Genomic DNA, 55196 nt, shown 5'->3' on the forward strand with positions numbered 1-55196 from the left:
ACACATCCTGGGTCGGCTCCAGCAATGTCAGTTGCGAAATGCGCGCACGGTTCTCGGGCTTAAGCTGGTTGATAAGTGATGGCAGGACATTGGCCCCGAAAGAAAAGCCAATCAACCAGACCCTGGGCGAACTCCATTGCTTGCGGTACACCGTGATAAGCGCGTCCAACTGTGCGGCCGAGTCTGCCACGGGTTGTTCATGCCAGAAATACGCCAGGGTACTGATGCCCAACACGCCGTAGCCACGCTGGTTAAGGTTGTGGCTGATGGCCTGCTCCAAGGGTGCCCAGCCGCCGTCACCGGAGTAGAAGATGACAAGCTCGTTCATGGCGGGTGCTGTCGAGGGCGGCGGCAGAACAACCGGAAACGCCCGCAGCGCGGAGCTGTCGGCCGGGTACCAGGCTGCCAGCCCCCAAAGCCCTGTCAGCATGAAGAGGATAATCAGGCTGCTTCGCTTCATGCGATGATCGTCCGTCCAGAGGTTTATTGGGCATTGAACCTCTGGAGGACGGGCTTACGTAACTGTGACAACTGACAGTAGACGCGGGTGGTTTCGACGACGCGTCAGTGCCCGGCTTCGAGCATGTTTTCCGGGCGAACCCACTGATCAAACTCCGCGTCGGTCAGGTAGCCCAGGTCCAGCGCGGCTTCCCTTAGCGTCAGCCCTTCGGCATAAGCCTTCTTGGCGATCTGCGCCGACTTGTCGTAGCCGATATGCGGGTTGAGCGCCGTCACCAGCATCAGCCCGCGCTCCAGGTGCTCGGCCATTTTCCCGGCGTCGGGCTCCAGGCCTGCCACGCAATGCTCCTGGAAATTATTGCAGCCATCGGCCAACAGGCGGATCGACTCCAGCACGTTGTGGATGATCACGGGTTTGTACACGTTCAGCTGCAAGTGGCCCTGGCTGGCCGCAATGCCGATGGTCACGTCGTTGCCCAATACCTGGCAGGCCAGCATCGACAACGCTTCACATTGGGTAGGGTTGACCTTGCCGGGCATGATCGAGCTGCCTGGCTCGTTGGCCGGCAATTTGACTTCCGCGAGCCCGGCACGTGGGCCGGAGCCCAGCAGGCGCAGGTCATTGGCGATTTTCATTAAGGCCACTGCCAGGGTTTTCAGTGCGCCATGCAGGGTCACCAGCGGCTCATGGCCCGAGAGGGCGGCAAATTTATTCGGCGCGGTGACGAACGGCAAGCCCGACAGGGCGGCCAATTCAGCAGCAATTGCCTCGCCAAAGCCATGCGGCGAATTGAGCCCGGTGCCGACGGCCGTGCCGCCCTGGGCCAGTTCGCACACCGGGGGCAGGGCGCTGCGGATCGCGCGCTCGGCGTAATCCAGCTGGGCGATAAACGCCGAGACCTCCTGGCCGAACGTGATGGGTGTGGCGTCCATCATGTGGGTGCGGCCGGTCTTCACCAGTTTCATATGGCGTGCCGACAGTTCCGCCAGCCCGCCGGACAGATGAGTGATCGCCGGCAGCAGTTGCTGGGTCACGGCTTGCACGGTCGCGATGCTCATGGCGGTGGGGAAGCAGTCGTTGGAACTCTGGGAGCGGTTGACGTGATCGTTGGGGTGCACCGGGCTCTTGCCGCCACGGGGTTTGCCCGACAGTTCGTTGGCGCGGCCGGCGATGACTTCATTGGCGTTCATATTGCTCTGGGTGCCACTGCCGGTCTGCCAGACCACCAGCGGAAACTGGTCGTCATGTTGACCGTCGAGCACTTCATCGGCGGCTTGTTCGATCAGGCGGGCGATGTCGGCGGGCAGGTCGCCATTGCGGTCGTTGACCCGGGCGGCGGCTTTCTTGATCAGCGCCAGGGCGTGCAGCACCGCCAGGGGCATGCGTTGCTCGCCGATGGCGAAATTCACCAGTGAACGTTGGGTCTGCGCGCCCCAGTAAGCGTCATCCGGGACTTGTACGTCTCCCAGGCTGTCGGTTTCGATACGGCTCATCGGGCACACTCCTTCAGGTTCGTTTGCGCAGTTTAGGCCGTGATGGGCCTGTGGGGTTCCATAAAAGACTTTTCATCGGGTGCAAGCCCCGCAAATCCCGGCCGAACAAGGCCTGGGGTTGAGCCGCAAGGTTTTTTAGGCGCAGAATGGTCGCCCTTGGGGTCTTACCTCGCCTGCTAGAAAGGAAACTCGATGACTCGTCTTCGTGCCATCTGTACCGCGGTTGCTCTGGTTTGCGCCAGCGGCCAAGTCTTTGCCGATACCGCCAGCCATAACGCCAGTGCCGAAGCCTTCCTTACCCTGGCCCACGCTGACAAGCTGGGTACCCCGGTGTACATGCAAGTGCAGCAAATGTTCGCCCAGCGTTTCGAACAAACCAAGGCGCCTGCCGCCAAGCAGTCCGTACTGGACAGCTACCAGGCCAAGGCCAATGCCGCCCTCGACCAGGCCATCGGCTGGCCGAAGCTGAAGCCGGACATGGTCAAGCTCTACACCACCAACTTCAGCGAATCCGAGCTCAAGGACCTGGTTGCTTTCTACCAGTCGCCACTGGGCAAGAAAGTCCTGGAAAAAATGCCGCAACTGACCCAGCAATCGGCCCAGATGACCCAGGCCAAACTGGAAAGCGCCGTGCCGGTGGTCAACAAGCTGTTGGAAGACATGACCAACGAGCTGACGCCGAAAGCCGCCGCACCGGCCAAGAAGAAGTAAGCAGGAATGACCATGCAACAGCGTATCGAAACGGCGCTCGCCGCCCTGAGCCCACAACACTTGAGCGTGCTGGATGAAAGCCACATGCACAGCCGTGGGTTGCAGACCCACTTCAAGGCCGTGCTGGTCAGCCAGCAGTTCGAGGGGCTTAACCGCGTCAAGCGCCACCAGACGGTCTATGCCACCCTCGGTGACCTGATGAGCGAATTTCATGCGCTGGCGCTGCATACCTATACGCCTGAAGAATGGGCGAAAATCGACGCAGCCCCGGCCTCGCCGACCTGCGCCGGCGGGCATAGCTGACGCACGGGTGTCTCTGACACCTGGCATTTGCTAGAATCCGCAACGCGCCGCTTAGCCGGCGCGTTTTTTTTGCATCCGGTTCACCCCTTACGAGGGTAGCCACCTGGAGAGAATACCCATGACCCAACCCATCGTCGTGGCGGCACTGTATAAGTTCGTCACCCTCGAAGACTACGTTGCGCTGCGCGAGCCACTGCTGCAGGCAATGGTCGACAATGGCATCAAAGGCACCTTGCTGATCGCCGAAGAAGGCATCAACGGCACCGTTTCCGGCAGCCGCGAAGGCATTGATGGCCTGATGGCCTGGCTGAAGAACGACCCGCGCATGGTCGACATCGACCATAAAGAATCGTACTGCGACGACCAGCCGTTCTACCGCACCAAGGTCAAGCTCAAGAAAGAGATCGTGACCCTGGGCGTCGAAGGCGTCGACCCCAACAAAAAAGTCGGCACCTACGTCGAGCCGCAAGATTGGAACGCGCTGATCAGCGACCCGGAAGTGCTGTTGATCGACACGCGCAACGACTACGAAGTGTCCATCGGCACCTTCGAAGGCGCGATCGACCCGAAAACCACCAGTTTTCGCGAGTTTCCCGACTACATCAAAGCCAACTTCGACCCGGCCAAGCACAAGAAAGTCGCGATGTTCTGCACCGGCGGCATTCGTTGCGAGAAGGCCTCCAGCTTTATGCTCAGCGAAGGCTTCGATGAGGTCTACCACCTCAAGGGTGGCATCCTGAAGTACCTCGAAGAGGTGCCTCAGGCAGAGACCAAATGGCAGGGCGACTGCTTTGTGTTCGACAATCGCGTCACCGTGCGCCACGACTTGAGCGAAGGCGACTACGATCAATGTCATGCCTGCCGTACACCGGTGAGCGTCGAAGACCGCGCGTCCGAGCATTATGTGGCCGGCATCAGTTGCCCGCATTGCTGGGATAAGCTGCCGGAGAAGACCCGTCGCAGCGCAATTGACCGGCAAAAGCAGATCGAGCTGGCCAAGGCCCGCAATTTGCCGCACCCGATTGGCTTCAACTACAAGCAAACCCCCTCCGAGGCCTGACCCATGCCCGCGCGCCTGCTCTATGTGATGGACCCGATGTGTTCCTGGTGCTGGGGCTTTGCCCCGGTGGCGCAGGCGCTGGTTGAGCAGGCCCAGGCGGCCGGCGTCGAGCTGCACCTGGTGGTGGGCGGTTTGCGCACCGGCAGCGGCGCGGCGTTGGAGCCGACGACCCGGCGCTACATTCTGGAGCACTGGCAGGCGGTCACCGAGGCCACTGGCCAGCCGTTCAAGCGTGAGGGGGCGTTGCCCGACGGTTTCGTCTATGACACAGAGCCTGCGTGCCGCGCCATCGTCACGGCACGCAGCCTGGCGCCAGACTGCGCGTGGAAGTTGCTGGGGCTGATCCAGCGCGCGTTTTATGTCGAGGGTCGTGATGTGACCCTCGCCAGCGTGTTGGTCGAGCTGGCCGAAGAGGCCGGCATACCGCGTATCGAGTTTGCCGGCGCCTTCGACCGTGCCGAGCAGCACGCCGCGACGGCCGCCGATTTCACTTGGGTGCAGGATTTGGGGATTGCCGGTTTCCCGACCTTGCTGGCCGAGCGCCATGGCCAGTTGGCGTTGTTGACCAACGGCTATCAGCCGCTGTCCGAGCTGTCGCCGTTGCTTGCCCGCTGGTTGGAGCGAGCCACCTGTGTATGACCAGCCCGACATCACCGAGCCCTCCAAACGCACAGATCGCCTGACCTGGGCGGAAATTCGCCGCCTGGCCCTGCGCCACAAGAAATCCCTGTGGATCGCCAACGGCGTTGCCGTGCTGGCGACCTTGTGCAGCGTGCCCATCCCTCTGTTGTTGCCCTTGCTGGTCGACGAAGTGCTGCTGGGCCATGGCGATGCCGCACTCAACGTGATGAACCACGCATTGCCGCTGGGTTGGCAGCAGGCTGCCGGGTATATCGGCCTGATGCTGCTGGTGACCCTGTGTTTGCGTTGCGGCGCGTTGGTGTTCAACGTTGTGCAGGCGCGGCTGTTTGCACGGCTGGCCAAGGACATTGTCTATCGCATCCGTGTGCGCCTGATCGAACGGCTCAAGCGTATATCCCTTGGCGAATACGAAAGCTTGGGCAGCGGCACAGTGACCACGCACCTGGTCACCGACCTGGATACCCTGGATAAGTTTGTCGGCGAAACCCTTAGCCGCTTCCTGGTGGCCATGCTGACGCTGCTGGGCACTTCGGCCATTCTGGTGTGGATGCACTGGCAGTTGGCGTTGCTGATCCTGCTGTTCAATCCGTTGGTGATCTATGCCACGGTGCAGTTGGGCAAGCGCGTCAAACACTTGAAGAAACTTGAGAACGACAGCACGTCGCGCTTCACCCAGGCCCTGACCGAAACCCTTGATGCCATCCAGGAAGTGCGGGCCGGCAACCGCCAGGGCTTTTTCCTCGGGCGCCTGGGCCAGCGTGCCCAGGAAGTGCGCGACTACGCCATTCATTCCCAATGGAAAACCGACGCTTCCAGCCGTGCCAGTGGCCTGTTGTTCCAGTTCGGCATCGACATCTTCCGTGCGGCGGCGATGCTCACCGTGTTGTTTTCCGACCTGTCCATCGGCCAGATGCTCGCCGTGTTCAGCTACCTGTGGTTCATGATCGGCCCGGTGGAACAACTGCTTAACCTGCAATACGCCTTTTACGCCGCGGGCGGCGCGCTGACGCGGATCAACGAGCTGCTGGCGCGTGCCGACGAGCCGCAATATGCCGGGGGCGAAGACCCGTTCACCGGGCGTGAGACCGTTGGCATCGAAGTACGTGGGCTCAACTTCGGCTACGGCGAAGACTTGGTGCTTGACCAGTTGAACCTGGCCATTGCACCGGGCGAGAAGGTCGCGATCGTCGGCGCCAGTGGCGGCGGCAAAAGTACCTTGGTGCAACTGCTGTTGGGGCTCTATACACCGCAGGCCGGCAGCATTCGTTTTGGTGGTGCGACCCAGCAGGAAATCGGTCTTGCAACCATCCGCGAGAACGTCGCCGTGGTGTTGCAACACCCGGCGCTGTTCAACGACACCGTGCGCGCCAACTTGACCATGGGCCGCACACGCACGGACCAGGCCTGCTGGCAGGCATTGGAAATTGCGCAGTTGGATGCTACCGTCAAGGCACTGCCTTTGGGCCTGGACAGCGTAGTGGGGCGCTCCGGTGTGCGCTTTTCCGGTGGCCAGCGCCAGCGCCTGGCAATCGCGCGGATGGTGTTGGCCGAACCCAAAGTGGTGATTCTGGATGAGGCCACCTCCGCCCTCGACGCCGCCACCGAGTACAACTTGCACCAGGCGCTGGCGCGGTTTCTCAGTGGGCGTACTACACTGATCATCGCCCACAGGCTTTCGGCGGTTAAGCAGGCTGACCGGGTGCTGGTATTCGATGGCGGGCGTATCGCCGAAGATGGCGACCACCAGCAGCTGATTGCTGAGGGTGGGTTGTACGCCAAGTTGTACGGCCACCTGCAACAAGTGCGTTGATTTAGCTTCGTCGGTGCTATCGGGATTGGTTTTTCGCGTGCGTATTCAGCTGTGCATGTGTAAGGGACTTCATGAAGCAAAAGCGGACTCTCGGAACGCCAAGGCTGTTGGGCATCGTCTGGCCCTTTATCGCCGTCGTATTGTTCCAGGCATTGTTAGGCTGCGTCAGTCTCTATGTGCTGTCGGCAGTGCGGGGCTATGTGGCTGGCGAGAGTCTTTGGTCCAAAGGCCAGAAAGACGCCATCTACTACCTGACGCTCTACGCTGATAACCGCGACGAAAGCACTTTTCTCAAATACCAGCAAGCGATTGCCGTCCCACAGGGCGGGCATGAATTGCGCATCGCGCTGGACCGTTCCACCCCGGACCTCGCTGCCGCACGCCAAGGCATCCTCAAGGGCGGCAACCACCCCGATGATGTGTCCAGCGTGATTTGGCTGTACCTCAACTTCCGCCACTTCAGTTACCTGGAAAAAGCCATTGAACTGTGGACCGTAGGCGACGGTTACCTGGTGCAACTGGATGACCTGGCCCGGACGATGCACCGGGCGATCCGCAGCGATCACGTCAGCCCCGGCGATATAAGCGAGTGGAAAGCGCGCATCATTGCCATCAACGACGGCGTTACGCCGGCTGCCAAGGCATTCAGCGATGCGTTGGGCGAAGGTTCGCGGATGATTTTGCGCCTGTTGCTGGTCACCAACCTGGCCACCGCCCTGGGCCTGATTGCCCTGGCGCTGCTGCGTACCCACAAGCTACTGAGCCAGCGCCACGCGTTCGCCATGGCCTTGCAGGCCGAGAAGGAGCGCGCACAGATCACCCTGGAGTCGATTGGCGACGGTGTGATTACCACGGATGTCGACGGTGCCATCGCCTACATGAACCCGGCCGCCGAGGCGCTTACCCATTGGAAGAGTGCCCAGGCCCAAGGCTTGCCCTTGGCGGCGTTATTCAATCTGCTCGATGAGGCTGCTGAACCCGACGGCTTTACCCTGATCGAGCACATCATCAAAGGCCGGCTCAGTGGTGGCAGCGAGCATTCCAAGCTGATCCAGCGCCTGGATGGCAGTACGGTTTCGGTCACTCTGGTGGGCGCGCCGATCCGCAGCGCCGGCAAGGTCAGCGGCGCGGTGCTGGTGCTGCACGACATGACGCAGGAGCGTCAGTACATTGCCAATCTGTCGTGGCAAGCCACCCACGATGCCTTGACCGGTTTGGCCAACCGTCGCGAGTTCGAATTCCGCCTGGAGCAGGTGCTGCATAACGTGGGGCGCCAGAAAGGCGGACGCCATGCGTTGATGTTTCTCGACCTGGACCAGTTCAAGCTGGTTAACGACACCTGCGGGCATGCGGCGGGTGATGAGCTGTTAAGGCATATCTGCGCGTTGCTGCAGTCGGACCTGCGTGAGGGCGACACCCTGGCGCGGCTGGGGGGCGACGAGTTCGGCATCCTGTTGGAAAACTGCCCGGCAGCGGTGGCGGAAAAGATCGCCGAGAGCCTGCGCCATACGGTGCAAAGCCTGCATTTCGTGTGGAAGGGCCGGCCGTTCATGACCACCGTCAGTATTGGCCTGGTGCATATCTCGCAATCCCCGACCACCCTGGAAACGTCACTACGCGCGGCCGATATGGCGTGCTACATGGCCAAGGAAAAGGGCCGTAACCGTGTGCAGGTCTACCATACCGATGATTCGGAATTGTCCCTGCGTTTTGGCGAAATGGCCTGGGTACAGCGCCTGCACGTGGCCTTGGAGGAAAATCGTTTTTGCCTCTACTCCCAGGAAATCTCGCCGCTGGGCCACACGGATGGCGGCAACGGCCATATTGAAATCCTGTTGCGCCTGCACGATGAGGCGGGCCGCATCATTCTACCCGACAGTTTTATTCCGGCGGCCGAACGTTATGGATTGATGACGTCGCTGGATCGCTGGGTGGTGGAAAACGTATTCAAAATCATCGCCGGTTGTATGCACGAACGGGCCGGGCGACCTATGGCCATGTGTGCGATTAATCTGTCAGGCATAACTATCGGAGATGATGATTTTCTCGGTTTTTTACGTGAGAAATTCGAGGCTTACAGCATTCCGCCGGAAATGATTTGTTTTGAAATAACTGAGACAAGCGCTATAGCCAATTTGGGTAGTGCAATTCGCTTTATTAATGAACTCAAAGCGTTAGGTTGCCATTTTTCCCTCGATGACTTTTGCGCCGGGATGTCCTCATTCGCTTATCTGAAACATTTACCTGTAGACTTCCTGAAGATCGATGGAAGTTTCGTAAAGGATATGCTGGACGACCCGATTAACCGCGCCATGGTCGAAGTGATCAACCACATCGGCCACGTCATGGGTAAACGCACGATTGCCGAGTTTGTTGAAACACCGCAGATCGAACAGGCTTTACTTGAGATCGGTGTTGATTACGCTCAGGGCTACCTGATTGAACGCCCGCAACTGTTTACCTTTGATAGCTTGCAGTGTCGACCTGTGCGGCCGCAGCCTCTGTTATTCAAGGCGCCCGGCACATTCCGCTGAAACATTTGCTGGTCTGTACAATCACACTTAAAAAAGGAGCCCTACAGTGATCGACACATTCAACAGAACCGGCCCGCTTATGGAAGCCTCAAGTTACCCCGCCTGGGCGCAACAATTGATCCAGGACTGTAGCGAGAGCAAGCGCCGAGTTGTCGAGCACGAACTGTACCAGCGCATGCGCGATAACACGCTCAGCGCCAAAACCATGCGCCACTACCTGATCGGTGGCTGGCCAGTGGTGGAGCAGTTTGCCTTGTACATGGCACAGAACCTCACCAAGACCAAGTTTGCCCGCCATCCCGGGGAGGATATGGCGCGTCGGTGGCTAATGCGCAATATTCGTGTGGAACTCAACCACGCCGATTACTGGGTACATTGGGCGCGCGCTCATGGCGTAAGCCTGGAAGAGCTGCAAGCGCAAAACGTACCGCCTGAGTTGCACGCGCTGAGTCACTGGTGCTGGCACACCAGCTCGGCCGATGCGTTGATCGTGGCGATTGCCGCAACCAACTACGCGATCGAGGGGGCGACTGGGGAGTGGTCCGCCGTGGTGTGTTCGACCGGTGTGTACGCGGCTGCCTTCCCTGAGGAAGACCGCAAGCGCGCAATGAAGTGGTTGAAGATGCACGCCCAGTACGACGACGCACACCCTTGGGAAGCCCTGGAAATCATCTGCACCCTGGCCGGGATGAACCCGAGCAAAGCGCTGCAGGTCGAGCTGCGCCAGGCCGTGTGCAAGAGCTATGACTACATGTACCTGTTTTTGGAAAGCTGCATGCAGTTGGAAAATGAAAAAGCCAAGGCGTCAGCTGTGGTTCGCGAACGCCCGGTTCGCATCGCCAGCGAGGCGTGATGTAAGCGTGATGGCGGGGTGTTTACCCCGCCATTGCCAAGCGGTTGCGACCTTCGCGCTTTGCCACATACAAGGCGTTGTCGGCCCGGCGCAACAGGCTTTCGGCAGACTCGGCAGCCAGCAAGGTCGAGCAGCCCAGACTCACCGTCAATTCGATCCGCTTGCCGTCGGCCCAATAATCCTGAACCTGCGCAGCCCGGCGCAGGCGTTCGCCGACCATGCCAGCCGCGTCCCGGCCGGTATTCGACAGTAAAATCAGAAACTCTTCGCCACCAAACCGAAACACCATGTCGACGTTGCGCAACTGGCTTTTGATCGACCCGGCCACGGCGCGCAGTACGATATCGCCCGCTGCATGGCCGTGGGTGTCGTTGATTTTCTTGAAGTGATCGATGTCCAGCATCAACAAGGACAGCGGGCTCAGGTGCCGCCGGGCCATGTCGATTTCGCGTTGCAGGGTCTGGTCCATCGCAATGCGGTTGCCGGTATCGGTCAAGGGGTCACGCAGGGCGCTGCGGGTGGCGGCGCGGTAGAGCAAGGCGTTGCGCATCGGGTAAAGCAAGGTTGAAAGCAGCGACTCAAGTTGGCCCAACTCGTCTTCCATCAAGCGTTGGTTGCGACGGAATATCAGCTCGCCCAAGTGTTCGCCTTCATGGCTCAAGGTGTAGCTCACTGAGTGGTGGCCGCGGTGGCCGAACTCGAGGCGCAAGTCGCTGGCTTCATGGCGATATTGCAGAGCATCCAGAGGAACCAGGCGCTGAACTTCACGAAAGAACAAAGCCAAGATACGCTCCGGCTCCAGGCTGGTTTGCAATTGCTGGCTCAGTTGCTGATGAAGCTGGGCAAGGGTGGCTGGACGACGTGGAAGAAGAGCTGGCTGACCAAACCCCAGGCGTTGCAATTTGGCACTGTCGAAGTCAATTGCGTTGGTCTGGGTCGGTGATTTCATAAGCTGACGGCCTCTAAGCACATAACTGTCCTACAGGCTGCACGAGAGTGGCAAATGCCAAGCGTCTTACTGTTCCTTCAGTTCCGTAAAACATTGGAACAGTTTAAACCGCTTTGCCATGGGTTATAACCCCTGGGCAGTGCCACACGTCTTGTCATCGCTTTACCTGCTTCAACGCTAATAGAGCGAGATTCATGCCACTTTGCTCAACTTAATAAAAAGCCTTATAAATCAACGACCGTTTTTAAAGGCAAAATCGGTCGCTGAATAACTGCGTCAGTTATTTGGCTGCTTGAACCAAGGTGGTGTGGTCAATCTGGTCAATCGACGTAACGCCGGTCAAGGTCATGGCCACGCGCATTTCCTTGGCGAAAATATCCAGCAGGTTTTCCACGCCGTGCTGGCCGGCGGCGGCCAAGGCATACACGGTCGAGCGCCCCAGCAGGCAACCCTTGGCACCGAGGGCGAGCATGCGCACCACGTCGAGCCCGGAGCGAATGCCTGAGTCCACCAGCACGGTCAGGTCATCACCCACGGCCTCGGCAATCGGCGGCAGTGCTTTGGCGGTCGACAACACGCCGTCGAGCTGGCGGCCGCCATGGTTGGAGACCACGATGCCATCGGCACCGAAACTGACCGCGTCCTTGGCGTCCTGTGGGTCGAGGATGCCCTTGATGATCATCGGGCCCTTCCAGAACTCGCGGATCCACTCCAGGTCTTTCCAACTGATCGACGGGTCGAAATTGTTCGCCAGCCAGCCGATGTAATCTTCCAGGTGGGTGGGTTTGCCGAGGTAGTTGGAAATATTGCCCAAGTCGTGGGGGCGGCCCATCAAGCCCACGTCGAATGCCCATTGTGGCTTGGTGATGGCCTGCAGCATCCGACGTGAGGCCGCGTACGGCCCGGACATGCCCGAGTGCGCATCACGATAGCGTGCGCCCGGCGTCGGCATGTCCACGGTGAACACCAGTGTCGTCACTCCGGCCGCCTGGGCCCGCTCCAGCGCGTTACGCATGAAACCGCGATCCTTGAGCACATAGAGCTGGAACCAGATCGACTGCGGGCTTTGCGACGCCACTTCTTCAATCGGGCACACCGACACGGTCGACAGGCAGAACGGTATGCCCTTGTTGGCTGCGGCCTTGGCCGCCTGCACCTCACCACGCCGCGCATACATGCCGGTCAAGCCGACCGGGCTGAGGATAATCGGCATGTCCTGTTCCTTGCCGAACAACGTGGTCTTGAGGCTCAGGTTGTCGACATTGCGCAGGATGCGCTGGCGCAGGCTGATCTCGGCCAGGTCCGAACCGTTGGCGCGCATTGTGTGCTCGGCGTAAGCGCCGCCGTCGATGTAGTCGAACAGGAAGCGCGGCAGCTTGCGTTTGGCGGCTGCGCGGTAGTCGGAGGCGGACGAGATGATCATGAAGGGATTCTCTACAGAGCTTGGTCACCCCACGATAAGCAAAAAACTGGCATGATAAAAACAACTTTTATCACTAGCATCCAGTCGCTAAAGGAATACTGATGAACCTGCGCACATTGCGTGCCTTTGTTGAAGTGGTGCGCCAGGGCGGTTTCTCCCAGGCGGCTGACGTGGTGGCATTGACTCAATCCACCGTGAGCAAGGCGGTCAAGACACTGGAGGATGAATTGGGCACGCCGCTGCTTAACCGCCTGGGTCACAAGAATGAACTGACAGCCGCCGGCGAAATTGCTTACCGCCGCGCCCTGGTGTTGCTCGCTGAGCAAAACGATTTGGTGGCTGAGATCAATGATCTGCGGGGTCTCAAGCGCGGCGTACTGCGCATAGGCTTGCCGCCGGTAGGCTGCGGTGTACTGTTCGCGGCGATGTTCGCCGCCTACCGCACGCGCTACCCCGACATCGAAATCGAACTCACCGAGTACGGCAGCAAAAGGCTGCGTGAATGCCTGGAAGCCGGGGAGGTCGACCTCGCGGCCCTGCTGCTGCCAGCGGATCAAGGGTTTGACTACCAACCCGTGCGCAATGAACCGCTGATGGCTGTGTTACCCATGAGCCACCCACTGGCGCGGCGCAAACGCATCGACTTCACCGACCTCGCCGACTCCCCGTTCATCTTGTTCGAAGCCGGCTTCGCCCTGAACGCCAAAATCCTCGCCGCCTGCGAGCTCAAAGGTGTGACGCCACGGGTAACGGCGCGTAGCGGGCAAATCGACTTTATCGTCGACCTGGTCTCTGCAGGATTGGGTGTCGCCTTTTTGCCGCGCATGCTCGCACTCAAGCATCAGCACGCCGGGATTGCCTTGATCCCCCTGGACGAGCCGCACACCGATTGGCACATCGCCCTGGCTTGGCGTGCCAGTGCCCACCTGCCACCCGCCGCCCGCGCATGGCTGGACCTGGCCAAAGAAATGGCCAGCCCTGTGCGGTGAAGGAACCCGCTGTGCAGGTTTTTGCCTGAAATGCATCGCAGTGCTTGACTTCTTCTTTTTAATCAGTAACATACGGCGCATTCCGCGATAGCTCAGTTGGTAGAGCAAATGACTGTTAATCATTGGGTCCCTGGTTCGAGTCCAGGTCGTGGAGCCAGATAGAGAAAAGCCTGCAGAGATGCAGGCTTTTTTTTGGCTTGGATTTGGCTCGCTCGTTGGGGGCGCAGCCGGGTCCGGCCGTTCAACTCAGTCGCCAGCGCTTTTCCTCCACCGGTTAAATTCCCAGGTTCAAGACGTCACCCGCGAGCGGGCGCTCTGTATTTAAGCGCGGGAGGCTGGTAAGTATGGCGGCGAACAGTGGTTTGGTAGCCCGTCATGAAGCGTCATTTTGAAGATTTGCAGCTAGGCAGCATTGAGCTGTTTTGTCTCGCAGCCGAAGCCAATAGTTTCACCGCTGCCGCGCAAACAGCGGGGGTGACGCCGGCGGCGGTGAGCCGCAGCATCTCGCGCCTGGAGGAGCGCCTGGGTTCGCGCCTGTTTGTGCGCACCACCCGCAGCATTCGGCTTACCGAGAGCGGCAGGATTTTTTTCGAGCAATGCCGCCAGGCGTTGACGCAACTGGTCGAGGCGCAACAGGCAGTCATGGGCGCGCAGTCTGTCCCGTCCGGGCTGCTGCGCATCAGTATCCCTACCACCTACGCCCACCACCGTTTGCTGCCGTTGTTGCCCAAATTTCGTGCGCTGTACCCTCAAGTCAGCGTGGACATCCACATCAGCAATCGCAATATCGACTTCGTCGCCGAAGGTTATGACCTGGCCATTCGCGTGCGTGCCCAGCCGGACTCGTCGCTGATCGCGCGCCCGCTGGAAGAGGCTGAACTGGTGGTGGTGGCAACCCCGGCTTACCTCAAGCGAGTCGGTACGCCGCAGACCTTGGAGGATTTGCCCGGGCATGAGTGCATCCAGTACGAACTGCCGAGTAATGGCCGGCGTATTTCCTGGTTATTCCAGGTGGACGGCAAAGCCCAGGAGTACGTAGGGGCGGCGGGGTACAGCTGTGCCGATGATGTGCTGGGTGGCGTGACCCTGGCAAAACACGGGGCCGGGCTGTTTCAGACGTACAGGTTTATTGTTGAGCAAGCGCTGGCTGAGGGCAGTCTCGTGGAAGTGTTGAAACCGTTTGGGGGACGCTCGCGGCCGTTTACGTTGCTGTATCCCCACGGGCGCTACGTGCCACATCGGGTGCGTGCGTTTGTGGATTTTTTGCTCGGGTATCGGGAGCTGTGGGCGAAGGACTCAACACTGCCATAAGAATTTCGCCGAGACGCCCGAGCAGTCGCACTCGAAAAGGTAAGCGCAACCGCCGGCGAAGTTCATCTCCGTTGTGTGGTCGGGGCCCGGTTCGAGCTGTGCGACAAAGCGCATCGGTGCGTTGCAATGGTTGCAACTCGGTGTTTGCTCGGCCTGTAACCAGGAAGGTGCGCCGCCAAGCTGGCCGAGGACGTCGCGACGGCGACCGCTAAACGCGTTGTGCGCCTGCGTGTAATCAACGGCCTGGGTCGGCTCGACCCGCGCGCCGTAGCCTGTGCCGCGGGTCACTTGGCCCGCGCTCGGCAGGGCCGCGACGTGCAGGTCCTTGACTGGCACGCACACCACCGCGTTGGCGCCGCCGTCTGCTTCCCACTGCCCGCATTCACCGGGGTTTTCATCGCACATAAAAATCAGGTGCAGGTGCTGGGCGCCGGTAGGGCGGATCTGCCCAAGAAATTGCAGAGGGCTCGCGCAACCCTTGCAAGTGGGCCAGGCAAAGCCTTCGTTAACCGATGGCGTGCCACCAAACCGTGTGTCGGCACAGGCGCCCGGTGTGACGGTGGGCTCGGCAATCAGCAAATGGATGGACGGCGAGGTACCCATCGTGGACGCCGGTGTTTTCAGGCCGCCGAACAGTTTTTTGAAGAGCTTCATGCGCATGCCATCCGTTTAAACGGTTTCGTTGTCTGTGACTCTGCGGCCCACCCTCGCAGAAGCAATCTCCCACGTCTGCATGAGCTGTGTGATTGCGGCATCAAGGGTGGCGTGTGCCACATCATCGCGCGCCAGGATCGAAACGCCCTGCAGGAAACTGTCGAATACCGTCGCCATCACCGGTGCATCAAGCGTGTCCGGGAGTTGCCCGGCACGGATTGCACGCTCAACACAGGCCACAATGCCCGCGCGCGTTCGCGCACGCGATTGCGTCAAGGCCTCTGCCACCCGTGCGTTTTCAGGGCTGGGTGCGCTCATCACACCCAGTGCCACCATGCAGCCCTTGGGGTGCCCGTCCTCACACTGCATGCGTGTCGACTGGCGCAGCGCGGTTTCGATGGCCTCGCGCGGTGGCAAGGTGTCGTCCCACAAGCATTCGGTAACCTGGGCGTAGGTCGCGAGGTAGCGCTGCACGCATTCATCGAACAGCGCCTCTTTGGAGCCGAACGCCGCGTAAAAACTCGGCGCAGAGATGCCGCCGCCCAAGCCGGCTTTGAGCTGGGCGAGTGAGGTGGCGTCGTAGCCGTGCTCCCAGAACAGGTGCAGGGCCTGTTCCACGGCGTGGTCACGGTCAAAATTACGCGGGCGGCCCATTTGCGCCATGTCGAGACTCCTCTGAAGAACGAGATAAATACTAGTCGATACATAAGTCATTGACAATGCAACACGCCCACCTGCAACATTTGTATCGATCAGTATTTAAGTGGCTCAAAAGGAGTTTCCCGTGACCCCCTCACTCAGCGTATCCGCGTCGTCCGAGCGCTTGCCCATTGGCGCCTTGCTCGCCCTGGCCATGACCGGCTTTATCTGCATCGTCACTGAAACCCTGCCCGCCGGCCTGTTGCCGTTGATCAGCACAGGCCTGTCGATTTCGCCGTCGGCAGCCGGGCAGATGGTCACCGCCTACGCCTTGGGCTCCGTGCTGGCGGTGATCCCGATGACGATCGCCACCCGTGGCTGGCGGCGGCGAAATGTGCTGTTGCTGACCATTGTCGGCTTCCTGCTGTTCAACTCCATCACGGCGCTGTCGTCCCACTATGGCGTCACCCTGGTGGCGCGTTTCTTCGCCGGTGTGGCGGCGGGTTTGGCCTGGAGCCTGCTGGCGGGTTACGCGCGGCGTATGGTCGCGCCGGAGCAACAGGGCAGGGCGCTTGCCTTGGCGATGGTCGGCACACCGATTGCGCTGTCGTTGGGCGTACCGCTCGGCACGTGGCTGGGTGGCCTGGTGGGTTGGCGCACCACGTTCGGCCTGATGTCGGCGCTGACCCTGGTGCTGATCGTGTGGGTGCTGGTGAAGGTCCCGGACTATCCGCCGCAGGCGGCGCATCAGCGTGTGTCGTTGGGTAACGTGCTGACCACCCCCGGCGTGCGGCCGGTGCTGGCGGTCGTGATCAGTTGGATGCTGGCGCACAACATTCTGTACACCTACATCGCACCCTTCGTGGCGCCTGCGGGCTTGAGCGATCGCGTCGATCTGGTGCTGCTGGTGTTCGGCATCGCCGCGTTGGCGGGGATTTGGCTGACGGCAAAACTAGTCGAGCCGCTGTTGCGCAAGACCGTACTGGCGAGCCTCGCGACGTTCGCGGCGGTCTGCGTGGTGTTCGGCTTCTCGGGCCGTGTACCCAGCGTCATCTACCTCGGCATGGCCGTGTGGGGGCTGAGTTTCGGTGGCGCGGCAACATTGCTGCAAACCGCGCTGGCGGATGCCGCCGGGGATGGCGCGGATGTGGCGCTGTCGCTGAATGTAGTGGCGTGGAACAGTGCGATTGCCGGCAGCGGTGTGGTCGGTGGCGTGCTGCTTGATACCTGGGGCGTCGTCTCGTTTCCCTGGGCGATGGTGCTGTTGATCGCGGTATCCTTTGTGATTGCCTGGGGCGCTCACGCCCATGGATTCAAACCGGGTGCACGTGACACAGAAAAACCGGCGATGGCCGGGCACTAATCTGACTTGGTTGGGTCAATAATCCTCGCAATATCATTCACTTGGCTCCGTTTTTCGGAGCCTGCCGCCTCACTCCCTTTCGAAGAAGTCATGCATGCACCTGCGCACAATTGCAGCTGGGCTGTCGGCCCTTGTTTTGCTATCCACTGGCGTACAAGCCCGTGGCCTGCTGGACCTGATCAAGTTACCCACCCCGGAACACACTGCTCGCTCCGGCTCGATCAGCCAGCACGCGGCCCTCGACCTTTATTCCAGTAAAGAAAAACAGCTTTCATTCGACGCCTGCGTCGACCTGTTCCCAGGCGCCACGCCGATCAACACGGCCAGCGTGCCCGCCACGATGAAACCCCTGGCGTTGTGTTCGGATAACTTCGCGGTGCTCTACTCACAAACCAGCAAGACGCCGCTGGTGGTGGTCGAACGCTTGAATGCCGCCCAGTTGAAGGACGCCAAGGGCGAGGAGCGCACCAACCAGTTCTACGCGGACCCGCGCATTCCCAAGGGCGCGCGCGCAGAGTTGAGCGACTACCGTGGCCAGCATCCGGCGGTCGACCGTGGTCACCAGTCGCCGGCCGCTGATGCGCCGAATGCGAATGCCATGGCCCAATCTTTCGCGCTGTCGAACATGGTGCCGCAAGACCCCACCAACAACCGCAAGATCTGGAGCAAGGTCGAGGCGGACGTGCGCAAGTTTGCCGTGCGTGCCGGCGGCGATGTGTTTGTGTTTACCGGCCCGCTGTTTGACGCGGGCTACAGCACCATCGGCGACAACAAGGTCTGGGTGCCGACGCGTCTGTTCAAGCTGGTCTACGACACCTCGTCGAAACGCGCCTGGGCCTATGTGCTGCCCAATGCGGAAACCCGTGTCCAAAAGCCGATGGACTACGACACCTTTGTGAAAAGCACCGGGCTCAAGTTGCTGGGCAATCTTCCGGTCACCGGGTCGGTGGGGCGCACCTGATGTGACACCCCCAAGGCTGGCAGAACCGCCAGCCTTACCTGGCCTTCTTCAGCGCCTTCAACCGTAACGTCGCGCGCTGTACGGCGGCCATTTTCTCCGGGCGCTTCATGCGCTTCCACTTACGGATGTCGTCCTTGCTCCGTCCACAGCTGACGCACAGATCACCACTCAGTTGGCAAGTGGAGATGCAGGGGTTCTCGATATCTTTAGCCAAGGGTTCACCTGGGTTTGCTAGGGGGCGCGCGGCTAGGCCGCACGAAATTCAACGGTGAGGTGGCTCACTTCATGCACCGGTTTGAGGCGCTCGCGAATGCTTTCGGCATCGGTGGTCGAGCGGCCCACCACGCTGACGATGGCCGCGTGCGCGTCGGGGCCGACGCGCCACACGTGCAGATCGGTAATCGTCGCATCACCGGGTTGTTCGACGAGTTCACGAATTTCTGCGGCGACGTGTTCATCGGTTTGATCCAGCAATACGCCAGCGGTCGTGCGCATCAAACTCCAGGACCACCGCGCAATCACCACCGCGCCGACGATACCCATCGCCGGGTCCAGCCACACCCAGCCCAGATAACGGCCGGCCAGCAACGCGGCGATGGCGAGCACAGAGGTCAGCGCATCGGCGAGCACATGCACGTAGGCTGAGCGCATGTTGTTGTCGTGGCCATGATGGTCGTGGTCGTGGTCGTGATCATGCCCGTGGCTGTGACCGTGGCCCAGCAACAGCGCGCTGACGACATTTACTGCCAGCCCCACCACCGCAATCAGCGTGGCTGTACCAAACTGCACTTCAGCCGGCTGCAGCAAGCGCATCACCGACTCGACACCAATGCCCAAGGACACCAGCGCCAGGATAAGCGCCGAGGCGAAGCCACCCAGGTCGCCGACTTTGCCGGTGCCGAAGCTGTAGCGTGAGTTACTCGCATTGCGCCTGGCGTAGGCGTAGGCCGCAGCGGCAATGCCCAGCGCCGCCGCATGGGTAGCCATGTGAAAGCCGTCCGCCATTAGCGCCATGGAACCGGTCAAGGCCCCGGCGGCAATTTCTGCGACCATCATCACCACCGTCAGCATCACCACCCACAGGGTGCGTTTGGCGTTTTCGTCATGGGCCGAACCGAGGAAGACATGTTCGTGCGTGTGAGCACTAGGGAGGGCGTTCATTTGGAGTACCGCCGAATGGCTTCCAGCAGTTCTTCAACGCCGCGTGCGCGGGCCTCCTCGCTGAGTGAGGGATCGGCCACATGCGCCCTGGCATGGTCTTCGATAATTTCTTCCATCAAGCCGTTGATGGCGCCGCGTGTGGCGGCCACCAGGTGCAGCGTCTTGGCGCAGTCGAGGTCTGACTCCAGCGCTCGCTCAACCGCCTGGAGCTGCCCGGCGATGCGTTTGACGCGCTTGATCAGGCTGTCTTTGTTTGCGGCGATGTGGCCCACGATATACCCCCCCTACCTATGAGGGTGCGGATCATTGCATACCCCGCCCCCCTATGCAATGTTGCGCGTGCGGCGACATGCTCAAGGCGGCTACCTGGGCTTATCCAACTGGCGCCTGAGGGTGTAAAGCGCCACGCCAACCGCCAGAATGCCGGACACCGCGCCGACCACCAGCGCCCAGCGCGGGCCCAGGTGGTCGGCCACCCAACCGACGATGGGCGCACCCAGCGGCGTGCCACCCAGTGCGACGGCGACGCGCAGGGCGATCACCCGGCCGCGCATGGCCGGCTCCGTGGTGAGTTGCATCAAGCTGTTGGTGGTGTTGCTGAACGTCATCGCGCCCACGCCGATGATCACCAGCGCAATCGCGAACATCCAGTAATTGGGCGCCAGGGCCGCCAGGAAACAGCCAAACCCGAACACCGCGGCACCAATCAACAGTGACTTGAACTGCGGTCGTTCACTGCCCGCGGCAATCAATGCCCCGGCGATGGTGCCGATGGCCAGGGTCGAGGTCAGCAGGCCGTAGCCACGCGCATCGGCCTGGAACACGCTGACGGCCATGGTCGAGATAAAAATCGGGAAGTTCATGCCGAAGGTGCCGATCAGAAACAGCATCAGCAAGATTGCCTTCAGGTCCGGCCGCGCCCACACATAACGCATGCCCTCGGTCAGGCTGCCTTTGGTGCGTGGGGCTCGCACCTTGGCGTGCAGACGCGAGACGCGCAGGAAAAACAGGGACGCCAGGACCGCAAAAAAACTCGAACCATTGAGCAGGAACGCCCAGCCGGTGCCGACCGAAGCGATGGTCACGCCCGCCACCGCCGGGCCGATCATGCGCGCCATATTGAACGACGTTGAGTTGAGTGCGATGGCATTCGACAAGTCCTTCTCACCCACCAGCTCCGCCACAAAAATCTGCCGCACCGGTGCATCGAAGGCCGAGGCACACCCTGATAGAAATGCAAACACATAGACGTGCCAGAGCTGCACGAACCCGGTGATGGTAAACACCCCCAGTGTCAGCGCGAGTACGCCCATGACCGCCTGGGTGGCGATCAGCAGTTTGCGCTGGTCGTAGTGGTCGGCGGCAAAACCGGTCCAGGGCAGCAACAACAGCTGCGGCCCGAACTGCAACGCCATGACGATGCCCACGGCCGCGGCGTTGTGCGGCGTGAGCTGGGTGAGCACCAGCCAGTCCTGGGCGGTGCGCTGCATCCAGGTGCCGACGTTGGACACCAGGGCGCCGGCGGCCCAGATGCGGTAGTTGGGGCTGCGCAGGGAGCGGAAAGTGCCGAGGACACTCATGACGGCTTCAGTTACCCCCGTTGCCGAGCGGCCCGAGCAAGGTCGGTGCCGTGCCCGATTTACCGCGCGTGGGGAATACGCGCTGACGGTGGCAGGCGTGCGCTTCGATGATCAGGGCGGTGGTTGCGTCCAGCGAGGTGACAGCCATGCTACTTCCTCAATCGGGTCGTACAACAATCAGCAAGGCGCGCCAGCGATTTCACCGCAGCGGCGAGTTCGTCGTGTGCCTGGGGCGACAGGTGTTGATGCAACGGTGCAAGCGTAGGCGGCATGAGCTGAATGTTACCAGTCTGGGTTTATACTTGCCGTCATCCCACCCACCCGATTCAAACAGACTGAGATTCGCCATGAGCACCTCGCTTCCCCTGACGCCCGCGCGCAAGCCCTTCGCGCCGCTGGTGGCCTTTATCGTCCTGGTCGTCGGCGCCGTATTCCTGCAAAACAGCGTCGGCTCGCGCCAAGTGCTGTTGCTGGTGGTCGGTGCCGCGCTGGGCTTGACCTTGTACCACGCCGCCTTCGGCTTCACGTCGGCCTGGCGTGTATTTATCAATGATCGGCGCGGCGCCGGTTTGCGTGCGCAAATGGTGATGCTGGCCGTGGCGGTGCTGTTGTTTTTCCCGGCGCTGGGGGCCGGCACCTTGTTCGGTCAGCCGGTGGTCGGGCTGGTGGCGCCGGCTGGCGTGTCGGTGGTGTTTGGGGCATTTATTTTCGGCATCGGCATGCAGTTGGGCGGCGGTTGCGCATCGGGCACGCTGTTCACCGTGGGCGGCGGGAATGCGCGCATGCTGGTGACACTGTTGTTCTTTATTTGCGGTTCGTTGATCGCTACGCACCATGTTGATTGGTGGTTTGCGTTGCCCGCGTTCCCGGCGGTCTCCATTGTCAAAAGCTTTGGCGTGTTACCGGCATTGCTCGTCAGCCTGGCTGCGTTCGGCCTTATCGCCGCCCTCACCGTACGCCTGGAAAAGCGCCGTCATGGCCAGCTTGAGGCGGGCGTAACCAGCGAACACCTCGGCTTGCGCCGCTTCCTGCGCGGGCCATGGCCATTGGTGTGGGGCGCGATTGGCCTGGCACTACTCAACTACGCGACCCTGGCATTGGCCGGGCGGCCGTGGGGCATTACGTCGGCGTTCGCGCTGTGGGGCGCCAAGGTGGCAAGCGGGTTGGGTATCGATGTGGCCAGTTGGGCGTTCTGGCAACTGCCCGGCAATGCCAAGGCCCTGGCGGCGCCGGTGTGGGCAGACATCACCAGTGTGATGGACGTGGGTATCATCCTCGGCGCGCTGTTGGCCGCAGGCCTGGCCGGGCGTTTCGCCCCCAGCCTGAACATCCCGGCGCGCTCGCTGGTGGCGGCGGTTATCGGTGGCTTGATGCTGGGTTACGGGTCGCGGCTGGCCTACGGTTGTAATATCGGCGCGTACTTCAGTGGCATCGCCTCGGGCAGCCTGCATGGCTGGGTATGGTTGGTGGCGGCGTTTATCGGTAACAGCGTGGGCGTGCGGTTGCGGCCATGGTTCTTCGCCGGCGAACGGCCGCAGGTAGCGTTGAGCGGTTGCTGAGCGCACAACAATCGATAAGGTACCCGCATGATTCGAGAACTAAGGACCTTTGTGAGTGCCGCGCGGCGCGGCACGTTTGCCGCTGCCGGCCAGCACGTGGGGCTGACGCAATCGGCCGTGAGCGCGCAGATCAAGCACCTTGAGGACGCGCTCGGGGTCAAGCTGTTCGATCGCACCGGCCGCTCTGCCACGCTCAACTGCGCAGGGCAGCGGGCGGTGCCGCTGGCGGAAGAGATCCTCGATATCTTCTCGCGTATGGGCACCCCGGACAGCGCGAACAACTTTCAGGGCGCGTTGCGTATCGGTGCCATCGGCAGTGTGCAAACCGGCCTCCTGCCTCAGGCGCTGGTGGCCCTCAAGCAGCGTGCACCGTTCATTGAAGTGAACCTGGTGCCCGGCGTTTCGCTGAACTTGCTCAGCCAGGTCGATGCCGGTGAGCTGGACCTGGCGATCATGATCCGCCCGCCGTTCAACCTGCCCAAAGACCTGAGTGTCGAGGTCATTGCCCGCGAGCCCTTCGTATTGATCGCCGCCAGGGACGTGCAGGGCGATGACCCGTTGCAACTCCTCCGCGAGCAGCCCTTTGTGCGCTATGACCGCGGTTCGTTCGGCGGGCGCCAGGTCACGCAGTTTCTCAAGGAGCAACACATCCACACTCAACCCGCCCTCGAACTCGACGAGTTGGACGCCATCGTCAAGATGGTCCGCAGCGGCCTCGGCGTTTCCCTGGTGCCCATGGCCGGCATGTGGCTGGAACACGGCAGCGACGTGCGGGTTTTGCGCTTGGAGAACCTCACGTTCTTTCGTGAAATCGTGCTGCTGAGCAAGTACGCCCAACGCCAATTGCCGCTCTTCGAGTTATTCAGGGCGTGCGTCATGGACGTGCTGGACGCTGCGAAGTAGGGCGCGAGCATCGAAAAAATTGAGGCTCAGGCCGAAAGATATCCGCTTTATCGCCCCGTCGTTCTAGTGAAGAATCGTGCGCTAACCAACAGCCCTTGCAGGTAGCCACCGTGAGCCTTTCGCCCTTTCATTTAGCGATTCCCGTCTACGACCTCGCCGCCGCGCGCCACTTCTACGGCGACGTGTTCGGGCTCTGCGAAGGCCGTTCCAGCGCCCAATGGGTCGATTTCGACTTCTACGGCCACCAGCTGGTGATCCACGAACACCCCAAGACTGAATCCCAGGCATCGGTGCACGCCAACTCGGTTGACGGCCACGACGTACCGGTCCCGCATTTCGGCATCATCCTGCACTGGGACCAGTGGGAAGCCTTGGCGGATCGGCTCAGGGCGCGCGAAACCCGCTTTGTGATCGACCCCTACATTCGTTTCCAGGGCCAGGTGGGCGAGCAGGCCACTATGTTCCTGTTCGACCCCTGCGGTAACGCGCTGGAGTTCAAGGCTTTCAAGGACATGAGCCAGCTGTTCGCCAAGTAATTGCACGCCCGTTGCCGGCCGTCACTTATGTCCGAATCGGTCCTGAAGTGGTCCGCCGCGCGTCTGTTGCACAGTCGCGTGTGTGCCTACCATGGCTTGCATCACTTACCGTCGTGCAAGCCCAGAGGACACATCATGAGCCGCAAAGCCCTTATCGTAATCGATGCGCAACATTCGTTTCGCCATTCAACCTACTGGTCCGAAAATGACCTGCCGGGTTACCTTGAAAAACAGCAGGCGCTCATCGACGGGTGTGTTCAACAAGGCATCCCGGTGATACAAGTCTTCCATATCGAAGACCAGGGGCATTTCTCGCTGGCCTCGGGCAATGTCAGGGCGTTGAGCGAGTTGTCGATCAACCCCGACGTGATCATTCACAAGCGCTACCACAGCGCCTTTGCCGGAACGCCGTTGGCGGCCCGGCTCACGGAGAGGGGAGTCACCACGGTGATCATCAGTGGCATTCGGACCGAACAGTGCTGCGAAACCACCACGCGCCAGGCCTCGGACAGTGGCCTCAGTGTGGATTTCGTCAGCGAGGCGACCTTGACCTTCCCCATGACCCACGCCCGCAGCGGTCGGGTTTACACCTCGGCAGAGATTCGCGAGCGTACCGAACTGGTGCTGGACGAGCGTTTTGCCCGCATCGTGACGGTGGCCCAGGCGTTGGAGGGGTGAACCCATGACCGTGCCGGTGCTGTTCGTGCTGCTGCCCAACGTGCTGATGCTGGACCTGGCGGGCCCTGCCGAAGTGCTGCGCCTGGCCGCTCAAGCCGAGGACCCGGCGGCCATCGACTTCGATTTGCAGTACGTCAGCCCGGTGCAATCCCTGCAAACCTCCATCGGCTTGCCGCTCACGGGGTTGGCGCCGCTCCCGCCAACCCTGGCGCCGGGCACGTGGGTGGTGTTGGTGGGCTCGACGTCAAAGGTCACGGCGCAGCGCCGGCAGGCGTTCGAGTCGGCCAGCGATACGCTGACCCAGTGGCTGCAAAATGTCTTCGCCGTGTCGGGCGAGCGGCTGATGTGCGTTTGCGCAGGCGCCTTGAGTGCCGCCCGTGCAGGCCTGCTCGACGGGCGCCAGTGCACCACGCACCATGCGTTGTGCTCGACGTTACAAGGCCTGGCCCCCAAGGCGCGGGTGTTGGAAAACCGCCTTTACGTCACCGACGGCCCGGTCAGTTGCAGCGCCGGTGTGACGGCGGGCATCGACCTGATGCTGCACCTCGTCGCGCAACTGGCCGGGCCCCGGCTGGCCTGTGCCGTCGCGCGGGATATGGTGGTGTACATGCGGCGCAGCGGCGCCGACCCGCAGCTTTCGCCGTGGATCGCCGGGCGCAACCACCTGCACCCGGCCGTGCATCGGGTGCAGGACGCAATCGCCGCGGCGCCCTGTGAGGTGTGGACCGTCACGCGCATGGCCAGCCTGGCCTGCACCAGCAGCCGGCACCTGGCGCGGTTGTTCCACGAGCATGTCGGCAGCAGTCCGCTGGACTACCTGCACACGCTGCGGTTAACCGTGGCCCGTGAGTTGCTGGTTGAGTCGACCCTGGACATTGAAACCGTCGCCGAGCGCGCAGGCTTTGGTTCGGCGCGCCATCTGCGGCGCATCTGGGGCAAATATGAAGCGGGGACGCCTTCAGCTGGGCGTGTCGCCGCCGCTGGTTGAGGCTTGCTCAACCTCAGCGTCCAGTTTCGCGCGGTCGGCTTTGCTGATGTACTTATCTTTGCTTTTCGGCGCCAATTTGGCGCTGGCTTTTTTGGCTTTGGCCTTAAAGAGCTGCTGGAGTTTTTTCTGGCGATTCATGACGTGCTACTCAGCGGGTAATTGCTGGAATGATATCAGCTTAAGTCACTGACTCAGGTGTCGGCGTCAGGGCCTCGATACGGGCATACGTTCACCCGCGTTTTTGGCCTGCCTTGGTGTACCGCGCTCTGACAGGGCGGGGTGCGGGTGCAGACGCGTTGTTGGCACCTGATCGCCCGATGAATCTTCAGGGGCAGGAGGCAGGGTCGGGCGGGAATGCTACAGTCGGTTCGCCCAGTGACCTTAAGGTAAGCCTGGGCCTCATTATTCTCATGTCGATCCAGGAAGGCACGCCCATGCAAACCACTCCTCCCGAAGGCTTACCTGTTTACCGGTTACTCACCGGTAAAGATGACGCATCGTTCTGTCATCGAGTCTCTGAAGCCCTCGCGCTGGGCTACCAGCTGTATGGCTCGCCCGCGGCCACCTTCAATGGCGAACACGTCGTGGTGGCTCAGGCTATCGTTTGGAACCCCGTCAAGTAGGCCGTGGTGGCTCACCTCGATAACAGCGAAGGCCGGCCCGGCGCGGTTCATTCGCCCAGCGCCGCAGCGACCTCCTTGGCCACCTGCATAAACGCTCGAGACGCGGACGACTGATAAACCCCTTTGCGCTGCATCAGCACCGCCGTGCGCTGCAGCCGCTGCGGCCCAAGCTCAATCGCCAGCAACTCCGGATGCGCTCGCGCAATGGCCGCCGGCAACAGCGTCGACAAGGTGGTCCTGCGCACCACCTCAGTGAGCGCACCGATCACATTTGCCTCCATCACCACGCGCGGGCGGATACCGTGTTGCTTGCAATAGCGGTCAATCTGCTCACGCGTGGCAAACTCGGCGCTCAGCAGAATCAGCGATTCTGCATGCAACGCCTCCAGCCCAATAGCCTGCGCCGCGGCCAGCGGGTGCTGATTGCCCACCACCAGCGCGAGTGTTTCGACCAGCAGGGGATAGGCGTCGATGTCTTGGGCGTGCCGCTCATCAAACGCGATGCCCACATCCAGCTCATCGGCCAGCAGTTGCAGCTCCATCTGTTCCTGGGCGACCTCACGCACGTTCAGCGTGATGTTCGGGTACCGGCGGTGAAAGGCTTCGACCAGTGGCCCGACCAGGTACGTGGTGAAGGTCGGCGTGACCGCAATCCGCAGCGTCCCTCGGCTCAGGTCGCCGACGTCATGGATCGCACGTGTGCCTTCCTGCAGTTCCTGCGCCGCTCGCAGCGCATAGTGCAGGTAAACCTCCCCGGCATCGGTCAGGCGCGTCTTGCGCCCTGAGCGATCAAACAACTGCGCGCCAAGGCTTTCTTCCAACTGCCGCACTTGCTGCGACAGCGCCGGCTGTGAGACATGCAGCGCCGCTGCGGCTTTGGTGAAACCTTGATGCTGCGCGACCGCAAGGAAGTATTGGATGTGTCGTGCCAGCATGGCTGTATCCATAAGATTATCTGATGTGCTTGATCATATATGAGACTTTTACCTTATTAAATGGGCTGGGTAACCTTTGCTTCATCGCATCGCGAACCCAAGGAGTCACCCATGCAAGACATCATCGACGGTTTCCTGAAATTTCAACGTAACGCCTTCCCCGAGCGTGCCGGCCTGTTCAAAGACCTGGCCAACCAACAGAGCCCACGGGCGCTGTTCATCTCCTGCTCCGACAGCCGCCTGGTGCCAGAACTGGTCACGCAGCGCGAGCCCGGTGACCTGTTCGTCATCCGCAACGCCGGCAACATCGTGCCGTCCTACGGCCCCGAGCCGGGCGGCGTGTCGGCCTCGGTGGAATACGCCGTCGCCGCCTTGCAAGTCAGCGACATCGTGATTTGCGGGCACTCCGACTGCGGCGCGATGACCGCCATCGCCACCTGCAAATGCCTGGACCACATGCCCGCCGTGGCTGGCTGGTTGCGCTACGCCGACTCCGGCCGAGTCGTGAACGAGGCCCGCCAGCACGTCGACCCGCACGCCAAGGTCGCCTCCATGGTCCGCGAAAACGTCATCGCGCAGTTGGCCAACATCCAGACGCACCCTTCGGTACGCCTGGCCCTCGAAGAGAAGCGCGTGACCTTGCATGGCTGGGTCTACGACATCGAGAGCGGCTGCATCCAGGCCTTCGATGGCCGCACCGGCAAGTTCGTGGCCCTGGCCGACAACCCGACCGTACGCGCTGTTTCGTACTGACCCCGCAAGCGAAGAAAGTTGAAGGTGGCAGCTGGCTTGCCTGCGATGGCATCCACCCGGTCTGCCTGGCACACCCAGTTGCCTGCATCGCAGGCAAGCCAGCTCCCACACTTGATCTTCGGCGCTGTCCCGATTGGCACTAGCCGTTTCACCCTTACTGTTTACCCACGGAGATAACCCCATGATCCAGTCACAAATCAGCCAAAACACTCGCCTTGCCCTGGCCGACGTCATCCTCCTGGCCAAAGCCCGCAAGGACCTGTCGTTCGCCCAGATCGCCGAAGGCACGGGCCTGCACGAAGCCTTCGTCACCGCCGCCTTGCTCGGCCAGCACCCACTGCCGGCCGACGCCGCCCAAGTGGTTGCCGACACCCTGGGGCTCGACGCCGATGCCGTGTTCCTGCTGCAAACCATCCCGGTGCGCGGCAGCATCGGCAACGGTATCCCCACCGACCCGACCATCTACCGTTTCTACGAAATGATTCAGGTCTACGGCACCACGCTCAAGGCGCTGGTTCACGAGAAATTTGGCGACGGCATCATCAGCGCCATCAACTTCAAGCTCGACGTTAAAAAGGTCGACGACCCGGACGGCGGCTCCCGCGCCGTGATCACCCTGGATGGCAAATACCTGCCGACCAAACCGTTCTGATCCCGCTACCCGTGAGCCCGGCGCTGCACAGGCGCCGGGTTCGCCTTTCCTCATGCTGCCGAAGAGGTGATCTGAAAATGAAAGCGTTACGTGTACTGATACTCGGCGTGTTTTGCGCCGCAGCGATGGCCGACGAGCCACTCCCGGTCGAGCAATACAGCTACGCCCAGCACCTGGACATCGCCCGTGTGATTTCCACCAGCGAAGTGCCGGACGTCTGCGCGGTGGTGCCCGTGCGGATGACCTATGAAGACGCCAAGGGTCAGCGGCACATTCTCGAATACCACGTGATGGGTAACGGCTGCTCCAACGGTTGAGCCGTCCATTGTTTGTTTTTTAACGTTGCGCCCGGTGCGCCTGAGGGCTGCAACAGTGAGGGTCGGTTTCATGGATTTAATCTTTCGCAACGTACGCATTGATGACGCACAACCGCTGATGGATGTGGCGGTGCACAACGGCAACATCGTCGAGGTTGCGCCGAACATCGCAGCCCAGGCCCGCCAGGAAATCCAGGGCCACGGCAACGTGCTGATACCGGGGTTTGTCGAAGGGCACCTGCACCTGGAAAAAGCCCACGTCATGCATCGCCAGGCCAATCGCTCCGGCACGTTGAAAGAGGCGATCGCGGTCACCGCACAACTCAAACCCACCTTGACCCGCGACGACATCCTCGAACGCTCCACCCAGGTACTGCGCGCCCTGGTGCAGGCGGGCACCACCCACGTGCGCGCCCACGCCGAGTTCGACCCGGTACAAGGCTTTACCGGGTTTGATGGGGTGCTGGAACTGCGCGAAAAATTTCGCGACGTGATTGATATCCAGGTGGTCGCTTTCCCGCAGGAAGGCATCTTCAAGCTGCCCGGCATGCAGGCGATGATGGTCGAGGCCATGGAAAAAGGCGCCGATGTGGTCGGCGGCATTCCCTACAACGATGTCTCGGCGCAGGAACATATCGACTACGTGTTCAGCCTGGCCAAGCGTTACGGCAAGGACATCGACTTCCACCAGGATTTTGCCGACGACGCCGAACACATGAGCATTGACTACCTGGCACGCAAGACGATTCAGGAAGGCTACCAGGGCCGCGTGTGTGTCGGGCACTTGACCAGCCTGGGCGCCGTAGCGCCACACCCACAGCGCGAGATTATTGAGCGGGTTCGCGACGCTGGCATCAGCGTGATGTGCCTGCCGGCAACCGACCTGCACCTGGGGGCGCGCAGCGACACCCACAACGTGCGCCGCGCACTGACGCCGGTACGCGCCCTGCGCGATGGCGGCGTGAACGTGTGCCTGGCCACCAACAATATCCGCAACGCATTTACCCCGTTTGGCACCGGCGATTTGCTAAATATCGCGCAACTGGCGATTCCTGCCTGTCACCTGGGTGGGGCGGATGACCAGGCCACGGTGTTGTCGATGCTCACCACCAACCCGGCGCAAGCGCTGGGGCTCAAGCACTATGGGTTGGCGCCGGGTAAGCAGGCCGATTTGGTGTTGCTGGACACGCGCTCGGTCGGCGATGTCATCCTCGATCTGCCGACGCGCCTGATGGTGCTCAAACGCGGGAAAATCGTGGCAACCTCGACCTGTCAGCGTTCGCTGGTTTTTTGACCCGGGGTGTTTGCGCGGGTCAGAAACTCGCTGATCAGCGTCACCACCTGCTGCTGAATCACCGCCCGTGGCCGAGCCCCTTCACCGTCCCGGCAAATCATGCCGTCGCCCGGCGAGCTCTCTTCAATCAGCGCCATGCCGCCCGGCTTGCAGATCGACATAAAGCTGAAGTGCGTGGCGTCGCTGATCTCCACGTACTGCGTCGAAGTTTTAGGCAGGCGCTTGACCATGTCGGCGGATTCCAATTCGGGGGACATGTCCTCCGTGGGCACGCCACCTGCAATCACCAGCGCCGGTACCGGCAATGCGCCAAGGCTTGCGCTGGTCAGGCCGCGTGACAGGCCCAGGTCCAAAGACACAATCGCGGTGACGCGTTTGTCGCTCAAATCAGCCGCCAGTTGCGCCTTGCCGGCTGGCGTGCCGGCAGGGTTCATTTGCTGGTAGCCGATGCAGCCGCCCAACTTAGGGTGTTCGGCGCAGTCACGGCTGAACAGGTCGGGGTCGAAACGCGCACCGGCGATTTCCAGCACGGTCCAGCCGCCGAGGGAGTGGCCCACCGCTGCAATCTGATGTTGCGCCACCGCGCCAAACAGCTTCGGCTGAGCCAGCACCGCGTCAATCGCGCGGCTCAGGTCGGCCGGGCGTCGCCATAACTGGGCGGCGGCTTGCGGGCTGCGGTCCTGGGTGGTGGTGCCGGGGTGGTTGACCGCCGCCACGATGTAACCCTTGTGCGCCAACGCGCTGGCCAGCCACACCAGCTTGCCCCAATTGCCACCGTAACCGTGGGAAAGCACCACCAGCGGATGCTCACCGGCAGCCGGTGCCGCGTCGGGCACGGCGAGGGCGCCGATGAACACCGCGTTGTCGGCGATCAGCTCGGGTTTGGCGGCGGTGGCGGCGGGGTACCAGACCGCCAGTTCCAGTGGACGCTGGCTTTTTGCATCCGGCAGGGTCGCGGTTTTGAAACCGACGGGGCTTTCGGCCGCCAGGGCCGGGGTCGCCAGGCACAGCAGGAACAGGGCGCGCAGCAGTGTTTTCATGGTTTTAATCTTCCTTGATTGGGGGGCGCATCATCACCTGAAATCCCCTCGCAATGCATCCCCCTTTCCTGCAAATACGCCGCCTGTTCCGACTGCGTTGGGCTGCGCGCCTAGGGCGCTTCGAAACCCTCGTAGTCCAAGGCAATAGGGTCGGCCTTCGGGTAGCTGACATACACCACCACGGCGTCGCTGCTGACAACCAACGCGTAGGGCCATTTACCGTTGGCCTTGCGCATCTCCTCATAAAACGGCAGGAAAAAATCCTTGGTCTGACCACGTGGGTCGTAGGGCGCTTGCACCTGGAAAATCGGGTAGTGGCCGCCGTTGCAGAGCTGGACGCGTTCGAGCTGGAAGTTGTTCTTCTCCAATAACGTGCGCGTCGGGTGCTGCCAGGCGGCGAGGTCCACATCGTGGCAGTCATGGGCGGTGGTGGTGTAGAGCGTGGTGTCGTTGAGGGCGGGCAGGGCGTAGACCAGCCCGGGAATAAACAGCAGCAGCACGGGGAGATGGCGTCGCATGGCGGGGTTCCGGACAGGATAGGCGCGAGAGTGTAGAACGTTTTACAGCGACAGTTTTCAGTGCGAACCGCAACTTGCCGAACCGTTGAACCTTGGTATTCGCCAACACAGCCCCATAACTACCGGTGTATCCACTAAGCGCTAGGACAGACCATGACCAACCAAACCGAAACCGCCATCCTCGCCGGCGGCTGCTTCTGGGGCATGCAGGACCTGCTGCGCCGCTACCCCGGCGTGCTGAGCACGCGAGTCGGCTACACCGGCGGCGATGTGCCGAATGCCACTTATCGCAACCATGGCAATCATGCGGAAGCGATTGAAATCGTGTTTGACCCCGCAGTGATCACGTACCGGCAGATCCTGGAGTTCTTTTTCCAGATACACGACCCCAGCACGCCTAACCGGCAGGGCAATGACGTCGGGCCGGGCTATCGGTCGGCGATTTATTACCTGAGTGAACAACAACGCGACATCGCTGAAGACACCGCTGCGGATGTTGATGCTTCTACGTTGTGGCCGGGCCGTGTGGTGACTGAAATTGAGCCGGCGGGGCCGTTCTGGGAAGCGGAGCCGGAGCATCAGGATTATTTGGAGCGCATACCCAACGGCTATACCTGCCATTTCATTCGGCCGAATTGGAAGTTGCCGAAGCGTACGTGAAGGTGAGTGACGTCAGGGAAGAACAGGGCAGGCCAGGTTCGGGAAACCGCCTGAACGTGGCCTGCTGCAAGTGTTCGGCCGCTACTGTGTTCAGAAGGATTGAGTTATTTAGAGCCTTCGCTTAATGCGCGAATGGCGACGGGTTTTTAGAAACTTTGCGTAATAGCAACCAGGCCACGTTAATTTTTAAAGTGGCCTGATCCCTGTTGTTCAGTTTTTATTAGAGTGAGGGCCTATTCACCGGTTTGAGTGAAAAATCTGGGTGGGCGCTTTTAGGCTGTTTTCTCATGCTACATCGGTTTCTTATAAGCGAAACACAGCCTGCATGCTGTTTCAGCGGCGGCGATTAAATGGGCATCTGTTCGATGCGCATGGCCTCTGGCTTTAATGATTTTAAGCGCTTACTCTCAAGCCGGAATGTGTTTGCGGCCGGCCTCGCTTTTAACGCTTACGCGCCGTGTAGGCCGTGTAATTATTCTCGCGCAGGGTGTTGTGCATAATCACCGACGCTACTCGCGCTTTCCACTTTCACCCCGAGTTTGCATGACCCGGCCAACTTGTAGGGAAATCCCTACACACTTCGTAAATCACCACCGTCCTGTCACGCTTGAGTGATGGCACTTTGCCATTTGTCGAGCTAAGCTGGTTAAAAGATTTAAAGAAATCTTAGTTTCTGCGGCTTCAACTCAAGCCGAGGACACTTCATAAATGTGGAGTGCATCATGAAAGTTTTAATTGCCGATGACTCATCCATGTCCCGCAAGATGGTGTTGCGGGCGCTGCCAGAATCACTGACTGAAGATGTTCGCCAAGCCTGTAATGGTGCCGAGGTGATGGAGGCCTATCACGCCGGTTTGGTCGATCTGCTTTTTCTCGACCTCACCATGCCCGTCATGGACGGTTTCCAGACGTTGGAGGCGCTCAAACGCGAAGACGCCAACGTTATCGTCGTGGTGATCAGCGCAGACATCCAGCCGCTGGCCAGGCAGCGAGTCAAGGAACTGGGCGCTGCTGCATTCGTCGCCAAGCCGGTTACGGCAGAAGCCGTACTCAATGCTTTGCACGTCATAGGAGTGCTTTGATGGAAACCTTGGCCGAGCTCACCGAAGACCAACGCGATGCCCTGCAGGAACTGATGAATATCGCCATGGGACAGGCGGCCGAGCGACTGGCGCTGCTGACCAACACGATCGTGACGCTTTCGGTGCCTTTCATTCATCCGCTGATCCGGGAACAGAACAAGCTGGCGATTCCGGACCATCTGCGCCGAAGCTTCATGATTGTCACCCGCCAGTCTTTCCTGGGTGAGTTACGTGGGGAAGTGTTCGTGTGCTTTGGCGCCATGGGCGCCGATAAATTGGCCGAACTGCTCGGCTACAAGGGCAGCGGGCTGGCCCAGCAGGACGAACTGATGCTCGATGTGACCAACATCCTGACCGGCGCCTGCATCAGTGGCTTGGCAAAACAGGTGGCGACGCAAGTGAGCTATGACGCGCCCTCCATTCTCGTCCACAGCGAAGAGGCCGCGAACGCGCTGGATGAATTGAACCTGAATGAACACCTGGCGATGGTGCTGGAAATTCGTTTCGAGGTTCAGGCGCATCAATTTTCCTGTGACTTGTTGATCTGCATTACTGAACGTACAGCGAGCGTTGTCGTTCGCGCCATTGATCGTTTGCTCGACGAGCTTTGAAGGAGGCTCTTCATGACAGACAACAAGGCAATTTCCCGGGAAACCCTTGAGTCGATGCTCAAGGCCATCAATATGGGCGTGCTGCTCGTCGACGCTGATTGCAAAATATTGTTCTCTAACCACTTCATGTCCATCAACAGTGGCAGCAGTGCTGAACAACTGATAGGCCGTACGCTGTTTGACGCCTTTCCCGAGCTGCCCGAGGTCTGGACCCGACAGAAGATCAACAGCGTCATCACGCTGCAAAACTTTGCGTTCACTTCATGGCAGCAGCGGCCGCACCTGTTTAATTTCGAAAGTACCCGGCCCATCAGTGGCATGGTCCGGCTGATGTATCAGAACTGCACGTTCTTCCCCGTACAAGATGCCGATGGCAGCACGCTTGGCGTGGGCCTGGCCATCAGCGATACGACCGACACGGCTGCCCGTCAACTTGAGCTGACGCACCTGAACAAGTTGCTGGAAGAAGAAAAGAGCGCCCAGGCACTGCTTATCGCCCGGCTTGAAGATGCACAGGCGCAGTTGCTGCAGTCCGAGAAGATGGCGGCGATCGGGCAGCTTGCCGCGGGCGTGGCCCATGAGATCAATAACCCGATCGGTTTCGTTTGTTCCAACGTCAACAGCCTGCGTCGTTACCTCGTAGACATCTTCGCGCTGCTCGAAGCGCATGAACGGGCGACCGACGACCACCATGCCAATGCGCATCCCGAACTCGTGGTCATGCGCGACAAGATGGATTACGCCTTCATGCGCCAGGACATCGACGAACTGCTTGCCGAGTCGGTTGAGGGCCTTGACCGAGTCACGCGCATCGTCAAAGACCTGCGCGAGTTCTCCCACGTTGACAGTTACGAGTGGCAGCTGGCCGATCTGCACAAGGGGCTCGACAGTACCCTCAACGTCATCTGGAACGAGATCAAGTTCAAGGCTCAGGTGAACAAGTGCTACGGCGATATCGAGCCCATCGAATGCATGGGCTCACAGATCAATCAGGTTTTCCTGAACTTGCTCATCAATGCCAGCCATGCGGTGGGGGCCGACGGCGAAATCACCATCAGCAGTGGCCGGGAAGACGGCGGCGTGTTCGTCGAGATCGCCGACAACGGGCATGGCATCCCCCTGGAAATCCAGAACCGCATATTCGAACCGTTTTTTACAACCAAGCCGGTGGGCATGGGGTCGGGCCTTGGCCTGTCGTTGTCGTACAGCATTATCGTCAAGCACCACGGAAGGCTCACCGTTGACAGTGAGCCGGGCAGGGGCAGCCGTTTCCGCGCGTGGCTACCCTTACAGCAGCCCAAGACACAGACCGTCCCAACGTGCGCCGCTGAAGGATGCTGATCATGGAAACCGTCTCTGCCTGTGTAAAACGCTACACCGTCATGCTGGTGGATGATGAAGAAAGTATCCTCAACAGCGTCCGCCGGTTACTGCGCACACAGCCCTACGACTTGCTCCTGGCCACGAGCGGGGCCCAGGCACTGAGCCTTTTCGAACAACACGCTGTAGACATGATCGTCTGCGACGCGCGCATGCCCCATATGGACGGCCCGACCTTGCTGCGCGAGGTGCATAGGCGCGATCCGCACTGCATGAATATACTGCTGACGGGGTATGCCGATATGAGCATGATCAATCAGGCAATCGACGACGGGTATATTTTCCGCTACGTCAGCAAGCCCTGGAACGATGAAGAGCTCAAGCTCACCCTCGATCAGGCCCTGGAGGCGCAGAGAGTCCTTCGTGATCGTGAAAACCCTCAGGAACTGATGGGGGCGTAGGACCAAAGCCTGTGCAGGGGCTGACGTATTGCGCAAACGCCGTCAGGTTTGTTCTCAGCCAAAGCAGGTGGCAACGGGTGTTGGGCGGGGGTGGCAAGCGGGCATTGAGGAAACAGGCGATGCCCCATTACATTGGCCATCCGAGGAGCCTACACAGAGTGCAAAAGATGCCCCTTTCACGCAGTCAATACTCGCCTGTCACGTTAGTGCTCGCTCAACACAGCGACATCGACGACCTCGTCGCCATTCGAATCCAAGCCATGCGCGAAAGCCTGGAGCGTGTCGGGCGATTTGATCCCGTGCGCGCCCGTGAGCGCTTTGTTAGCGGTTTTCAAGCGCACAACACGCGTTACATTGAAGTATCTGGAGACCGCGTGGGTTTTGTAGTGGTCAAGCAGCACCGCGATGAACTCGTGCTCGACCACCTATACGTGATCCCCCGCGTGCAAGGATCAGGAATAGGCGCTGCGGTGCTCACGCAGATTTTCAAGGAAGCGGATGCGGCCGCACTCCCTATTAAAGTGGGCGCCCTCAAGGAAAGTGCCTCGAATCGTTTTTACATGCGCCATGGGTTCCAATTCGTCGAAAGCAGCGAATTCGATAATTGCTATGTGCGGCAGAGCGGTACAACGGCCCAATCGTGACGATCTACTGGGTGCCAAGGCGATCGCCAACAACGTGATAAAGGGATTTAGTTGTGAACCTAATGGATGACCTAACGCTCAGGTACCCCGGCGCCACTGCAGGGGCCTTTGGCGATACTCCGGAAATGGCCGATGAGTTGGCTGATCTTGTGGCCAAAGGCATAAAAACAGCCAGCTGTTGCTCACTCTCATCTTTCAAGCATGACGATCAATCATCAGCCATTGGCGGTTACAGCATCGTGCTCAATAGTCAGGGCGAGCCGGTATGTGTCATTCGCGTTATTTCGATGCGTATCACGCGTTACTGCGACGTCGATCAAGACTTTGCCAGGAAGGAAGGCGAGGGGGATCTCAGCCTCAGGTACTGGCAGCAGGGGCATAAAGCTTTTTTCCAAAGAGAGGGCGCATTCGACGCGGCGATGGAGCTGGTGGCCGAAGAGTTTGAGTTGGTGGAAGTGGTGAAGGACAAGGCACGCTAGTCGAACGGATACAGGGGGCTGACCCTGAGTGATCCCGTAGCTCATCTAGCGCAATGCTCTCTCGGCGAGCGCGCGCTTGTTGAGGATATGACCTTCGAAGGGCTTGCGTCGCGCATGCATAACCCGGCCTTTGCAGGATTTTGAGTAGAACCGCATATTTGCGCGCTTAGGCTTTAATAACGGTGAGACTCTGCCGATAAAGTGATGGGCAACGCTTGCACGGTTCGATTTTAAATCCGGCTCTCTGGGTTAAAGGGTGACAAGTATGACGATCAAGCTTCGCTTATTTCTGTTCATCGCGACCGCACTGGCCACCGCATTGGTAATGAGCCTATCCAGTTATCTGGGAAATACCCGGACGGGCAGCGCCATGCAGGAGAATGAGATCAGCACGATTGCGCTGCGCAATCACATGGAAGCCGACATGATGCACGATGCGCTGCGCGCCGATGTGTTGTCGGCGATGTTGGTGGGGCTGGGTAAAAACATCAGTACCAAGGCTGAGGTCAGCACTTCGCTGAAGGAGCATGCCGAGCACTTCCGCCAGGCGCTAGGGGACAATCTCAAGCTGCCTCTGGACGATACCCTCAGGATGAGCCTGGATAAGATCCGCCCCAGCCTTGAAAACTACATAGGTGCCGGTGAACGCATCGTCGCGTTGGCGCTGGACAACCCCGACGCCGCTCGCGGGGAACTGGAGCGCTTCAACGCGGCGTTCAGCCTTCTTGAAGATCAGATGCAGAGCCTGAGTGAGCTGATCGAAAACAAAACCCAACAAACCGGTGTGCAAACGCGGGAGGCTATCAGCAACGCCAACGTCATCTTAGGCGCGGTGCTGATCGTCAGTCTGTTGCTGCTCCTCGCCCAAGGCCGCTGGGTAATGTTGAGCATCATGGGGCCGCTACAGGTCGCCAGCCGCATTGCCGCCAGCATCGCCCGTGGCAACTTGAGCGAGCCAATCGTTGAAACCAGTCGCAAAGACGAAGCCAGTTCATTGATTCGCAACCTTGCCATTATGCAGCGGGACTTACGCAGCATGATCGAAGTAGTGCGCAGCAATGCCCAAGGCGTCAATGGTATGAGCGAGCAACTGAGCCATGGTTGCCATGAGGTGGCCAGCAGCAGCCAGCAACAAAGCGCCGCCGCCAGCACCATGGCCGCCGCAGCGATTGAAATGACCGCCAGTATTGAGGAAATCACCCGGCATGCCAGTCGCGCACTGGATATGGCCAATCAGGCTGAAGCCTTGGCCAAGGACGGCGGCCGAGTGATCCACCAAGTGGTGAGTGACATGGATGGCATTGCTCGTTCGGCAAAGCAATCTGCCCAAGTCATCCGCACGCTAGACAAGGAGTCCGAGGCGATCTACAGCATTATTCAGGTGATCAAGGGGATCGCCGACCAAACAAACCTGTTGGCTTTGAATGCCGCGATTGAAGCCGCTCGTGCCGGCGAACAGGGGCGTGGTTTTGCGGTGGTCGCGGATGAAGTGCGCAGCCTGGCTGGACGCACCAGCGCGTCCACGCAAGAGATCGCCAGCATGGTCGGGCGCATCCAGCAAAGCACCCGGGAAGCGGTCATCAGTATGGAGGAGGGTGTTGTTCAAGTGGACAAAGGCATGGTTGTAACCGCCGATGTCGAGCGTGCTATTCGCGATATTCTCCAGGCCACTCTGAACACCACTGAGTTGGTCAACGATATCTCTCGCACCATCAGTGAGCAGAGCTTGGCAAGCAACGAAATCGCCCATCAAGTGGAGATGATTGCGGGTGCGTCGGAGGCTAATAGCAAAGTGATCGGAAAGACGGCATCGACGACGGACGAGTTGTCCGCGTTGGCGGGGATGCTGTCGCAGTCTGTGGATCGCTTTCGACTTTGACGTTCATTTGCACAAAGCGTCATGCCCCGCCTGCGGTGTTGGCGAGCATGGCGCGGGACGGCTTCGACTTGCTCGGATGGAACTTGCGCAGGTACAACGGCCGGCTCCTGGACAATTCTGGCGCTGGGCGATGAGACGGCATGTGCGCACACAAACACAGCGTAGATGACTTGGCCGGACGCTTACAACGGACCTCGCACCGTATCCACCTTCAGCCTCTGCCTGGGCCAATCAGGCTGTGTTAGGGGCGGCTCTCGTTCACTTATACAAAATCGCTTGATGAATATCCTCCAGTGCCAGGATGCGCTGAGCGGCGTTGAGTTTGATGGCTTCCTTGGGCATGCCGAACACCACGCAACTGGCTTCGTCCTGGGCGACTGTCGCGGCGCCGGCCTCGAGCATTTCTTTGAGTCCGCGCGCGCCGTCGTCGCCCATGCCGGTCATGATGATGCCGGTGGCGTTCCTGCCCGCGAACCGGGCCACCGAGCGAAACAGCACATCCACGGAAGGGCGATGCCGGTTAACCAGCGGTCCGTCGATAACCTGGGCGTGATAATAGGCGCCGCTGCGGGTGACCATCAGGTGCTTGCCGCCAGGCGCGATCAGGGCCAGGCCCGGCAGGATGCGGTCGTTGTTGCGCGCCTCGCGCACCTCGATCTCGCAGACGCTGTTGAGACGCTCGGCGAACGAAGCGGTGAACTTCTCAGGCATGTGCTGCACGATCACCATCCCAGGGCATACCCGCGGCAGTGCGGTCAGCACCGCTTCCAGCGCTTGGGTGCCGCCGGTGGAGGTGCCGATGGCGACGATACGCTCGGTGGTCTGGGCCATCGCATGGCCATTGGCGGCGGGCAGGATCGCATCCGCAGTGAGCTTGCTGGCCGGGGCCGGTGACGGCGCCGGCCTGGCGCTGCGCTTGCCCAGGTTCCTGACGTTGGAGTTCGCGGCGGCACGGATGGCGGCCACCAACTCGGCCGCCGATTCGATCAGGAAACTCTTCAACCCTGTGCTCGGCTTGGTGATGATTTCCACCGCGCCCGCCGACAGCGCCTGCAGCGAGGTTTCTGCGCCTTTTTGCGTCAGCGAGGAACAGATCACCACCGGTGTGGGGCGTTCACTCATGATTTTCTTGAGAAAAGTGATGCCGTCCATGCGCGGCATTTCGACGTCCAGCACGATCACGTCCGGCCATTCCCGGGCAAGTTTATCCATGGCAAAAATCGGGTCGGAGGCAGCGCCCATCACGTGAATATCTGGCGTATCGCTGAGAATCGCCAGCAGTACCTGGCGCACCACGGCCGAGTCATCGACCAGCAGCACACTGATTTTTTTGGTAGGCATCTTCTTGAAGTGTTCCCATTGGTTGGTGCCGAACCCAGACGTTGCCGTTCCATAGGTCGAACATGATCGTGCGGTAACCGGTACTGCCCATGTCCTGGGCCGTCAGGTGCAGGTGATGACGCTCGGCCAGGGCCAGCGCTGCGCGGATATTCTGGCTGGCCACGTTCTGCGTGGGCAGGTGGTGCCGCTGGTTGGGAAACATCTCGCCGCCGCCGAACAACTTGACCTGGTAATCGAGTGCCTGGGTGCCATTCGCCTGGGCGTGGCGCAGCAGCAGTTCCAGGGCTTCGTCGGCATACCTGCCGTCCAGGCACTGATGATTGCGCAAGCGCCCTGGCAGCATGAAGTGGCACATGCCGCCAATCAGCAGTTGTGGGTGCCAAAAGGTGATCGCCACGCAAGAACCGAGCAAGGTCCGCAGGCGCGTCGGCCGCGTCGCAAAACACACCTGGCCAGGGGCCAATACCACTTCGGCCGCACCGATAGGCTTTTTCATGGCTTGCGGTAAATCGACGGCGCCACCAGCTTCAAGGTGTCATTGACACCGTGGAGGCTTTCCGAGTGACTGATGATCAAGTAGCCGCCGCGTTTGAGCAGCGGCAGCAGGCGTGCGACCACCTGGCGCTTGGTCTGCTGATCGAAATAAATCATCACGTTGCGCAGGAAGATCACCTCGAACTCCCCCAGGGCAGGCAACGCCTCGTTAAGGTTGACCTGGACAAAATTGACGCGGCTACGCAAAGCCTTGTCGATCAGGAAGGTGCCCGCCTGGCGGCCAATGCCCTTGAGGCAGTACTTGGCGAGCAGCGGCTGGGGCAATGTCTCGGTGCGTTCCATGGTGTAATGGCCCGTGCGCGCCTTGGCCAGCACTTGGGTGCTGATGTCCGAGCCGGTCACTTCCCAAGGCGTGGTGCCGAGGCTCTCGGCCAGGGTCATCGCCAGGCTGTAGGGCTCTTCACCCGAGGAACTGGCTGCGCTCCACACGCGAAACACTTTGCCCGGCGCGGCGTGGGGCAGAACCTGCTGACGCAGGAACTCGAAGTGCTTGGGCTCGCGAAAAAAATAGGTTTCGTTGGTGGTCAGCAAATCCAGCGCAACCTGCAGTTCGCCCTTGCGCTGGTCATTCATGATCAGCTTGAAATACTCACCATAGCTCTGCAGCTCATAGTGCTTGAGGCGCTTGAACAGGCGCCCGGCCACCAACGCTTTTTTGGCCGGCGACAGGTTGATCCCGGCCGCGCGGTACAGCCAGGTCTGGAACTGACCGAATTCACGATCATCGATGGTGGCGGTGTCTGGCATGGTCGGGGCCTCAACGCGGGTCGAGGTCGAGGGCCGGCGCCTGGCCGGCCTCGGCGAGGCTGGACATCTCATCGATGGACAACACCTTGTCCACCTCCAGCACGATCACGAACTTGCCGTCGACCTTGGCCATGCCACTGATGAAATCGGCACGAATTCGCGCGCCGAAGTTGGGTGGCGGTTCGATCTGCGTGGCCGGGATCTCCCGCACCGCAGACACCGTATCGACCAGCAGCCCGATGTCTTGCGGCTGACCATCGTCGGTACTCGCTTCGATGATGATCACGCAGGAGCGCCGGGTGATCGCCGAGTTTGCCCGCCCAAAGCGGGCCGATAAATCCACCACCGGCACCACCGCGCCGCGCAGGTTGATCACCCCGCGCACAAAAGCCGGCATCATCGGCACCACGGTCAGGCTGCCGTATTCGATAATTTCCTTGATCCCCAGAATGCCGATGGCGAACATTTCGCCGCCCAGCATGAAGGTCAGGTACTGCGCATCCTCATCGACCGCCACCGCGGTCTGCCGAGTCGTCATTACTGCGCCCATCTCACTCTCCCTAGTAGGCCCACCTTGATCGTGCGATCAGAAGCGGGTGAAATCCGCTTCGTCCGGGGCACTGGCCATGGTGTAGGCGAACGCCTTGCGCGGTGCCTGTGGTTTGGGGCGTGGCTGCTGGCGGTTGGGCTTGCTGCCAGGGCTGTCCACGCTGCTGCTTTGCACTGCGGCCTTGGGCGCTGAATCCAACACGAAGAAGCTCATGGCCTGTTGCAGTTGCTCGGCCTGGCTGCTCATTTCTTCGGCCGTGGCCGCCAGCTCTTCGCTGCTCGACGCATTTTGCTGGGTCACCTGGTTGAGCTGGGTCATCGCAGTGTTGATCTGCGCGACACCGGCGGCCTGCTCCTCGGACGCAGCGCTGATTTCCTGCACAAGGTCGGAGGTCTTGTTGATGGACGGCACCATTTCGTCGAGCAACTTGCCGGCTTTCTCGGCCATGTCCACGCTGCTGGAGGACAGTTCACCGATTTCCTGGGCGGCGACCTGGCTGCGTTCAGCCAGCTTGCGCACTTCGGCGGCGACCACTGCGAAACCCTTGCCATGCTCGCCGGCCCGGGCGGCCTCGATGGCGGCATTGAGTGCGAGCAGATTGGTCTGGTAGGCGATGTCATCGATGATGCTGATGCGCTGGGCGATTTTCTTCATCGCCACCACCGTCTGCTGTACCGATTCGCCGCCCTCGGTGGCTTCCTTGGCGGCCTTGCTGGCCATGCCATCGGTGACCTTGGCGTTTTCGGTGTTCTGGTTGATGCTGGCGCTCATCTGCTCAACCGACGCACTGGTTTCCTCGACGCTCGCGGCCTGTTCACTGGTGGCCTGGCTCATCGATTGCGCGGTGGCGCTGACCTCCTCGGAGGCGCTGGCCAGGTTGTCGGCGGCATTGCGCACTTCGCCGATGATATGTGCCAGCTTGCCGACCATGTTGCGCATGGCGTTGAGCACCATGCCGGTTTCATCTTTGCCACCGGGCTCGATATGCGCGTTGAGGTTGCCTTCGGCCAATTGCTCGGCGGCGCTTGCGGCCTGGCGCAACGGGCGGGAAATGATCCGAGCGATGAAGACCGCCAGGCCCAGGCCGATCAGCAGGGCCGCGACCAGTACCGCGATGATCGACACGCGTGCGCTTTCATACAGCGCCGAGCCTTTGTCGCCGGCGGCACTCGCGCCGGCGTCGTTGAACTCGACCATTTTCTGCAGGCGGTCGGTCACCTGATCGAATTGCACCCTGGACTCGCCTCTGAGCAAGACGCGCGCCGGAGCTTCCTGGTTCTGCCGGGACAGTTCGAGCAACTGGCTGCTGGTCGCCAAGTAGGCGGCCCAGGCGCTTTTCACGCCGGCCAGGAGCTGACGGTCTTCATCATTGGACAGCAATTGCTCGTAGGTGCCCATGCGGGTTTCGAACTGCTGGCGCGCTTCGGTGGCTTCGCGTTCGGCCTGGGCTTTTTCCTCGGGAATCTCGGTACCGACTTGGCGGTTTTCTTTCAAACGGTAGTTGGCGGCAAAAAAACGCATGCCAGCGGCCGCGCGCAGGGAGGGCATCCAGTTGCCCTTGATGTCCTGCGCAGCCAGGTTGACCGCTCCGAGCTGGTGGATGGCGAAGCCGCCCATCGCCCCGGTGAGTGCCAGGACCAGCAGGAACGAGCTGATCAACTTGGTGGAAATCTTAAAATCGTAGAACCATTTCATCGGGGAACCTCCATGGAATTGCAAATGCGTCAGCGGGCAACGACCGGTGGCGACTGAGGCGCCTGGGGTGTGCGGGCTTCCAGTTGTACGATTTGGTTGAGCAGTACCGGTACATCCAGAATCAAGGCCACCGCGCCGCTGCCCAATATGGTCGAGCCGCTGATGCCGCGCAGTGCGCCGAACAACTTGCCGAGGGGTTTGATCACGGTCTGGAACTCGCCGAGCAGGTCATCCACCACCAGCCCGGCCTTATGCTCGGCGTTGCGCACCACCACCACATTCTGGCGTCGGGCTGCCGGGCCCTCGTGGCTGAAGTGATCGCGCAGGTGCACCAGAGGCAACACTTCGCCACGCAGGTCCAGATAGCCCGTGTCACGGCTGGACTGGCGCTGGTGTTCATCCAGCTCGATACACTCCTGGACCATGTCCAGCGGAATCACATAGGTGGATTGGTCGATGCCGACCAGGAACCCATTGATGATCGCCAGGGTCAGCGGCAAGCGAATGCGCACCACGGTGCCCTGGCCGGGGCGGCTGTCGAGGTCGACGGTGCCGCGCAACAAGGTGATATTGCGCTTGACCACGTCCATGCCGACGCCGCGCCCGGACAGGTTGGTCACGGCCTCGGCAGTGGAGAAACCCGCTTCGAAGATCAGGTTGTAGATCTCCTGATCGGTGAGCAGCGCACCGCTGGCCACCAGCCCGCGTTCCTGGGCCTTTTGCAGGATGCGTTCGCGGTTGAGCCCGGCGCCGTCGTCGGCGATCTCGATGACGATGCTCCCCGAGTCATGGTAGGCATTGAGGCTCAGATAGCCCTTGGCCGATTTGCCGGCCGCACGCCGCGCATCGGCAATTTCGATGCCGTGGTCCATGGCATTGCGCAATAGATGCATCAGCGGGTCGCCGATCTTCTCGACCACGGTTTTGTCCAGTTCGGTTTCCGCGCCGCTGATGATCAGTTCGATGTCCTTGCCCAGTTCCTGGCTGATATCGCGCACCACGCGGCGGAAGCGGTTGAACGTGTCGCCGATGGGGATCATGCGCAAGTGCAGGGCGCCATCGAGGATCTCTTCCACCAGCCCCGAGACCGTCGACGCCGCCTCTTGCAACGGGTCGTTGTTAGAGGAGCGGGCAAGCAGGTTCGCGCCGGCGCTGGCGATCACCAACTCGCCGACCAGATTGATCAACTCGTCGAGCTTGTCGGCGTTGACGCGCACGTAATTGCCGTCACGGGTTTTCGCCTCGCTGGGCGCCACACGCTGCGGTGCGGCAGGCATAAAGGCTGGCTCGGCCTGGGTGACCAGGTCGCCCGCGATGGCCGCCGTGCGCTCAGGCGCTGCGTCGACGGCGCTGATCTGCACTTCACAGTCATCGCGCACAAAGTCGAATACCTCGTTGAGGGTGGCGTGGCTGGCCGTCGAGCGCAGGTCAATCTCGAAGCCCAGATAGCAGCTTTCCGGGTCCCAGCTGGCGGCGGCCGGAATGCGCTCAGTCAAGGTGGTGACCTGCAACAGCGTGCCCAGGGTGTCGAGGTACCGCAGGAACGACAACGGGTCCATGCCGTTGCGGAAGACATCCACGCCGAAGCGCAGGGCAATATGCCAAAGCACTTCGACCGCCGCGTCGTCGTTCACCTCCGCGGTCTCGACGCTCACAGGTGTGGTTTGCAACGGCTGATAGGCACTCAGTGCCTCGCGCAATGCCTCACCGCGCTCCAGCGCGGCGGGCGTCGGCGTCTCACCGCGGTCGGCGACCACTTCGATCAATTCGAGCATGTGGTCGCCGCACCTGAGCAGCAGCGCAATTAATGCGGCATCCACCGCCACACTGCCTTCGCGCAGGCGGTCGAGCACGTCTTCAACGATGTGCGTGAACCCCACGATCGACGCCAGACCGAAAAGCCCCGCCGAACCCTTGATGGTGTGGGCGGCGCGGAAAATCGCGCCAATCGCATCCTGGTCGCCGGGCTCGCTTTCCAGTTGCAGCAGGGATTGCTCCATGGCCTGCAACAGCTCGCGTGCCTCAACGATGAATGTCTGCTGTGCCTGATCGAGATTGATGCTCACCGGGACTTTCCTTGTCGATCAAAAAACGTGGGAAGCGCTGACTACGAGGCCTCAGTGCGACACAGTTGGAGCGCCTGCATGACCACCTGGCTTTGGCCGGTCACGCTCAAGCCGGTACCGCTGATACCGGCCTCACGCCGGATAACCGCGAGCAACTGCAAGCCGGCGCCATCCATTTCCGTGACCTGGGACAGGTCCAGCTCAAGGCGGGGCGCCGCGCCGATCTGCGGCAGCAGCGCACCCGCCAGTTCCGCGACGGTGTAAATCGTCAGCTCACCGTCAATGCGCACGCGGGCAGTGTCGTCGAAGGTTTCGATGGTGATCGGCATGGGAGCCTCCCTGGCGCCGGGGTTCAAGGCAGTATCAGTTTGGACACCGCTGCCAGCATCTGCGCCGGCTGGAACGGCTTGACCACCCAGGCCTTGGCGCCGGCGGCCTGGCCCTCGGCCTTCTTCGACTCCTGGGACTCAGTGGTCAGCATGATGATAGGCGTGAACTTGTAATTGGCCAGCTTCTTGACCTCCTTGACGAAGGTGATGCCGTCCATGTTGGGCATGTTCACATCGCTGATGATCAGGTGCACCTTCTGCCCGGTGAGCTTGCCCAGGGCATCCCGGCCGTCGCTGGCTTCGATCACGTCGTAACCGGCACTTTTCAAGGCAATACCGACCACCTGCCGCACACTGCTGGAGTCGTCGACCACTAATACATTCTTCGCCATGAGGTGCTCCTAAAAGAAAGTAATGTCTTGAGAGTTGTGCTGCACGGCCGCTTCACCATGGTGGATGCGCCGTTGCTCGTCGGTGGCATAGGTGGCTTCCATGCGCGCCAGCCACTGCCGGGCGTCGACGGCGACCGCCTGGTCGGGGGCCTGGCTGGCTTGCAGGAGGTGGTCATGCAACGCGTGCATGTTGTCGCGCACGTGACTGAGGATCTGGCTGACCCGATCCTGGAATTGCAGGTTGACCAGCACCTCGGTCATCTCATCGCGGATGCCGTAGCTTTCCTGCTTGAGCAGGTCGGCGGAGTCGGCCAGACGCCCGGTGATGTTCTGGAAGCGCTCAAGCACCACTTGAATACTGTTTTCGGACTCGGCCACCGAATGGCTGTCCTGGTCGGCATTGCTGGACGCAGCGTGCACCAATTGCGTAATGGCGTTATTGATGATGTCGACCTTGGCCGACATCTGCTGGCCGGTTTCACTGGATTTGCTCGACAGGCTGCGCACGGCATCGGCCACCACTGCGAAGCCACGCCCGGCCTCACCGGCCCGCGCCGCCTCGATGGCGGCGTTGAGGGCCAGCAGGTTGGTTTGTGCAGCAATCGCCGCCACATCAGCGGCCATGGTGCGCAGTTCACCGGTGTAGGCGGTCAGGCTGCGGACCTGGGCCAGGGTTTGGTCACGGCTGCTTTGCGTGGCCTTGAGTGAATTGATCACCTGGCTCAGTTCGCTGTCGCTGCGTGCCAGCGCCTCAAGCGGCCCATCGGCGGCGTGGCCATCCAGTTCACCGGCAGCGTGCTGCGAGGCGTGTACCGTTTCCTGCAAGCGCGTGGCGATCCCGGTAAACCGGTTAGCCAGGCTCACAATCGCTTCTTCGGTCTGATGGCGCGAGCTTTCCACCTGTTTGGCCCAGATCGGCATGGCGCCCAGCAACACCTCATCCAGCTGTGCCCGCGAGGCCATACCGTTGCGCGCCGCGTCCGCCTCGGCCTGATCCGCCTGCGCCCGCGCAATGCCTAGCTGCACGGCGTTACGCTGCGAGCTCGCGCTCCAGGCGCAGGCACCAAGGCCGATCAGCACCAGTACCGCGCAGGCCGCCAGGTTGGCCGCAGAGCTTGATTGCAGCAGTGTCCACACCACGGCGGGTACCACCGGGATCAAAGCGAACCAGCGAAAACGCGGATGACCGAGAGGGGGAGTGTGGCTGGATTGACGCTGGGTCATGAGTTCGATCCTTGAACTGTGTTGCGGGTGGAAATGACATAGGAGTTATCTGCGCGGTGCATCACAACTTTAGACAACCTAACTGCCATCTGTCTGATTTATGACCAGCAGACGACTGTTTCTCGGGTGTGCCCACCGCGTCCATGTCTTGCATGAGCCCAACCAACCGCACCGGCAGGGACCGCGTGCTCAGCAACGGTATTTTTGGCGGCCAAAGGCGCCAGTGTCTTAGCGTAGATCGCAATCACCAGGCGCGCTCAACGCCTGAGCGCTCGACCGCCTAGCGGTCAGCCACGCGACCGGGTGCCTTGGTCTGATGGCCAAGCCTGCGCGGGTCACCGCGTGGCAGGTTCGGCAGGCCTGGGCCGCGTCCGGCCTCAAGCGTCATCACCCGTTCGGTGCATCAAGCGAGGCCGAGTGTGATAAAAAATCAATGCATTAACCGCCCAGGCCACTCGGCCTTTACTTGGCTCAGGAGGCACTATGATTCCTTTCAAAGTAAAACAGCTGGATCACGTCGTCTTGCGTGTACAGGATATTCAACGCAGCTTGGCCTTCTACAGTGAGACCCTCGGTTGCGACGTGGCAAAGCGTCGTGATGACCTGGGCATGATTCACCTGCGTGCGGGAAACTCGATGATTGACCTGGTGGATGTTGCCGGCCCCCTTGGGCAACAGGCCGGGGGCGCGGCAGATCCCGAGCATCGTAACCTTGACCACTTTTGCCTGCGGATAACGCCGTTCATTGAGGCTGACATTCTCACTCATCTACGTAACCACGGCGTGCGAGCCGACAAGGCGGCCAAGCGCTACGGTGCTGAAGGCGAGGGCCCTTCACTCTACTGCTTCGACCCAGACGGTAACCAGGTAGAACTCAAAGGCCCACCTGAGGCATGACGAAGGTCGGTAGGGTGAGTTTGAGTCGTGGTTGGGTGTGTCTGGGCTGAAAGTTCCGACGGAACATTCGTGACGCCACCCCAGGGACTAGATCTGCAAGGAAATCAGGGCGTCGTTTGTAACGTGTCGATGGGGCTGTTTGGGGCGGTTGCCACTCGTGGATGCGAGGCGTCAGCCATTTTTACGAGGGGGTGCTATTGGCCGGTTGCTGCCTGTCACGAACGGCAGAAATCGGCCAATAGCGGTCATCGAATGTCCACAAAACCAATAGCGATTCAAACCCACCCTTTGAATCTACTATCCATCAAGGAAACGAACGCGGGGAGAAAGCTACAGAGAGTGACTGCCGCGATTTACAGCGACCCTTTCGGCGAAAAATGTATATGACAGAGCCTATTCAATCGAAATGCCAAACGATCCGGCGCGCGAAAAGCGCGGATATGCCGACGATAAGTGATTTGTGGTTGCAGACCAGCTTACAAGCTCACAGCTTCGTGGCTGACGAGTATTGGCGCGCCGAGTACGACACCATGTGCCACGAATATTTTCCTGAGTGTGAAGTTTGGTTGCTGGAGGAGAGCGGTCATCTATTGGCGTTTGTGGCACTGCATGGTGACGAGCTGTCGGCACTGTTTGTGACAGCATCAAGGCAGAGGCAGTGCTTGGGCGAACAACTGGTGAGATTTGCGCAGCGCCGCCGGAGCTATTTGGAACTGAGCGTCTATGCGAAGAATCCTCGCGCACTTGCCTTCTACCGCAAGATGGGGTTCGTGCCGATGTGCTTGGGGGCATGTGTGAACACGGATGAAGCGGAATGGCACTTGCGCTGGTCGGTGAATCGCCCCTAGTTTTGTAGTTACCTCCAAGCCACCAGTGAGTCCTGCTGAGCCCTACATAACCGTCCGCTTCTGGCCGGTAGCGGTCTGTTGTCGGGAAGCAAACGCCAACCACGCCGCAAGCGAGCATAACGGCCGCTTTGGTTAGCGTGGCGCGTGATTGCTGGCCCCGCATGAGTGATGTCACAATGACTCGCCACGCTTTGCACGCTCAACGATAAGCGCGTTTCACGGACTATCACCATGCCTAGCCACTGTTGCTGTTCTAACACGCCAGGCCCGCCGAAGAGAGTTCTCCTGGTTCGGCTGCGTCGACTGCTGTGTTTTGTGCTCGTCTGGGGTCAGGCTGTGTGGGCGGGTTCTGGCCCTCAACAGAATGGCGCCGAACAGGTGATTGATGTACAGCTACGTTGGAAACATCAATTCCAGTTCGCGGGCTACTATGCCGCCATCGCAAAGGGCTATTACCGCGAAGAAGGACTGGACGTGCGCTTGCACGAAGGTGGCCCCAATGTCACACCGGTCGAAGAAGTGCTCTCTGGGCGCGCCCAATACGGCGAAGCCAATAGTGAATTGCTCTACGCACGTCTGCATGGGAAGCCGTTGGTAGCGCTGGCGGTGATTTTTCAGCATTCACCTTCCGTGCTCGTGGCTCGCACAGACCAAGGTGTTCGCACTGTGCACGACCTGATCGGCAAGCCGTTGATGCTGATGGATGCACAGACCGATGCCGATTTTCTGGCGATGTTCCGTAGCGAGGGTATCCCCCTCGAAAAACTACAACTGCTACCCAGCAGTTATCAAATTGGGGATCTCGCCAGCGGTAAAGTGACGGCGTTCAACTCGTACCTGACCAACGAGCCCTTCTACCTGCAACAGCGGGGCGTGGAATACAACATCATCTCGCCCGTCACCTACGGGATCGACTTCTACAGCGACATCCTGTTCACCACCCAGGCCGAGATTGACGAACATCCACAGCGGGTCGAGGCTTTCCGCCGCGCTACCCTGCGCGGCTGGCGCTACGCGATGGATAACCCCGAGCAAATCATAGACCTGCTGCTCAATCAGTATTCGGTGAAGAAAAGTCGCGCGCACTTGCAATTCGAAGCTCAGGCCATGCGTCCGCTGGTGATGTCTGACCTGATCGAGATCGGGCATATGAACCCAGGGCGCTGGCAACGTATGGCTGAAACCTTCCTCGAACTGGGTATGGTCGACAATATCGCCGGTCTGGAAAACTTCATTTACGATCCCAACCCGCCACAGCTCATCGAGCGGCTGCGCAAGACCATTGTGCTGATCAGTATCGGCTGTGTGCTTGTCCTGATGTTCGCTCTGGTTCTGTTGAATGCCCAGCGCCATCTGCGCAAGGAGATCAAGTTGCGCAAACTCGCCGAAGAGGAAGTACACAAGCTGGCCTTCTATGACAGCCTGACTGGCTTACCCAATCGCAATAGTTTTATTCCCTTTGCTAATCAGAAGCTGCTGGCCGCAAAGAGCCGTGGAGAACATTTGGCCCTGTGCTATATCGACTTGAATCACTTCAAGCAGATCAATGATCGTTTTGGCCACCAGGCAGGCGATGCCATCCTGATCCACGTAGGCACGGCCATCAAATCCAATATTCGCGAGTTCGAAATAGCCGCGCGCATGGGCGGTGACGAATTCGTAGTGCTGCTCGACGGCGCGCATCACCGAAGCGATATCCAGCGCATCACCCAAGAAATCTGCAAGGCCATCGACCTGTCCATTCCATGGAAAAACAGCCAGATCAAGGTCAGCGCCAGCCTAGGGGTGGCGTGGTATCCGGAAGATGGCGAAGGTCTGGACGATCTGATTTTCAAGGCCGACACCGCCATGTTCAAAAGCAAAGCCAGCATCGCTGCGCAGGTTTGAAGCGGCTTGCGTGGTGCCCCTGCGAAAAGACTTGGTAGTGAGAAACCCGTGCGCCACTGCGGTTTGCGTGCGTGTCGTCCTTCGCATGACGCTTCTAGTCAGGGCCGTGACTGACCTGGATTGTAGAAGCTGAATGATCTATAGCCGCCCAAGGTAATCCTCCGTCCGCTTCTGGCCCAGCGTGGGTAAAAACGCTTGGTCAAAATTGAAGTGCGCGCGTCTACGTTCAATCTGAAGTTTATCGGCACGTCTGCAGAGGTGGGTTTCGCGTAGAAGCGCGATTTTCAGTCCGGTTTTGAACACCTGGCGCGCTCAAAAACGGTTTTACACAGCCTCGACCCTAAGCAGACGTTAGAGCAGGGTAAATAAAGTCGTCCCCTTTCTCCGCATACTGAAACAGCACGGCGTTCACATGCCTACTGGCGCCGGGCAAGACAGGATTGATTGAAGCTCAGTGTGATGACACGAATGGCGACGGGGTTGTCGGTGCAGGCAACGCATACGTCTGTTTCATCCACGCCACCTCCGCTATCGGTGTGCGGCCGAAGAGGCGCTTGAAGTCGCGGCTAAATTGCGAAGCACTTTCATATCCCACCAGAAAGGCCGATTTGGCCGCTGTCAGGTCGTTACGCAGCATCAGTAATCGCGCTTGATGCAACCGCGTCGACTTGAGGTACTGCATAGGCGAGGAATCCGTCACCTTGCGAAAATGTAGATGAAAGTTAGGCACACTCATCTGCGCTTCCTGGGCCAGGTCTTCTACATCCAGATGCTCGTGGTAACAGCGGTGAATTTTGTAAATGGCACGCGTCACCTTGCCGAACTGACCCCGCTGGGCGATGGCCGCGCGTAGGGTGCCGCCTTGTTCGCCGGTGAGGATGCGGTAGTAGAGTTCGCGCAGCATCGCCGGGCCAAGGATTTGCGCGTCGGTGCGGTCGCCCATCACTTCCAGAAAATGCAGGGTCGACTGGCGTAGCGGTTCATCCATGGGCGAGGCGTACATGCCCATCGGCTGAGCCACACTTATGTTCCAGACCTTATCGACCTGCTGAATCAACTCGCCGGCCAGGGCGAAATCCAGACGCAGGTAAATCGCCAGCATCGGCTCCGCCTCGCTGGCATCGGTCTCTATTGTAAAAGGCACTGGCACCGATACCACCAGATAATGCTGGGCGTCATAGACGTAAATTTCATCACCCAGATAACCGCGTTTCTGCCCCTGACAGAGAATGACAATTCCCGGCTCATACAAAACCGGCGTGCGCGTCAGCGGCCGGTTGGAACGCAGAAAACGCACATCATCCAGCGGGCTCAGGTTGTAACCCTCCAACGGTGCAAGCTGGCTCATCAACTGCACGATACGCGCTGTGCTCGGGCTCTCGGGTTTCGGCATCGACATTACGTCCTCCCCTTTCATGCTCAGCCGTCCGTAGAACAGCTAAGCGTCTCCCATTGCTCAATACTCTCCGCCGTCCGGTGCAGCTTGTCACGCACCAGAGCCAGGGCATCGCTGCCCAACAGTAAGTGAGCCGGTGGGTTGGGGCTCGCGATAATCGTCAGCATCGCGCGTGCGGCTTTTTGTGGATCGCCCAGTTGATGGCCGCTTTTTTCCTCACGGGCTTTTCGTACCGGGTCGAAAGTCGCATCGTAGTCACTGATGCTGCGCGGCGTACGCTGCATCGAACGACCTGCCCAGTCCGTTCGGAACGACCCCGGCGCCACAGCCGTGACAAAAATATTGAAGGGTGCAAGCTCCTTGCTCAACGTGTCAGAGATGCCCTCCAGTGCAAATTTGCTGCCGCAGTAATAAGCAATGCCCGGCATGGTGATATAGCCGCCCATGGACGTGATATTCAGGATATGCCCCGCCCGCCGCTGGCGAAAATACGGCACGAATGCCTTGGTCATCGCCACCGCGCCGAATACATTGACGTCGAACTGGCGGCGCATTTCCGCCAACGACGACTCCTCGAAAATCCCCTCGTGGCCATACCCCGCGTTGTTAACCAGCACATCCACAGGGCCATACTGATCCTCAACAGCGGCGACCACTGCGTCAATGGCATTAAAGTCGGTAACGTCCAGCACCACACAATGGGCCCGACCAGGCGAGAGCGCCTGGAAGATTGCCAAAGAGGATTCGCTGCGGACAGTGCCGATCACTCGATGGCCTTGGGCGAGAGCTTCCTTAGCCAGGGCCTGGCCGAAGCCGCTACTCACGCCGGTGATAAAAATGGTTTTTTCTGCACTCATGGGACGCACTCCTGAAGATATAAGGTGAGGCCATGCTAGGGCGGAGAGCGGTTGGGGGACTATGCCGGATTGGATTTTAGTATTGCCTGATTCTATCGGAGTGCTCGGTGAGCAACCTGAAGTCTGATGACAGGAAACGAGACCAAAGAAGGAGATAGGGGGCAGACCACCATTATTGAAAACGTGGTCTGACTACTATTCTCTTATTCTCCGCCTCAAACTGGCAGAGAGGCTTCAAAGTTTTCTTCTCCGTCGAGCCATTGTTGGGCGTTAAGAATGAGACGCTCCATTTCCTCAATAGCATCGTATTCCGCCTGATCTTCGTCAAAACCGAAGTAGGCGCCCCAACTGTCATCCCCCTCTCTGAGATCTTTGATCCTTCTGCTAAATGTGTCCTCTCCTAACATTCTCCCCATATAATCTATTTTGAACGGCTTCATGCCGCCGAATTTCAGATGAGATAATAGGCTTTGTATAAAAAAACTCGACTGACTTTCTAGTTCGGACGCGCTGCTTTTGGAATACAAGACTGGTACGAGTCTCTTATTTTCATTTCTAGTGTATCGAGTGTATGCAAACGCCCTGTTTATAACGCATGCACAGGTTAAATGCTGAAATGGCCGCATTATCAGTTCACCTGGTGCGCCTTGAGCTTGTGCATTATAGTCCGTGTAGAAGTTTGCTATTTTCTCATAAATTGCGTCGCTCTTTAATGCGCTTTGAAAAGCGAATATACCTTTAAAGAACGGAGGCTCATAATCGTCTAAATAGGACGTTGAATGTAACAGCTCCAACGCAGACTCAAGATTGCTAGAGGTTAGCTCGGTCTTGACTTCAATGACGGCACGCACCGACTCTTCAGGTACAATTACAAGGTCCCCTTCGCGGAATATAGGTGCGTAGTCAACGCGATCATATATCAATATATCGATTTGCCGAGAGAGTCCGAAAATGAAACCTGTTGCAACGTGATAGCGCTCAGGCAAGTGCTTTCTGAGTAAACTTTGAAGTAGGTTTTCACGATAAGTCCCCACGGTGGGGCCATGATCAATGATGAATCTGACACGCTGGCTCAACGATGCTAGTTCCCCAGCGATCGTCGCAGAAAACTTTCGCTGTTTTTCTCGAGTTCGCTGAGCGGGAGAAAGAGAGAATGAAACACCATCTTTTTTACATGATGCAATTACGAATTCAGCAGCAGTAAGGCAGCGTAATATCCAAGGGACCTGAGCATCACTATCGAATCCGTATTTGTTTCTGTGCTCGAGTATCGCCTGGGTGAGTGCGTCGAGTGTTAATGTTTTTTGGCTGCCGAGTAATGCGCAAACCAAATCGCCCACACGTCGCATTGATGCTGCAAGTTCTTTGTGGTGTTCAGGTGTGAAGAACGAAAAGGGATAGATCAATAATGTATGCTGCTTGGTTATTGGAACCCAGCGAAGATTTTTATCACTGATAAATTCATTTTGAGGCGCTAGCACATAGTGAAGATTTGTTATTTGTCTGATTCTATAACAAGCTATTTTATCCCAGGGGTCTTCCGTAGAGACGCAAATATCGGAGACTTTCAGTTCCATCGACTAT

59 protein-coding genes, 1 tRNA gene and 1 pseudogene (1 of these 61 running past the window's edge) are annotated in these 55196 nt (G+C 60.0%); 34 read left to right on the forward strand and 27 right to left on the reverse strand.

From position 1 onward, the window contains the following. On the reverse strand, positions 1-460 hold the 5' portion of the coding sequence (locus JFT85_RS25220) for an AcvB/VirJ family lysyl-phosphatidylglycerol hydrolase (protein ID WP_201230626.1). It extends 308 nt beyond the left edge of the window; only the first 460 of its 768 coding nucleotides appear in the window; it begins with the start codon at positions 458-460; its stop codon lies off the left edge, out of view. Positions 461-564: 104 nt separating this feature from the next. After that, entirely contained in the window at positions 565-1953 is a 1389-nt protein-coding gene (locus tag JFT85_RS25225; protein WP_069551015.1) for a class II fumarate hydratase, read from the reverse strand. 192 nt (positions 1954-2145) lie between these two features. Here JFT85_RS25225 and JFT85_RS25230 point away from each other — a divergent pair, with 192 nt between their 5' ends. The 7 genes from JFT85_RS25230 (at position 2146) to JFT85_RS25260 (ending at position 9866) form a co-directional block, all read left to right on the forward strand. Next, the gene (locus tag JFT85_RS25230; RefSeq protein WP_003236690.1) at positions 2146-2664 is read left to right on the forward strand and encodes a DUF2059 domain-containing protein; all 519 of its coding nucleotides are present in this window, start codon (positions 2146-2148) and stop codon (positions 2662-2664) included. Between the two features lie 6 nt (positions 2665-2670). Beyond that, positions 2671-2967 carry a BolA family protein gene (locus JFT85_RS25235; RefSeq protein ID WP_053257204.1) on the forward strand — a complete coding sequence of 99 codons (297 nt, stop codon included), beginning with the start codon at positions 2671-2673 and terminating at the stop codon, positions 2965-2967. A gap of 118 nt (positions 2968-3085) precedes the next feature. Beyond that, complete coding sequence (gene trhO / locus JFT85_RS25240; protein WP_053257203.1) at positions 3086-4027, forward strand: oxygen-dependent tRNA uridine(34) hydroxylase TrhO; 942 nt, start codon at positions 3086-3088, stop codon at positions 4025-4027. A 3-nt stretch (positions 4028-4030) separates the two neighbouring features. Next, complete coding sequence (locus JFT85_RS25245) at positions 4031-4666, forward strand: DsbA family protein (RefSeq protein WP_053257202.1); 636 nt, start codon at positions 4031-4033, stop codon at positions 4664-4666. 10 nt (positions 4667-4676) lie between these two features. Next, positions 4677-6479 (forward strand): ABC transporter ATP-binding protein, encoded by a 1803-nt coding sequence (locus JFT85_RS25250; protein ID WP_167422784.1) that lies wholly within the window; start codon positions 4677-4679, stop codon positions 6477-6479. 71 nt (positions 6480-6550) lie between these two features. After that, on the forward strand, positions 6551-9013 hold the full coding sequence (locus JFT85_RS25255; protein WP_201230633.1) for an EAL domain-containing protein: 2463 nt from the start codon (positions 6551-6553) through the stop codon (positions 9011-9013). Between the two features lie 46 nt (positions 9014-9059). After that, positions 9060-9866 carry a TenA family transcriptional regulator gene (locus tag JFT85_RS25260; protein WP_053257199.1) on the forward strand — a complete coding sequence of 269 codons (807 nt, stop codon included), beginning with the start codon at positions 9060-9062 and terminating at the stop codon, positions 9864-9866. 22 nt (positions 9867-9888) lie between these two features. On the opposite strand, the gene JFT85_RS25265 is transcribed toward JFT85_RS25260, so the two are convergent. Beyond that, positions 9889-10815 carry a GGDEF domain-containing protein gene (locus JFT85_RS25265; protein WP_053257198.1) on the reverse strand — a complete coding sequence of 309 codons (927 nt, stop codon included), beginning with the start codon at positions 10813-10815 and terminating at the stop codon, positions 9889-9891. A gap of 280 nt (positions 10816-11095) precedes the next feature. Continuing rightward, the gene (lldD, locus tag JFT85_RS25270; RefSeq protein ID WP_053257197.1) at positions 11096-12238 is read right to left on the reverse strand and encodes an FMN-dependent L-lactate dehydrogenase LldD; all 1143 of its coding nucleotides are present in this window, start codon (positions 12236-12238) and stop codon (positions 11096-11098) included. Positions 12239-12339: 101 nt separating this feature from the next. Here lldD and JFT85_RS25275 point away from each other — a divergent pair, with 101 nt between their 5' ends. The 3 genes from JFT85_RS25275 (at position 12340) to JFT85_RS25285 (ending at position 14538) form a co-directional block, all read left to right on the forward strand. Beyond that, entirely contained in the window at positions 12340-13227 is an 888-nt protein-coding gene (locus JFT85_RS25275) for a LysR family transcriptional regulator (RefSeq protein ID WP_053257196.1), read from the forward strand. A gap of 81 nt (positions 13228-13308) precedes the next feature. Then, positions 13309-13384 (forward strand) — tRNA-Asn (locus tag JFT85_RS25280). Positions 13385-13602: 218 nt separating this feature from the next. Further along, a complete protein-coding gene (locus JFT85_RS25285; protein WP_073639010.1) occupies positions 13603-14538 on the forward strand; it encodes a LysR family transcriptional regulator in 936 nt (311 codons plus the stop codon). On the opposite strand, the gene JFT85_RS25290 is transcribed toward JFT85_RS25285, so the two are convergent. Both JFT85_RS25290 and JFT85_RS25295 read right to left on the reverse strand, forming a co-directional pair. Next, on the reverse strand, positions 14524-15192 hold the full coding sequence (locus tag JFT85_RS25290; protein ID WP_201230634.1) for a hypothetical protein: 669 nt from the start codon (positions 15190-15192) through the stop codon (positions 14524-14526). The two genes, JFT85_RS25285 and JFT85_RS25290, sit on opposite strands and share 15 nt — an antisense overlap. 15 nt (positions 15193-15207) lie before the next feature. After that, entirely contained in the window at positions 15208-15855 is a 648-nt protein-coding gene (locus tag JFT85_RS25295; protein WP_201230635.1) for a TetR/AcrR family transcriptional regulator, read from the reverse strand. A 121-nt stretch (positions 15856-15976) separates the two neighbouring features. On the opposite strand from JFT85_RS25295, the gene JFT85_RS25300 reads away from it, so the two are divergent. Both JFT85_RS25300 and JFT85_RS25305 read left to right on the forward strand, forming a co-directional pair. Beyond that, the gene (locus JFT85_RS25300) at positions 15977-17194 is read left to right on the forward strand and encodes an MFS transporter (protein ID WP_201230636.1); all 1218 of its coding nucleotides are present in this window, start codon (positions 15977-15979) and stop codon (positions 17192-17194) included. A gap of 94 nt (positions 17195-17288) precedes the next feature. Continuing rightward, a complete protein-coding gene (locus JFT85_RS25305; protein WP_073639006.1) occupies positions 17289-18155 on the forward strand; it encodes a DNA/RNA non-specific endonuclease in 867 nt (288 codons plus the stop codon). A gap of 34 nt (positions 18156-18189) precedes the next feature. Here the strand turns inward: JFT85_RS25305 and JFT85_RS25310 are convergent, their stop codons facing one another. The 5 genes from JFT85_RS25310 to JFT85_RS25330 form a co-directional block, all read right to left on the reverse strand. Continuing rightward, the gene (locus tag JFT85_RS25310) at positions 18190-18369 is read right to left on the reverse strand and encodes a DUF1289 domain-containing protein (RefSeq protein WP_053257190.1); all 180 of its coding nucleotides are present in this window, start codon (positions 18367-18369) and stop codon (positions 18190-18192) included. Between the two features lie 32 nt (positions 18370-18401). Next, complete coding sequence (gene dmeF / locus JFT85_RS25315) at positions 18402-19316, reverse strand: CDF family Co(II)/Ni(II) efflux transporter DmeF (RefSeq protein ID WP_069551010.1); 915 nt, start codon at positions 19314-19316, stop codon at positions 18402-18404. Beyond that, positions 19313-19588 carry a metal/formaldehyde-sensitive transcriptional repressor gene (locus JFT85_RS25320; protein ID WP_053257188.1) on the reverse strand — a complete coding sequence of 92 codons (276 nt, stop codon included), beginning with the start codon at positions 19586-19588 and terminating at the stop codon, positions 19313-19315. The genes dmeF and JFT85_RS25320 overlap by 4 nt, the downstream gene beginning before the upstream one ends. 90 nt (positions 19589-19678) lie before the next feature. Further along, a complete protein-coding gene (locus tag JFT85_RS25325) occupies positions 19679-20896 on the reverse strand; it encodes an MFS transporter (protein WP_169875111.1) in 1218 nt (405 codons plus the stop codon). 7 nt (positions 20897-20903) lie between these two features. Beyond that, positions 20904-21044 (reverse strand): hypothetical protein, encoded by a 141-nt coding sequence (locus tag JFT85_RS25330; RefSeq protein ID WP_155512288.1) that lies wholly within the window; start codon positions 21042-21044, stop codon positions 20904-20906. Positions 21045-21243: 199 nt separating this feature from the next. On the opposite strand from JFT85_RS25330, the gene JFT85_RS25335 reads away from it, so the two are divergent. The 5 genes from JFT85_RS25335 (at position 21244) to JFT85_RS25355 (ending at position 25560) form a co-directional block, all read left to right on the forward strand. Further along, complete coding sequence (locus tag JFT85_RS25335; protein WP_053257186.1) at positions 21244-22455, forward strand: YeeE/YedE family protein; 1212 nt, start codon at positions 21244-21246, stop codon at positions 22453-22455. 27 nt (positions 22456-22482) lie between these two features. Further along, complete coding sequence (locus JFT85_RS25340; protein ID WP_053257185.1) at positions 22483-23358, forward strand: LysR family transcriptional regulator; 876 nt, start codon at positions 22483-22485, stop codon at positions 23356-23358. 110 nt (positions 23359-23468) lie between these two features. Further along, positions 23469-23894 (forward strand): VOC family protein, encoded by a 426-nt coding sequence (locus tag JFT85_RS25345; protein WP_201230641.1) that lies wholly within the window; start codon positions 23469-23471, stop codon positions 23892-23894. 135 nt (positions 23895-24029) lie between these two features. Then, a complete protein-coding gene (locus JFT85_RS25350; protein ID WP_201230642.1) occupies positions 24030-24572 on the forward strand; it encodes a cysteine hydrolase family protein in 543 nt (180 codons plus the stop codon). 4 nt (positions 24573-24576) lie between these two features. After that, positions 24577-25560, forward strand: a complete 984-nt coding sequence (locus JFT85_RS25355; protein WP_053257182.1) for a GlxA family transcriptional regulator — start codon at positions 24577-24579, stop codon at positions 25558-25560. On the opposite strand, the gene JFT85_RS25360 is transcribed toward JFT85_RS25355, so the two are convergent. Beyond that, positions 25531-25698, reverse strand: coding sequence for a DUF2986 domain-containing protein (locus JFT85_RS25360; protein ID WP_069551007.1), 168 nt, complete (start codon positions 25696-25698; stop codon positions 25531-25533). The genes JFT85_RS25355 and JFT85_RS25360 overlap by 30 nt on opposite strands. A gap of 296 nt (positions 25699-25994) precedes the next feature. Between JFT85_RS25360 and JFT85_RS25365 the strand changes: the two genes are divergently transcribed. Continuing rightward, complete coding sequence (locus JFT85_RS25365; protein ID WP_081006398.1) at positions 25995-26183, forward strand: DUF1737 domain-containing protein; 189 nt, start codon at positions 25995-25997, stop codon at positions 26181-26183. Positions 26184-26230: 47 nt separating this feature from the next. Here the strand turns inward: JFT85_RS25365 and cynR are convergent, their stop codons facing one another. After that, positions 26231-27118 (reverse strand): transcriptional regulator CynR, encoded by an 888-nt coding sequence (cynR, locus tag JFT85_RS25370; protein ID WP_078827050.1) that lies wholly within the window; start codon positions 27116-27118, stop codon positions 26231-26233. Positions 27119-27229: 111 nt separating this feature from the next. Here cynR and JFT85_RS25375 point away from each other — a divergent pair, with 111 nt between their 5' ends. From JFT85_RS25375 to JFT85_RS25390, 4 genes are all read left to right on the forward strand, one after another. Next, on the forward strand, positions 27230-27871 hold the full coding sequence (locus tag JFT85_RS25375) for a carbonic anhydrase (RefSeq protein ID WP_053257179.1): 642 nt from the start codon (positions 27230-27232) through the stop codon (positions 27869-27871). A gap of 181 nt (positions 27872-28052) precedes the next feature. Next, positions 28053-28523, forward strand: a complete 471-nt coding sequence (gene cynS, locus JFT85_RS25380; protein ID WP_201230643.1) for a cyanase — start codon at positions 28053-28055, stop codon at positions 28521-28523. A 77-nt stretch (positions 28524-28600) separates the two neighbouring features. Beyond that, positions 28601-28840 carry a DUF2790 domain-containing protein gene (locus JFT85_RS25385; RefSeq protein WP_053257177.1) on the forward strand — a complete coding sequence of 80 codons (240 nt, stop codon included), beginning with the start codon at positions 28601-28603 and terminating at the stop codon, positions 28838-28840. A gap of 70 nt (positions 28841-28910) precedes the next feature. Next, positions 28911-30134 (forward strand): amidohydrolase family protein, encoded by a 1224-nt coding sequence (locus JFT85_RS25390; protein ID WP_053257176.1) that lies wholly within the window; start codon positions 28911-28913, stop codon positions 30132-30134. Here the strand turns inward: JFT85_RS25390 and JFT85_RS25395 are convergent. Both JFT85_RS25395 and JFT85_RS25400 read right to left on the reverse strand, forming a co-directional pair. Then, a complete protein-coding gene (locus JFT85_RS25395; protein WP_053257175.1) occupies positions 30113-31174 on the reverse strand; it encodes an alpha/beta hydrolase family protein in 1062 nt (353 codons plus the stop codon). The genes JFT85_RS25390 and JFT85_RS25395 overlap by 22 nt on opposite strands. A gap of 110 nt (positions 31175-31284) precedes the next feature. Then, a complete protein-coding gene (locus JFT85_RS25400) occupies positions 31285-31692 on the reverse strand; it encodes a hypothetical protein (RefSeq protein ID WP_053257174.1) in 408 nt (135 codons plus the stop codon). Positions 31693-31845: 153 nt separating this feature from the next. Between JFT85_RS25400 and msrA the strand changes: the two genes are divergently transcribed. The 9 genes and pseudogenes from msrA (at position 31846) to JFT85_RS28820 (ending at position 38828) form a co-directional block, all read left to right on the forward strand. After that, positions 31846-32352, forward strand: coding sequence for a peptide-methionine (S)-S-oxide reductase MsrA (gene msrA, locus JFT85_RS25405; RefSeq protein ID WP_053257173.1), 507 nt, complete (start codon positions 31846-31848; stop codon positions 32350-32352). 722 nt (positions 32353-33074) lie between these two features. Further along, entirely contained in the window at positions 33075-33434 is a 360-nt protein-coding gene (locus JFT85_RS25410; RefSeq protein ID WP_053257172.1) for a response regulator, read from the forward strand. Continuing rightward, positions 33434-34045 carry a chemotaxis protein CheC gene (locus tag JFT85_RS25415; protein WP_053257171.1) on the forward strand — a complete coding sequence of 204 codons (612 nt, stop codon included), beginning with the start codon at positions 33434-33436 and terminating at the stop codon, positions 34043-34045. Before JFT85_RS25410 ends, JFT85_RS25415 begins: the two co-directional genes overlap by 1 nt. A 54-nt stretch (positions 34046-34099) precedes the next feature. Continuing rightward, the gene (locus tag JFT85_RS25420) at positions 34100-35386 is read left to right on the forward strand and encodes an ATP-binding protein (protein WP_242486555.1); all 1287 of its coding nucleotides are present in this window, start codon (positions 34100-34102) and stop codon (positions 35384-35386) included. A 2-nt stretch (positions 35387-35388) separates the two neighbouring features. Further along, positions 35389-35826 (forward strand): response regulator, encoded by a 438-nt coding sequence (locus JFT85_RS25425; RefSeq protein WP_078827048.1) that lies wholly within the window; start codon positions 35389-35391, stop codon positions 35824-35826. Positions 35827-35993: 167 nt separating this feature from the next. Further along, positions 35994-36470 carry a GNAT family N-acetyltransferase gene (locus JFT85_RS25430; protein ID WP_078827112.1) on the forward strand — a complete coding sequence of 159 codons (477 nt, stop codon included), beginning with the start codon at positions 35994-35996 and terminating at the stop codon, positions 36468-36470. Between the two features lie 62 nt (positions 36471-36532). Further along, entirely contained in the window at positions 36533-36949 is a 417-nt protein-coding gene (locus JFT85_RS25435; RefSeq protein ID WP_069551001.1) for an ASCH domain-containing protein, read from the forward strand. 880 nt (positions 36950-37829) lie between these two features. Continuing rightward, positions 37830-37970 (forward strand): annotated as a pseudogene (locus JFT85_RS28815) (HAMP domain-containing protein); the annotation flags it as partial. 132 nt (positions 37971-38102) lie between these two features. Continuing rightward, a complete protein-coding gene (locus tag JFT85_RS28820; RefSeq protein ID WP_371850815.1) occupies positions 38103-38828 on the forward strand; it encodes a methyl-accepting chemotaxis protein in 726 nt (241 codons plus the stop codon). Positions 38829-39086: 258 nt separating this feature from the next. Here JFT85_RS28820 and JFT85_RS25445 read toward each other — a convergent pair whose 3' ends face one another. From JFT85_RS25445 to JFT85_RS25485, 9 genes are read right to left on the reverse strand one after another with little or no spacing between them, the layout of a single operon-like run. After that, the gene (locus JFT85_RS25445; protein ID WP_053257167.1) at positions 39087-40169 is read right to left on the reverse strand and encodes a protein-glutamate methylesterase/protein-glutamine glutaminase; all 1083 of its coding nucleotides are present in this window, start codon (positions 40167-40169) and stop codon (positions 39087-39089) included. Continuing rightward, on the reverse strand, positions 40132-40665 hold the full coding sequence (gene cheD, locus JFT85_RS25450; protein ID WP_169875117.1) for a chemoreceptor glutamine deamidase CheD: 534 nt from the start codon (positions 40663-40665) through the stop codon (positions 40132-40134). The genes JFT85_RS25445 and cheD overlap by 38 nt, the downstream gene beginning before the upstream one ends. Further along, the gene (locus JFT85_RS25455) at positions 40662-41471 is read right to left on the reverse strand and encodes a CheR family methyltransferase (protein WP_053257165.1); all 810 of its coding nucleotides are present in this window, start codon (positions 41469-41471) and stop codon (positions 40662-40664) included. Before JFT85_RS25455 ends, cheD begins: the two co-directional genes overlap by 4 nt. A gap of 10 nt (positions 41472-41481) precedes the next feature. Next, complete coding sequence (locus tag JFT85_RS25460; RefSeq protein ID WP_053257164.1) at positions 41482-42021, reverse strand: chemotaxis protein CheW; 540 nt, start codon at positions 42019-42021, stop codon at positions 41482-41484. Between the two features lie 36 nt (positions 42022-42057). Then, on the reverse strand, positions 42058-43716 hold the full coding sequence (locus JFT85_RS25465) for a methyl-accepting chemotaxis protein (protein WP_169875118.1): 1659 nt from the start codon (positions 43714-43716) through the stop codon (positions 42058-42060). 29 nt (positions 43717-43745) lie between these two features. After that, positions 43746-45782, reverse strand: a complete 2037-nt coding sequence (locus JFT85_RS25470) for a chemotaxis protein CheA (RefSeq protein ID WP_187601524.1) — start codon at positions 45780-45782, stop codon at positions 43746-43748. A 41-nt stretch (positions 45783-45823) separates the two neighbouring features. Continuing rightward, entirely contained in the window at positions 45824-46111 is a 288-nt protein-coding gene (locus JFT85_RS25475) for an STAS domain-containing protein (protein WP_053257161.1), read from the reverse strand. 23 nt (positions 46112-46134) lie between these two features. Next, on the reverse strand, positions 46135-46503 hold the full coding sequence (locus JFT85_RS25480) for a response regulator (RefSeq protein ID WP_053257160.1): 369 nt from the start codon (positions 46501-46503) through the stop codon (positions 46135-46137). A gap of 9 nt (positions 46504-46512) precedes the next feature. Next, positions 46513-47727: a methyl-accepting chemotaxis protein gene (locus JFT85_RS25485; RefSeq protein WP_053257159.1), complete on the reverse strand. Its 1215-nt coding sequence runs from the start codon at positions 47725-47727 to the stop codon at positions 46513-46515. A gap of 483 nt (positions 47728-48210) precedes the next feature. Between JFT85_RS25485 and JFT85_RS25490 the strand changes: the two genes are divergently transcribed. From JFT85_RS25490 to JFT85_RS25500, 3 genes are all read left to right on the forward strand, one after another. Further along, on the forward strand, positions 48211-48624 hold the full coding sequence (locus JFT85_RS25490) for a VOC family protein (protein WP_187601523.1): 414 nt from the start codon (positions 48211-48213) through the stop codon (positions 48622-48624). A 383-nt stretch (positions 48625-49007) separates the two neighbouring features. Then, positions 49008-49472, forward strand: a complete 465-nt coding sequence (locus tag JFT85_RS25495) for a GNAT family N-acetyltransferase (protein WP_169875120.1) — start codon at positions 49008-49010, stop codon at positions 49470-49472. Between the two features lie 378 nt (positions 49473-49850). Further along, positions 49851-51359: an ABC transporter substrate-binding protein gene (locus JFT85_RS25500; RefSeq protein ID WP_342366997.1), complete on the forward strand. Its 1509-nt coding sequence runs from the start codon at positions 49851-49853 to the stop codon at positions 51357-51359. 451 nt (positions 51360-51810) lie between these two features. Here JFT85_RS25500 and JFT85_RS25505 read toward each other — a convergent pair whose 3' ends face one another. The 3 genes from JFT85_RS25505 to JFT85_RS25515 all read right to left on the reverse strand — a co-directional run bounded on the left by JFT85_RS25505 (position 51811) and on the right by JFT85_RS25515 (position 55189). Beyond that, on the reverse strand, positions 51811-52752 hold the full coding sequence (locus JFT85_RS25505) for an AraC family transcriptional regulator (protein ID WP_187602322.1): 942 nt from the start codon (positions 52750-52752) through the stop codon (positions 51811-51813). 26 nt (positions 52753-52778) lie between these two features. After that, the gene (locus JFT85_RS25510; protein ID WP_053257151.1) at positions 52779-53612 is read right to left on the reverse strand and encodes an oxidoreductase; all 834 of its coding nucleotides are present in this window, start codon (positions 53610-53612) and stop codon (positions 52779-52781) included. 215 nt (positions 53613-53827) lie between these two features. Continuing rightward, entirely contained in the window at positions 53828-55189 is a 1362-nt protein-coding gene (locus JFT85_RS25515; protein ID WP_187602321.1) for a DUF6602 domain-containing protein, read from the reverse strand. Positions 55190-55196: the final 7 nt, after the last annotated feature.

Source organism: Pseudomonas sp. TH04 (assembly GCF_016651355.1).
GTDB classification, from domain to species: domain Bacteria; phylum Pseudomonadota; class Gammaproteobacteria; order Pseudomonadales; family Pseudomonadaceae; genus Aquipseudomonas; species Aquipseudomonas fluorescens.

Bases quoted from the DNA above. Each gene is read 5' to 3' on its own strand.
- JFT85_RS25410 (WP_053257172.1), top strand. From the start codon at position 33,075: ATGAAAGTTTTAATTGCCGATGACTCATCCATGTCCCGCAAGATGGTG.
- JFT85_RS25385 (WP_053257177.1), top strand. From the start codon at position 28,601: ATGAAAGCGTTACGTGTACTGATACTCGGCGTGTTTTGCGCCGCAGCG.
- dmeF (WP_069551010.1), bottom strand. From the start codon at position 19,316: ATGAACGCCCTCCCTAGTGCTCACACGCACGAACATGTCTTCCTCGGT.
- cynS (WP_201230643.1), top strand. From the start codon at position 28,053: ATGATCCAGTCACAAATCAGCCAAAACACTCGCCTTGCCCTGGCCGAC.
- JFT85_RS25455 (WP_053257165.1), bottom strand. From the start codon at position 41,471: ATGCCAGACACCGCCACCATCGATGATCGTGAATTCGGTCAGTTCCAG.
- JFT85_RS25295 (WP_201230635.1), bottom strand. From the start codon at position 15,855: ATGGCGCAAATGGGCCGCCCGCGTAATTTTGACCGTGACCACGCCGTG.
- JFT85_RS25360 (WP_069551007.1), bottom strand. From the start codon at position 25,698: ATGAATCGCCAGAAAAAACTCCAGCAGCTCTTTAAGGCCAAAGCCAAA.
- JFT85_RS25475 (WP_053257161.1), bottom strand. From the start codon at position 46,111: ATGCCGATCACCATCGAAACCTTCGACGACACTGCCCGCGTGCGCATT.
- JFT85_RS25445 (WP_053257167.1), bottom strand. From the start codon at position 40,169: ATGCCTACCAAAAAAATCAGTGTGCTGCTGGTCGATGACTCGGCCGTG.
- JFT85_RS25485 (WP_053257159.1), bottom strand. From the start codon at position 47,727: ATGACCCAGCGTCAATCCAGCCACACTCCCCCTCTCGGTCATCCGCGT.
- JFT85_RS25275 (WP_053257196.1), top strand. From the start codon at position 12,340: ATGAACCTGCGCACATTGCGTGCCTTTGTTGAAGTGGTGCGCCAGGGC.
- JFT85_RS25510 (WP_053257151.1), bottom strand. From the start codon at position 53,612: ATGAGTGCAGAAAAAACCATTTTTATCACCGGCGTGAGTAGCGGCTTC.
- JFT85_RS25340 (WP_053257185.1), top strand. From the start codon at position 22,483: ATGATTCGAGAACTAAGGACCTTTGTGAGTGCCGCGCGGCGCGGCACG.
- JFT85_RS25400 (WP_053257174.1), bottom strand. From the start codon at position 31,692: ATGCGACGCCATCTCCCCGTGCTGCTGCTGTTTATTCCCGGGCTGGTC.
- JFT85_RS25465 (WP_169875118.1), bottom strand. From the start codon at position 43,716: ATGAAATGGTTCTACGATTTTAAGATTTCCACCAAGTTGATCAGCTCG.
- trhO (WP_053257203.1), top strand. From the start codon at position 3,086: ATGACCCAACCCATCGTCGTGGCGGCACTGTATAAGTTCGTCACCCTC.
- JFT85_RS25435 (WP_069551001.1), top strand. From the start codon at position 36,533: ATGGATGACCTAACGCTCAGGTACCCCGGCGCCACTGCAGGGGCCTTT.
- JFT85_RS25505 (WP_187602322.1), bottom strand. From the start codon at position 52,752: ATGCCGAAACCCGAGAGCCCGAGCACAGCGCGTATCGTGCAGTTGATG.
- JFT85_RS25460 (WP_053257164.1), bottom strand. From the start codon at position 42,021: ATGGGCGCAGTAATGACGACTCGGCAGACCGCGGTGGCGGTCGATGAG.
- JFT85_RS25515 (WP_187602321.1), bottom strand. From the start codon at position 55,189: ATGGAACTGAAAGTCTCCGATATTTGCGTCTCTACGGAAGACCCCTGG.
- JFT85_RS25330 (WP_155512288.1), bottom strand. From the start codon at position 21,044: ATGGCTGTCACCTCGCTGGACGCAACCACCGCCCTGATCATCGAAGCG.
- JFT85_RS25365 (WP_081006398.1), top strand. From the start codon at position 25,995: ATGCAAACCACTCCTCCCGAAGGCTTACCTGTTTACCGGTTACTCACC.
- JFT85_RS25495 (WP_169875120.1), top strand. From the start codon at position 49,008: ATGACAGAGCCTATTCAATCGAAATGCCAAACGATCCGGCGCGCGAAA.
- cheD (WP_169875117.1), bottom strand. From the start codon at position 40,665: ATGAAAAAGCCTATCGGTGCGGCCGAAGTGGTATTGGCCCCTGGCCAG.
- JFT85_RS25395 (WP_053257175.1), bottom strand. From the start codon at position 31,174: ATGAAAACACTGCTGCGCGCCCTGTTCCTGCTGTGCCTGGCGACCCCG.
- JFT85_RS25375 (WP_053257179.1), top strand. From the start codon at position 27,230: ATGCAAGACATCATCGACGGTTTCCTGAAATTTCAACGTAACGCCTTC.
- JFT85_RS25415 (WP_053257171.1), top strand. From the start codon at position 33,434: ATGGAAACCTTGGCCGAGCTCACCGAAGACCAACGCGATGCCCTGCAG.
- JFT85_RS25225 (WP_069551015.1), bottom strand. From the start codon at position 1,953: ATGAGCCGTATCGAAACCGACAGCCTGGGAGACGTACAAGTCCCGGAT.
- lldD (WP_053257197.1), bottom strand. From the start codon at position 12,238: ATGATCATCTCGTCCGCCTCCGACTACCGCGCAGCCGCCAAACGCAAG.
- JFT85_RS25335 (WP_053257186.1), top strand. From the start codon at position 21,244: ATGAGCACCTCGCTTCCCCTGACGCCCGCGCGCAAGCCCTTCGCGCCG.
- JFT85_RS25245 (WP_053257202.1), top strand. From the start codon at position 4,031: ATGCCCGCGCGCCTGCTCTATGTGATGGACCCGATGTGTTCCTGGTGC.
- JFT85_RS25265 (WP_053257198.1), bottom strand. From the start codon at position 10,815: ATGAAATCACCGACCCAGACCAACGCAATTGACTTCGACAGTGCCAAA.
- JFT85_RS25480 (WP_053257160.1), bottom strand. From the start codon at position 46,503: ATGGCGAAGAATGTATTAGTGGTCGACGACTCCAGCAGTGTGCGGCAG.
- JFT85_RS25425 (WP_078827048.1), top strand. From the start codon at position 35,389: ATGGAAACCGTCTCTGCCTGTGTAAAACGCTACACCGTCATGCTGGTG.
- msrA (WP_053257173.1), top strand. From the start codon at position 31,846: ATGACCAACCAAACCGAAACCGCCATCCTCGCCGGCGGCTGCTTCTGG.
- JFT85_RS25420 (WP_242486555.1), top strand. From the start codon at position 34,100: ATGCTCAAGGCCATCAATATGGGCGTGCTGCTCGTCGACGCTGATTGC.
- JFT85_RS25350 (WP_201230642.1), top strand. From the start codon at position 24,030: ATGAGCCGCAAAGCCCTTATCGTAATCGATGCGCAACATTCGTTTCGC.
- JFT85_RS25305 (WP_073639006.1), top strand. From the start codon at position 17,289: ATGCACCTGCGCACAATTGCAGCTGGGCTGTCGGCCCTTGTTTTGCTA.
- JFT85_RS25325 (WP_169875111.1), bottom strand. From the start codon at position 20,896: ATGAGTGTCCTCGGCACTTTCCGCTCCCTGCGCAGCCCCAACTACCGC.
- JFT85_RS25235 (WP_053257204.1), top strand. From the start codon at position 2,671: ATGACCATGCAACAGCGTATCGAAACGGCGCTCGCCGCCCTGAGCCCA.
- JFT85_RS25355 (WP_053257182.1), top strand. From the start codon at position 24,577: ATGACCGTGCCGGTGCTGTTCGTGCTGCTGCCCAACGTGCTGATGCTG.
- JFT85_RS25285 (WP_073639010.1), top strand. From the start codon at position 13,603: ATGAAGCGTCATTTTGAAGATTTGCAGCTAGGCAGCATTGAGCTGTTT.
- JFT85_RS28820 (WP_371850815.1), top strand. From the start codon at position 38,103: ATGGCCGCCGCAGCGATTGAAATGACCGCCAGTATTGAGGAAATCACC.
- JFT85_RS25390 (WP_053257176.1), top strand. From the start codon at position 28,911: ATGGATTTAATCTTTCGCAACGTACGCATTGATGACGCACAACCGCTG.
- JFT85_RS25290 (WP_201230634.1), bottom strand. From the start codon at position 15,192: ATGAAGCTCTTCAAAAAACTGTTCGGCGGCCTGAAAACACCGGCGTCC.
- JFT85_RS25490 (WP_187601523.1), top strand. From the start codon at position 48,211: ATGATTCCTTTCAAAGTAAAACAGCTGGATCACGTCGTCTTGCGTGTA.
- cynR (WP_078827050.1), bottom strand. From the start codon at position 27,118: ATGCTGGCACGACACATCCAATACTTCCTTGCGGTCGCGCAGCATCAA.
- JFT85_RS25230 (WP_003236690.1), top strand. From the start codon at position 2,146: ATGACTCGTCTTCGTGCCATCTGTACCGCGGTTGCTCTGGTTTGCGCC.
- JFT85_RS25255 (WP_201230633.1), top strand. From the start codon at position 6,551: ATGAAGCAAAAGCGGACTCTCGGAACGCCAAGGCTGTTGGGCATCGTC.
- JFT85_RS25430 (WP_078827112.1), top strand. From the start codon at position 35,994: ATGCCCCTTTCACGCAGTCAATACTCGCCTGTCACGTTAGTGCTCGCT.